Here is a 54,926-nt window from a genome sequence, read left to right as displayed (position 1 = left end):
ACGAGCCGTTCAGCGCGGTGGACCCCGTGGTGCGGCACGAGCTCCAGCAGGAACTCGTGCGGCTGCAGCGCGACCTCGGCAAGACGATCGTGTTCGTCACGCACGACATCGACGAGGCCGTGCTCCTGGGCGACCGGATCGCGGTGTTCGCCGTCGGCGGCCGGCTCGCGCAGGTCGCCGCCCCCGAAGAGCTCCTGCGCGCGCCGGCGGACGACTTCGTCTCCGGCTTCGTGGGGCGCGACCGCGGCTTCCGCCACCTCGGCTTCTACGACGACTCGGGGCTCCCCGTCGAGCCGGCCGAGACCGTCCGCGCGGCGGACGTCCCCTCGGGCAGGGTGGACGAGTGGGCCGTGGCGCTGGATGCGGACGGGCGCCCGGTGGGCTGGGCCGGTCCAGCGTTCCCGGGCACGCTCGTGAGCGGCGGCTCCCTGCACCGCGCCGGCAGCACGCTGCGCTCCGCGCTCGACGCGGCGCTGTCCTCGCCGTCCGGCCGCGGCGTGGTGGTGGACGACGCCGGCCGCCTCCTCGGCACCGTCGGCGCCGGCGAGGTCATCGCGCACGCCGACCGCCGCCGCACCGAGTCCCAGCGCGCCCGCGCCGCCGCGGTCCCGGAGGGCCGCGCCTGATGGAGTGGGCGGTCGCCAACCTGGCGCGGATCCTCTCCCTCACGGGGCAGCACCTCGTGCTCGCGCTGGTTCCGCTCCTCCTCGGACTGCTCATCAGCCTCCCGCTCGCGCAGGCTGTGCGCCACCGGCGCGCCTGGCGTACGGGGCTGCTGACCCTCAGCTCGGTCCTCTACACCGTCCCCTCGCTCGCCCTGTTCATCATCCTCCCGGTGGTCCTGGGCACGAGGATCCTCGATCCCGTCAACGTGATCGTGGCCCTCACCGTGTACGCCGTCGCGCTCCTCGTCCGGTCCTCCCTCGACGCCCTCGATTCGGTGGACGGAGAGCTGAGCCTCGCCGCCGAGGCCCTCGGCCACACGCCCACCACCCGCTACTTCCGGGTCGACCTGCCGCTCTCGCTGCCCGTGCTCGTCGCCGGGCTGCGGGCCGTGTCGGTGAGCAACATCTCACTCGTGAGCGTCGCCGCGCTGGTCGGCATGCCCAACCTCGGGGTCCTCTTCACCGAGGGCCTCCAGCGCGGCTTCGTCACGGAGATCGTCGTCGGACTCGTGGCGATCCTCGTCCTGGCCCTCGTCATGGACCTCGCGCTCGTGCTGGCCGGGCGGCTGCTCTCGCCGTGGGCCCGGCTCGTCGACGGCGCGGGGCAGCGGAAGGCGGCCCGCTCGTGAACCTCCTCGCGCAGACGTGGGCATGGCTCACCGACCCGATGAACTGGAGCGGGTACTCCAGCATCCCGGGACGCCTCGGCGAGCACGTCTTCTACACCGTGCTCACCCTGGCCATCGCCGCGGCCATCGCCCTGCCCATCGGCGCCTACGTGGGCCACACGGGCCGCGGGCGCGTGCTCGTCGTCGCGGTCGCGGGCGCCCTGCGCGCCATCCCCACCCTCGGGCTGCTTGTGCTGTTCGTGCTGCTCGCTGGGATCGGCCTCATGCCGCCGATCTGGGCCCTCGTCATCCTCACCATCCCGCCGCTGCTGGCCGGCACCTACTCGGGCATCGCGGCGGTGGACCCCGTGGTGGTCGACGCCGCGCGGGCGCAGGGGATGCGCGAGTACCAGGTGCTGCTGCAGGTCGAGCTGCCCAACGCCGTCCCCGTCATCTTCGGCGGGGCACGGGCCGCGATCCTCCAGGTGATCGCGACGGCGACCGTCGTGGCCTACACCAACCTCGGCGGCCTCGGCCGGTACATCTTCGACGGGCTCGCCCTCTCCGACTACCCCCAGATGCTCGGCGGCTCGGTCCTCGTGGCGGCCCTCGCCGTCGTGACCGACCTCGTCCTGGGCACGCTCCTGCGCGTCCTCGTCCCACGCACGCCCTCCGCGAGGGAGGCAGCAGCCCCCGCCGCGGCCGTTACGGAAGGAATGCCATGACCCAGCACATCCCCTTCACCCGCCGCACGGCGCTGACCGCGGCAGCGGGCCTCGGGCTGACCCTGGCCCTGAGCGCCTGCGGCGGCTCCTCGAACCCGCTCAGCTCCGGCAGCGCCGCGCCCGCCAGCGGCGGCGCCGGGAAGGCCCTGGTCATCGGCTCGGCCGACTTCACCGAGAGCCAGATCATCGCCGAGCTGTACGCCGGTGCCCTCAATGCCGCGGGTGTGCAGGCCACGACCAAGCCCAATATCGGGGCCCGCGAGGTCTACTACAAGGCGGTGCAGGATGGCTCCATCGACGTGGTCCCCGACTACACCGGCAACCTCCTGCTGTACGTGGACCCGAAGGCCACCCAGGTCTCTGCTGCCGACATCGCGGGGGCGCTCCCGGGCAAGCTCCCGCAGGGCCTGGGGATCCTGGACCCGGCGAAGGCCGAGGACAAGGACGCCATGGTGGTCACCAAGGCCACGGCCGCCAAGTACCAGCTCAAGAGCCTCGAGGACATGGCCAAGGTGTGCGGCGACCTCGTGATCGGGGCACCCGCGACCTTCGAGAAGCGCGCCTACGGGCTGCCCGGACTCAAGGACAAGTACAACTGCGTCCCGAAGCAGTTCCAGCCGATGAGCGACGGCGGCGGGCCCGTGACGCTCAAGGCGCTCCTGTCCAACGACATCCAGGTCGCCGACATCTTCACCACCACTCCGTCCATCGCGGACAACGGACTCGTGGTGCTCGACGACCCGAAGAACAACTTCATCGCGCAGCAGGTGGTCCCGCTCGTGCGGACGGACACCGTCACGGACAAGGCGAAGTCGGTGCTCAACGCGGTGTCGAAGCAGCTCACGACCGACGACCTCGTGAACCTCAACCGGGCGGTGAGCGGGAACCAGAAGCAGTCCCCGGCCGACGCCGCCAAGGCGTGGCTGAAGGAGAAGGGCCTCGCCTCCTGACCCCCGCAGGGGCACGCCACAGGGTGTGAGCAGCATCGCACAGGTGCCGCCCACGCCCTGTGGCATATTGGGTGAATGGCCCAGTTCACGCAGTCCTCCAAGCTCCACAACGTCCTCTACGACATCAGGGGCCCGATCCTGGAGGCTGCCCAGCAGATGGAGGCCGAGGGCCACCGCATCCTGAAGCTGAACATCGGCAACCCGGCCCCGTTCGGCTTCGAGGCGCCGGACGCGATCCTCGTGGACATGATCCGCCACCTCCCGCACGCGCAGGGCTACAGCGACTCGCGCGGGATCTTCTCGGCCCGCACCGCGGTCTCGCAGTACTACCAGACCCGCGGCATCCAGAACATCCACGTGGATGACATCTACCTCGGCAACGGGGTCTCCGAGCTCATCACGATGTCCCTCATGGCGCTGCTCGAGCAGGGCGACGAGATCCTGGTCCCGATGCCGGACTACCCCCTGTGGACGGCCTCCGTGTCCCTGGCCGGCGGCCGCGCCGTCCACTACCTCTGCGACGAGGACCTCGACTGGGAGCCCGACCTCGAGGACCTCGAGTCCAAGATCACCTCCCGGACCAAGGGCATCGTGGTGATCAACCCGAACAACCCCACCGGGGCGGTCTACTCGGACTCCACGCTGCGCCGGATCGTCGAGCTGGCCGAGAAGCACGGCCTGATCATCTTCGCCGACGAGATCTACGAGAAGATCCTCTACGAGGACACCACGCACACGAACCTGGCCGCGTTCACCGGCGAGGACGTGCTCTGCCTGACCTTCTCCGGCCTGTCCAAGGCCTACCGCGTCTGCGGGTACCGGGCCGGGTGGATGGCAATCTCCGGGCCCAAGAAGGAGGCCGCGGACTACCTCGAGGGCATCAACCTCCTGGCCAACATGCGCCTGTGCGCCAACGTCCCCGCCCAGCACGCCATCCAGACCGCGCTCGGCGGCTACCAGAGCATCAAGGACCTCATCCTGCCCGGGGGCCGGCTGCTCGAGCAGCGCAACAAGGCCTACGAGATGCTCAACGCGATCCCGGGCGTCTCGACGAAACAGGCCAGGGGGGCCCTGTACCTGTTCCCGCGGCTCGACCCGGAGGTCTACCGGATCCGGGACGACGAGAAGTTCGTCCTGGACCTCCTGCGCGAGCAGAAGATCCTCCTCTCCCACGGCAGGGCCTTCAACTGGCACGCTCCGGACCACTTCCGCATGGTCACGCTCCCGGCCGTGGCGGACATCGAGGAGGCGATCGGCCGTATGGCAGACTTCCTCAGCAGGTACAGGGGCAACTGACCCGGACGCCCGGGTCTGACGGCGAGGGGGCCGCATGGGCAAGCGCAAGGCGGGGCACGGCTTCACCGAAGCACCCGAGGACTTCCTCGTGGTCGGGCCGGACTTCCGGCTCGACCGCATCGACCCGGCCTCCACCCCCGGCTTCACCGGCAGCAAGTCCGACGGCGAGGCGATCCTCGCCCAGCGGGACCCCCACCTCGCAGACCTCCAGGAGCGGCTGTTCGCCGAGGGCAAGGGCGGGGGAACCCGCTCGCTCCTGCTGATCCTGCAGGCCATGGACACCGCCGGGAAGGGCGGGATGATCAGCCACGTGGTCGGCGCCGTGGACGTCCAGGGAGTCCAGCTCGCCGCCTTCCGGGCGCCGACGGACGAGGAGAAGGAGCACGACTTCCTCTGGCGGGTCGAGAGGCAGCTCCCCGGGCCCGGGATGCTGGGATGCTTCGACCGGTCCCACTACGAAGACGTCCTCATCCACCGCGTGCACAACTGGGCCGACGCCGCCGAGCTCGAGCGGCGCTACTCGGCCATCCAGGACTTCGAGGCGCACCTCCACGCCTCCGGCACCGAGATCATCAAGGTCATGCTGCACATCAGCCGCGAGGAACAGAGGCGCCGCCTCGCCGCACGGCTCGACGATCCGACGAAGTACTGGAAGTACAACCCCTCCGACCTCACGGAGCGCAAGCTCTGGGGCTCCTACATGGACGCGTACCAGATCGCGATCGAGCGCACGAGCACGCCCTACGCCCCCTGGTACGTGGTGCCCGCGGACAACAAGTGGTACGCGCGGATGGTGGTCCAGGAACTCCTCGTCGCCGCGCTCGAGCGCATGGACCCGCAGTGGCCCGCGCCGGCGTTCGATATCGAGGAGCAGAAGGAACTGCTGGCGCAGAGCTGACCGCGCCGGGGCCTAGCCTTCCGCCCCAGCCCCCGCCGCCGGGGTGCCCTCGCCGCGCGCGGCGTCCAGCCGGCGTCGTGCGCCCTCGAGCCATTCCTCGCAGCGGTTCGCGAGCGCCTCGCCCCGCTCCCACAGCGCGAGCGATTCCTCCAGGCTCACCCCGCCGGCCTCGAGCCGCGAGACGACGGCCACGAGCTGCTCGCGCGCCTGCTCGTAGGAGAGGTCCTCGAAGGTCTCCTTGGTGTCCTCACTCATGGGTCGGTCCTTCCTGCGGGGCTGCCGTCTGGAATGCTGCGCCCTGCGGCGCGGGGTGGGTGATGTCCGCGAGCTGGCCCTCGCTGCGGGCCGCGATCGTCCCGCGGGCGAGCCGGACCCGCAGCGCGGTCCCGGCGGGCGCGTCCTCGGGGGCGCGCACCACCGCGGCAGCCGGCCCGTCGAGGATCTGCACGACCGAGTAGCCGCGGTCGAGGGTCTGCTGCGGGGAGAGGGAGCGGACCTGGGCGCGCAGGTGCGCCACGGCGTCGGCCGCGCGTTCGACGGCGCCGCTCACCGCGGCCCGCGAGCGGACCCTGAGGCGCTCGAGCTCCTCGTGCCGCGTGGCCACCATGGTCTCCGGCGCGGCGAGGACCGGCCGGCTCCGGATCGAGGCGAGCCGGTCCGATTCCCGCTCCACGAAGAGGCGCACCTGCCGGTCGATCCGGTCGCGGCACTGCCGCACGCGCAGGAGCTCCTCGGCCACATCCGGCACGATGCGCTTCGCCGCGTCCGTGGGGGTCGAGGCCCGCAGGTCGGCGACGTCGTCGAGGATGGGCCGGTCCGCCTCGTGCCCGATCGCGCTGACGACGGGGGTCCCGGCCTCGGCCACGGCCCTGACGAGCGCCTCGTTGCTGAAGGCGAGCAGGTCCTCGAGCGATCCGCCGCCGCGGGCGATCACGATCACGTCGACCTCGGGGCGGGCGTCGAGCTCCTTCAGCGCCCCGAGGACCTCGGCCACGGCGTTGGTGCCCTGCACGGCGACCTCGCGCACTTCGAAGGCGACGGCCGGCCAGCGCAGGGCGGCGTTGCGCATGACGTCCTTCTTCGCATCGGAGTCGCGGCCGGTGATCAGGCCGATCCTGTGGGGGAGCAGCGGCAGGCGCTTCTTGCGCTCCTCGGCGAAGAGCCCCTCCGCCCCGAGGGCCTGACGCAGGTTCTCGATGCGGGCCAGCAGGTCACCGAGCCCCACCGGGCGCATGTCCCGCACGGCCATGCTGAGCCGGCCGGTCTTGAGCCACATCTCGGGCTTGACGAGGGCCACGACGCGGGAGCCGCGCTGGACCGGCTCGCGGAGCCGGGCCATGACGCTGCCCCAGGCGGAGGCCGGCAGCGAGATCTCGGCGTCGACGTCCCGGAGGGTCATGTAGGCGGTCTGGCCGCGGCGGGTCATCTCGATGACCTGCCCCTCGATCCACACGTGGGGCGAACGCTCGATGTGCTCCTTGAGCTTGCGGGAGAGCACGTGGAGCGGCCAGGGGTTCTCCGGGCTGGTGTCGGAGGCGCGCGCCGGCAGGGTCGAGGCCGAGGCCTCGGCCGCCGGGCCCTGGCCCTCGTCGCCGGCGGCGCCGCCCGGGTCCGCGCGGTCGGTGCTGCCCATGGCGTCAGGGCTCATGGAATCTGGGGATGCTTCCATCTCTGCCACCATAGTTCACGACTATCACGCCCCTCCGACACTCCGGCAGGGCCGCGGCCCGGCAGCGGCGGCGCCGCGGGGTCGAAAGCGGCGGCCGCCGGCGTCGCTAGGATGGTGGGGTTGCCGACCCCGGGAAGTCCATGCGCTCCGTTCTCTCCGCCCTGTCCATCCTCCTCGCCGTGGTGCTCACCGCTGCCGCCGTCCCCTCGCTGTGGATCGAGCGCAACGTGGTGGACGAGGGCGGATTCGTCCGCCTCCTCGAACCGCTGCGCAGCGACGCTGCGTTCCAGTCCGCGCTCGCGAACTCGCTCGCGACCACCGTCGCCTCGGCCTCCGGCGTCCCTCAGGCGTTCCAGCCGGCGGCGACGCGCCTCGCGAATGAGATCACCAACGGCCTGACCACGGACCCGGGCTTCCCCGGCGCGTGGGACGAGACGCTGCGCGAGAGCCACCGGCTGAACTTCAGCCAGGCCGCGGCGTCGAACTCCACCTTCACGCTCGAGCTGCGGCCGTTCGTCGACGTCCTGCTCAAGAGGCTCGGCTCGAGCTTCGGCGTGCAGGCGGGCCAGGCGCCGAGCATCCAGGTCCCGGTGGGCACGGCGCAGCAGCGCTCCTGGCTCACCGCCGCCCAGGAAGCGGCCTCGTACGCCTGGCCGCTCACGGTGGGGGCCGTGCTCGCCTTCGCGCTCGGGCTCCTCTTCGCACGACGCCGGCGGGTCGCCCTCGGCTGGTCCGGCCTGGGCCTGCTCCTGGTCGCCGCGGTGCTCGCCGCAGGGGCGTTCCTCGCCTCGGGAGTGGCCTCGGCCCAGGGCGGCTCGGGGAGCGTGGCGACCGTCTTCGCGACGCGGGCAGGGAAGCTCTTCGCCGACTCGTTCCTGCCGTGGGCGGGGGTCGTGGCCCTCTTCGGGGCGGCCTTCCTGATCCTCGCGATCGCGCTCGGCGTCCGGCGCCGTGCGGTCAGCGGGCGCCGGTAGCATGGAATCCATGAGTGTCACCTCGGTTCCCCTGTCCATGCCCACGGTCCCGCGGCGGCGCCGCGCGCCTGAGGACGTGGCCGCCGCGGTTCCCGTCGCCGGCGAGAAGAAGGTCCTGCTCGCCGCCCCGCGGGGATACTGTGCCGGGGTCGACCGGGCCGTCATCGCCGTCGAGAAGGCGCTCGAGCACTATGGCGCCCCCGTCTACGTGCGCAAGCAGATCGTGCACAACCGGCATGTCGTCGAGACCCTCGAGGAGCGCGGCGCGGTCTTCGTCGAGGAGACCGACGAGGTCCCCGAGGGCGCCCTCGTCGTCTTCTCCGCGCACGGGGTGAGCCCCGCCGTCGTGCGCTCTGCCGAGGAGCGCGGGCTACGGACCATCGACGCGACGTGCCCGCTCGTGACCAAGGTGCACCGCGAGGCCGTCCGCTTCGCCCGGGACGACTACGAGATCCTTCTCATCGGCCACGAGGGCCACGAGGAGGTCGAGGGCACGTACGGAGAGGCTCCGGAGAACACGCAGGTCGTGAACTCTCCCGAGGAGGCCGACACCATCCAGGTCAAGGACCCGGACAAGCTCATCTGGCTCTCGCAGACCACGCTCTCCGTCGACGAGACGATGGAGACGGTGCGCCGGCTGCGCGAGCGCTTCCCCAACCTCCAGGATCCGCCCAGCGACGACATCTGCTACGCCACGTCGAACCGCCAGGCGGCGATCAAGAAGATCGCCCCGCAGGCCGACCTCGTCATCGTGGTCGGATCGGCCAACTCGTCGAACTCCGTCAGGCTCATGGAGGTCGCCCTCGAGTACGGTGCGAAGGCCGCCCACCGGGTCGACTTCGCCAACGAGGTGGATGAGTCCTGGTTCGAGGGAGTCGAGACGATCGGCCTGACCTCCGGCGCGTCCGTCCCGGACGTGCTCGTCCAGGACGTCCTGCGGCTCGCCGCCGAGTACGGGTACGGCACCGTCGAGGAGGTCGTCACGGCGGAGGAGGACATCCTCTTCTCGCTCCCCAAGGAGCTCCGCGCGACCCTGCGCGACGCCGGCGACGCGAGCCGCGGCCTCGGTGGCCGGGGGCGCCGCCCCCAGAGCTGACGCCGAGGTCGCCCGCGGGAGCCTGACGGGGCCCTTCATGACGTCGCGTCAGCCCGATCTGCACGGGGATGCCGGGACGAGCCCAAAGCGGTGGAAGTCCCGTTCTGCGCGGCAAGTCCCCGAGGCGCAGACTTCCTGACGAGAACGGCATTTTTCCAGTTGCCGGATGGGGGAGTGGCGTCCCGACGGCCGGTTTTACGGCCCGGCCCCGGACCTCGGTCGGCGCCGGCCCCGGCGTCGGCGGGCCCCGCCCCTGACCTCGGCGTGGTCCGTGCGCTCGGCCGTTGACGCCAAGGAGGCCCGCGCCACTGCGAGGGTACGCGGCCCGGCCGGCTCAGGCCGAATGCCGCCGTGAGCCCTCGGCGCCCTCGTGGAGTTCCTGGGCGCCCTCGCCCGAGGCTGCTTCCGCCGAGGTGCCCCCGAGCGTGCCCGGCAGTGCCGTGATCCCGTTGTCCTTCCACATCTGCTCGTCGAGGAGCTCGCTCGCGCTCAGCACGCGGGGCGTCGTCTCGACGGGAGGCAGCTCCGGCAGGGTCTCCGGCGAGCCGAGATCGAGCGCGCTGATCCGGCGCGCGGTCGGGAGGACCCGGGACTCGAGGGCACCGATGAACGCGTTGTACCGTTCCACGGACCCCTTGAGGGAGGACCCGAGGCGGGCCACGTGGCCACCCATCGTGCTCAGCCGCCCATAGAGCTGCTGGGAGAGGTCAAACAGCTCGCGCGCGTTCTCGGTGAGGAGCTCCTGCCGCCAGCCGAAGGCGACCCCCTTGAGGAGGGCCATGAGCGTCGCCGGAGATGCGAGCGCCACGTTGCGTCCGAAGGCGTAGTCGAGCAGCCCGGCGTCGGCGCGGAGCGCCTCGGCCAGGAAGGACTCAGCGGGGAGGAAGCAGACGACCAGTTCCGGACTGGACCCGACGGCCTCCCAGTACTTCTTGCTCCCAAGGGCGTCCACGTGCGCCCGCAGCGCCTTGGCGTGCTCGGCGAGGTGCCGGTCCCGCTGCGCGAGGCCCGCAGGGCTCTGGTCCTGCGCGTGCTCCTGGGCCTTGAGGTAGGCCCCGAGCGGCACCTTGGAGTCGACGACGATCTGCTTCCCGCCCGGCAGCTGCACCACGAGGTCGGGCCGGACTGCACCGCCGTCGCCCGAGGTGGAGACCTGCTCCGCGAAGTCCACGCGGTCGAGCATCCCCGCGGCCTCGACCACCCGGCGCAGCTGGATCTCGCCCCACGTCCCGCGGGAGGAGTTGTTCGCGAGCGCCGCGGTCAGGGCGTGCGCCGTCTGCAGCAGCGCCGCGTCCGAGGCCCGGGCGTCCTGCAGCTGCTGGGCGAGCTGGCCGAACTGCTCCACCCGATCGCGTTCGAGCACGGCGACGGCGCGCTGGACGGCACTGAGCTTCTCCGCCACCGGGGCGAGGGCATGGAGGACGGTGTTCTCCTGTTCGTCGAGCGAGGTGAGGGCGGCGTTCTGCCGCGCCAAGAGGTCCCGCTCCGCGCCCGCGGCGGCCAGGGCTGCCTCCGCCGACGCGAGGCGGGACTGCAGCGCGGGGAGGTCGCCGCCGTCGTGCGCGGCCTGCCGCCGCTGCCGCGCGGCCCCGGCCAGCGCCCCGAGCACGAAGGCGAGCAGCGCCACGAGCACCATCACGAGAATCTGCGTTCCGTCCATGGGCCCACTGTCGCACGCGGCACCGACAATTCTCGGCCGCCGTTCCCGGCGGGGGAGGCGGCCTGCGCGCCGGTATGATGGATGACCGTGGCTCTCACTATCGGAATCGTCGGTCTCCCCAACGTCGGCAAGTCGACGCTCTTCAATGCCCTGACCCGCAACCAGGTTCTCGCGGCGAACTACCCGTTCGCCACGATCGAGCCGAATGTGGGCGTGGTGAGCCTCCCTGATCCGCGGCTGGACAAGCTCGCCGAGATCTTCGGCAGTGCCCGCATCCTCCCCGCGACGGTCTCCTTCGTCGACATCGCAGGCATCGTCAAGGGCGCCTCCGAGGGCGAGGGCCTCGGCAACCAGTTCCTCGCCAACATCCGCGAGGCCCAGGCGATCGCCCAGGTCATCCGCGTCTTCGACGACCCCGACGTGGTGCACGTGGACGGCAAGGTGGATCCGCGCTCCGATATGGAGACCATCAACACCGAGCTGATCCTCGCCGACCTCCAGACCATCGAGAAGGCCCTTACGCGCGTCGAGAAGGAAGTGAAGATCAAGAAGCGCGAGGCCGCCGAGCTCGCCGCCATCGAGGCCGCGAAGAAGGTCCTCGAGCGCGGCGACACGATCTTCTCCTCGATCGCCTCGGACAAGCTCGACATGGAGCACCTCAAGGAGCTCAACCTCCTCACCGCCAAGCCCTTTATCTACGTCTTCAACGCGGACGAGGGCATCCTGGGCAGCCCCGAGAAGCAGGCAGAGCTGCGCGCCCTCGTGGCCCCGGCGGATGCGATCTTCCTCGACGCCAAGCTCGAGGCGGACCTCGTTGAGCTCTCCGAGGAGGAGGCGCGCGAGATGCTCGAGATGAACGGACAGGACGAGTCCGGTCTCGACCAGCTCGCCCGCGTGGGTTTCCACACCCTGGGCCTCCAGACCTACCTCACGGCCGGACCCAAGGAGGCTCGCGCCTGGACCATCCGCCAGGGCGACACCGCGCCCCAGGCCGCCGGCGTGATCCACTCCGACTTCCAGCGCGGCTTCATCAAGGCCGAGGTCGTGCACTTCGAGGACCTCATCGACGCGGGGTCGATGAGCGAGGCCAAGGCCCGCGGCAAGGTCCGGATCGAAGGCAAGGACTACGTGATGGCCGACGGCGACGTGGTCGAGTTCCGCTTCAACGTCTAGCCGCGTTCCTTCTGCCTCGCTACGGGCTCGTATCGGTCAGTCCTCCCATGGCTGTGACCGTCAGTAGGTGGCGGCGTTGGGAAGGATGACCGGCGGAGACGGCGTCTGATTGAAGTCGAAGTCCTCGGCGAGGTTGCCCAGGAGCGGACTGTTCTCGCGGACGTCGGGACGGGGGTCGGGTCGGCTGTCCGTGGCCGGGTCGAGGCGCTGCCCGTGGAGGAAGTCGTCCTCGATGAACTTCACGTACGCATCGTGGCTGAGGGTCTGGTGGTCGATGTACCCCTTCTTCGCGTACGGGCTGATGACGATGCCGGGCACGCGCAGCCCGTAGCCGTTCTGGTCGACGGTCGGCGGAGCCACGTGGTCGTAGAACCCGCCCCAGTCGTCCCACGAGAGGAAGATGGCTGTGCTGTCCCAGTCGGGACCGGCCATGATGGCGTTGACGAGCCCGGTGACGTAGGCCTGCCCCGTACTGACGAGGGCCGGTGGATGCTCGCTGACCGCCCCAGTCGGGTCGATCCAGCTCACGGCAGGGAGGGTGCCGTCCTTGGCCGCTGTGTAGAAGTTGGTGAGTGACTGGATGTTGCCGAGCTGGCCGTCCTGCTTGACGGTGTCGAAGTAGGGGAGAGGGTTCCAGATCCCCGGCGTCTTCGCGTTCTGCGTGACCGGGGCGCAGGCGACGGCGGAGTCGTCGCGGCAGTCCGGTTCCGTGCCGTTGAAGACGTAATAGCCCCACGAGACGTTCTGCTGGTGCAGCAGGTAGGTCAGATCGGTCCACGCGTAGTCCGGCGGCGCTATCTGCTGGGCGGCGGCGAGGAGCTTCTGCTTGAGACTGTCCGGGAGCTGGGCCTGGTCGATGGCGGTCTGGCATGTGGCGAAGGAATCGGTCGCCTTGCAGTGCTGGGTGATGAAGGTATGCAGGCTGGCTGCCAGATCCGGGCTGATTCCGGCGGACTTGAGGGCACTCTGACACGCCGTGGTCCCGAGCCCGGCACGGCACTTGCCGATGAGGGTGTTCCTCAGGCCGTTGCCGAAGTCGGGTGGATTGCCGGGGTTCTGCAGGGCGTTGACGCACGACTGGGGATCCCCCGCTGTGCTGCACTTGGCTGACCACTCGGACACCATGTACAGGTGGGCCGGCAGGCTCCACGAGGCGTTCGGCTCGAACATGTGGTCCTGGAGCGTGAAGTCCTTCGCGTATGCCCAGTAGTTCGGCAGGTCGCTGCCGTCGTGGTAGCCCATGACATCGGTCGTGCCGCCACCCGCGCAGGAGGGTTCATTCGCCGCGCAGTGGGAGGCTGCCTGCTCGGCCTGGGCGATGAATCCGTCCATCTTCCCGCCATCGACGTCTGCCGTCGCGTTGGCCTGGCCATGCGGGCCCCCCGAATTCCGATCTGCCGGATCGTAATAAGGCCGTACACACGCGACGGACGCCGGATCCGGGACGCAGACCGTCGGGACTCCGTTGCTCATGGGGATGCCATCGGCACCCGGGAACGTGCCGAAGTAGCTGTCGAACGAGCGGTTCTCCTGCATGATGATCACCACATGCTGGATCTTCGAGATCCCGGGAATGGGCGCTGGCCCGGCCCCCGCCGTGCGGGCCGTCGCGGCAAAGAACCCGCCGCCGAGGATGAGGACCAGGACGGCCACGGCGGACAGCACGGCGAGGGACGGATGCTGGGCCGCCCACAGCCCCAGGCGCCGGCGCCTGCTCGGCTGTTGACCGGCTGCTGCCTTCGGATCCTTGGGTCTCTGCCTCGTCCTGGGATTCACGGCACTGTCCTTCCACGCCCTGCCCGTATTGTCCCGCTCCGTTGCGATGATGGGGCGCTTCGGAAAGAGTCCTGTTCGGCCACTGTTCGGGGAACGTAAAGTCTTCCCATGGACGCCAGGGACGAGGTGGTCGCGGCCGCGATGGCCCGGGCGGAGGCCCTCGTGGCCCGCGACGCGCAGGCTCTGCGCCGATTGCTGCATCCGGGCTTCCAATGGGTCTCGCACACGGGGGAGCGGTTCGACCGGGACTCCTACATCGCCGGGAACACGGCCGGGGAGTTGCGCTGGCTGGCGCAGGACCTCGGGTCCCCTCGGATAGGGCTCTTCGGTGGCGCGGCGCTGCTGCAGACCGAGGCGACGGACGAGGTCAGTCGAGGCGGTCAGCCAGAAACGCGCCGGATGATGATGACGCAGGTCTGGGTCCGTGCAGACGGGGCCTGGCTGTGCGCGGGCGGCCACGCAGGTCCCCTGGTCGCCGGCGGAGAACCCTGAGCCCCTGACGGCCTACCGCCGAAGCGCGGCGCGCAGGTGGCGGTGGCAGCGCCGGTGCGCCCCGGTGTCCTGCACATCGGTCCGGCCTGCCACCGCCGTTGGGCCGTTACCCAGACGGAGCCGCCTCGAACTCCCGGTTGCCGTCAGCAGTCGGAGGCAGCGCCTCATGCTCCCCAGGGAAGGGCAGCGGGAACGGGCGCCCGCTGGGCGATGACTGGTGCGAGCGCCTGCGGATCCAGCGTGCGCTGCGCCCGGACGGCCTCGGCGTACAGGCGCGGCTGGTGGAGGTGCTCGCGGGCGAACGCGGTGACTGGACCGTCGGGCTCGCCGGCGCTGGACAGCCTTGGCGGGGCGCTGGGACATTCTGGGGCGAGCGTGAAGGCCATGAGGAAGGCCCCGGCACGCTCGCGGACGTCCCTTTCCGCGGTCAGGTAGTCGGTCGTGACCAGGGCCGCCGTCCCTTCCTCGTGGGTCTCCGTGGGCGCCTCGCCGGTCTCGAATGCGGCGAGTGCGACCGGCAGCGCGCTCTCCCGCCACCCGTCGTCGTCCTCGGCGCCGCAGACGGCGTCGAGCACTTCCCGGTACGCGAGGGCATTGGCGACGTCTGCCCTCAGGGCGGCGCAGGCGGACGGGAGCGCCGACCAGTCCCGGCCGCGCGTGCCGCGATAGTCCTCGACCGCGGCCGCGAGCATCTCCACCGCCGTGCCGACGTGGTGCCGGGCGGGCCGCGCCGCCTGCGGGAACTCCTCCACCAGCGTGTGCACGGCAGCGTCCGGGAGGAGGCCGAGGGCGGTCATCGAGGTGGGCTCGTCGGTGGGCCAGAAGGTCCCGTCGAACCGCAGCAGCGTCCCCGTCTCAGGGTCGGAGAGCGGGCAGAGCAGGGAGAGGGCAGCGCGGTAGTCCGGAGCATCGCTCATGGTGTCACCGTTCCCAGCCGAGGGCGCCGGCAAACGTGCGCCTGCGGCGCCGACAATGTCGGCCCACCTCGCTAGGCTGGGCAGGGACCGGCCGAGGGCGCACGTGCGCCGCGGCAGCCGACGCAGAAGGCGGGCCCGAGCCATGACAGCCAGCGACGCAGCGACGACCCTGACCGACGAGCGCCTCGAAGACCTCCACCGCTGGTGGCGGGCGGCGAACTACCTCTCGGTGGGCCAGATCTACCTCCGCGACAACCCGCTCCTGAGGGAGCCGCTCGCCGGAGAGCACGTCAAGGCGCGCCTCCTGGGCCACTGGGGCACCACGACGGGCCTGAACTTCATCTACGCCCACCTCAACCGCGCCATCATCGAACGCGACCAGGCGATGCTCTTCGTCACCGGACCGGGGCACGGCGGCCCGGCCAACGTCGCCAACGCCTATCTGGAGGGCACGTACTCAGAGATCTACACGCGCTTCGGCGACGACGAGGACTCGCTCCGCGAGCTCTTCCGGCAGTTCTCCTACCCCGGCGGCATCCCGAGCCACGCGGCGCCCGAGACGCCGGGCTCGATCAGCGAGGGCGGCGAGCTGGGATACTCGCTCGCCCACGCGTTCGGCGCGGCGTTCGACAACCCCGACCTCGTGGTCGCGTGCGTCGTCGGCGACGGCGAGGCCGAGACGGGGCCGCTGGCGACGAGCTGGCAGTCCACAGCCTTCCTCGACCCGGCGCACGACGGCGCCGTCCTGCCGATCCTGCACCTGAACGGGTTCAAGATCGCCAATCCCACGGTCCTCGCGCGCCGCCCCGAGGACCAGGTGCGGAAGTACTTCGAGGGGCTCGGCTATGCGCCGCGCTTCGTCACGGTGGCCGACCCGTCCGCGCAGGCCCAGGCGCACCGCGACTTCGCCGCCGCGCTCGACGACTGCCTCGAGGAGATCGCTGCGATCCAGCGCCGGGCGCGCGAGGCGGGGGAGCGGGCGCCGTCTTCCACGCCGGAGCCCTGGCCCATGATCGTGTTCCGGTCCCCGAAGGGCTGGACGGGCCCGGCCACGGTGGACGGCAAGCCGGTGGAGGGCACCTGGCGCGCCCACCAGGTCCCGCTGAGCGCCATCCATGAGAATCCCGAGCACCTGGCCCAGCTCGAGGCGTGGATGCGCTCCTACCGCCCGGAGGAGCTCTTCACGCACGACGGCGCCCGCTCGCCCGAGCTGGCCAGGCTCGCCCCCCGCGGGGACCGCCGCATGAGCGCCACGCCCTACGCCAACGGCGGCCGGCTGCTGCGGGACCTGCGGCTGCCCGAGCAGGAGGCGCACATGGTCCCGGTGGAGGCGCCCGGCGTCGTGCGCGCGGGGGCGATGGGCAACCTCGGAGGCTGGCTGCGCGAGGTGATCCGCGCGAACCCGACCGACTTCCGCCTGTTCGGCCCGGACGAGACCGCCTCGAACCGGCTGCAGGACGTCTACGACGCCACGGACAAGGTCTGGGAGGAGCGGATCGAGGACGTCGACGAGCACCTGGCCCGCGCCGGCCGGGTGATGGAAGTCCTCAGCGAGCACCTGTGCCAGGGTTGGCTCGAGGGGTACCTGCTGACCGGCCGGCACGGCGTCTTCACCTCCTACGAGGCCTTCGTGCACATCGTGGACTCGATGTTCAACCAGCACGCAAAGTGGCTCAAGGTCCACCGCGAGCTGCCCTGGCGCATGCCGGTCGCCTCGCTGACCTACCTGCTCTCGAGCCACGTGTGGCAGCAGGACCACAACGGCTTCTCGCACCAGGATCCCGGCTTCATCGACCACGTGGTCAACAAGAAGGCCGAGGTGGTGCGCGTGTACCTCCCGGTGGACGCGAACACCCTCGTGTCCACCATGGACCACTGTTTGCGCAGCCGCGACTACGTCAACGTGGTCGTCGCCGGAAAGGCCCTGTCCCTGCAGTGGTTCGGGCCGGAGGAGGCCCGGCTGCACTGCGCCCGGGGGATCGGGATCCTGGACTTCGCGGGCAACGAGGTCCCGGGCGAGGAGCCGGACGTGGTGCTCGGCTGCGCCGGGGACGTCCCGACCGCCGAGGCGGTGGCCGCGGCCCAGATGCTGCGCCGCGACCTGCCGGAGCTGAAGGTCCGCGTGGTCAACGCCGTCGACCTCATGCGCCTGCAGGACGAGCGGGAGCACCCGCACGGGCTCCCGGACCGGGAGTTCGACGCCCTGTTCACCACCGACCGGCCGGTCGTCTTCGCGTACCACGGCTACCCGTGGCTCATCCACCGCCTCACCTACCGGCGCACCAACCACCGCAACCTGCATGTGCGCGGCTACATCGAGGAGGGCACGACGACGACCCCGTTCGACATGGCGATGCTGAACCGAATCGACCGGTTCCATTTGGCCATCGACGTCCTCGACCGGGTCCCGGGCCTTGCCGAGCGCCGCGCGGGCCTGCGCCAGCGGTACCAGAACGAGCTCGCGCAGGCGCGGGCGCACACCCGCGAGTTCGGGGACGACCCGGCAGCGATCCGCGACTGGACTCTGGGGGAGGACGCGGGCTCGAGTGATTGACGGCGCCGGCCTACCCGCGCGTAGGGTCGCGCTCGGCAGCCCTTGACCGATTGGGAAACGCCAATCGCGGGCAGCATACGAGACCCACGCCCCCAGAACCTGAAAGATATGTTGCATCTTGATAACGACGGTGATCTGAAACGGAACTTTCGTAGCCACCCCGCTCAGCGGCGGGCTAGTCTGTCGGTCATGTGAGGCGCGCCACGCCATCCGCTGGGGAAGGCGGGTCCGCCTGCGGCCGGGGTACCGGCACACGTCTACAGAAGCACTAGAGGAGGCGGAATGCGTTTCGGGCGTATTTCCAAGGCGGTGGGCGTCACCGCGGTTGCCGCGGTCGCGCTCAGCGCCTGCGCGACCCAGGGCGGCGGTTCGAATACCAGCACCGCATCGGCCGGCGCCAAGCAGGGGGGTACCGTCACGGTCGTCGAGGTGAACGCGTTCAACACGTTCAACTCGAACACGGCTGACGGCAACACCGACATCAACTCGAAGATCAGCTACCCGACGCACTCGGGTTTCTACTACATCGACAACAAGCTGAACGTCGTCCACAACGACAAGTTCGGCAAGCTCGAGAAGGTCTCCGACAGCCCGCTGACCGTCAAGTACACGGTCAACGACGGTGTGAAGTGGTCCGACGGAACGCCCGTCACGGCGTACGACGTCGCCCTCCAGTGGGCGGCAGCTTCCGGCTGGTACGACGACGCCGACCCCAAGGCCAAGACCGGAACCTCCTACTTCTCGACGGCCGGTGACACCACGGGCCTGAACAACACGGAGTTCCCGGAGGTGTCCTCCGACGGCAAGTCGATGACCCTCAAGTACACCAAGCCGTTCGCCGACTGGGAGATCGCGCTCGGCTCGGTCGTGGACATCCCCTCGAACGTCGTGGCGAAGCACGCGGGCCTCTCCGACGGCAAGGCGCTCTATGACCTCATGAAGGGCGTCAAGAAGGGCGACCCGTCCAAGCCGCAGCCGGCGAACGAGACGCTCAAGAAGGCCGCCGACTTCTACAACACCGGCTTCGACACCAAGACCCTCCCGAGCGACACGAGCCTGTTCCTCTCGAACGGCCCGTTCATCGTCAAGGACATCGTCCCGGACCAGTCGATGACCCTGGTGCGCAACAAGGACTACAACTGGGGCCCCACTCCGAACGTCGACTCGATCGTCGTCCGGTACATCGGCTCGGCGCCCGCGCAGGTCCAGGCGCTCAAGAACGGCGAGGCCGACATCATCGCCCCGCAGGCCTCGTCCGACACGGTCGAGCAGCTCAAGGCCATCCCCGGCGTCACGGTCGACCAGGGCAACCAGCTCTCCTACGACCACATCGACCTGAACTTCTCCGGTCCGCTCGCCGACAAGGATGTGCGCACCGCGTTCATGCTGACCGTCCCGCGCCAGGACATCGTCGACAAGATCATCAAGAAGCTCGATCCGAACGCCAAGCCGCTCGACTCGCAGATCTTCGTCCCGCAGCAGGCCGCCTACGCGGACTCGGTGAAGAACAACGGCTCGGCCGACTTCCAGCAGGTCAACATCGACAAGGCCAAGCAGCTCCTTGCCGGCAAGACCCCGACGATCCGCATCATGTACAACAAGGACAACCCGAACCGCGTTGACGCCTACACCCTCATCGCCGCCAGCGCGTCGAAGGCCGGGTTCAAGATCGTCGACGGCGGTCTGGGCAAGTCCGACTGGGGCAAGGCGCTCGGCAAGGGCGGCTACGATGCCACCATCTTCGGCTGGATCAACCCGGGCGTGGGCGTCTCCGGTGTCCCGCAGATCTTCAAGACCGGCAACGGCTCGAACTTCAACAAGTTCTCCGACCCGGCGGCCGACCAGCTCATGGACCAGCTGATCCAGACCACGGACCAGAGCAAGCAGGTTGACCTCGAGAAGCAGATCGACCAGAAGATCTGGGCCTCCTCGTACGGCCTGCCGCTGTTCCAGTCCGTGGGGGTGGACGCGTACAGCGACAAGGTCACCGGCGTGAAGTACATGCCGAACCAGACCGGCGTCTGGTGGAACTTCTGGGAGTGGGCTACCAAGTAGCTTCCGGAGTTCTGATGCGCAGCGGAGCGCCGGGACCGAGCTCGTGGGTCCCGGCGCTTCGCAGCGCCCCCGGCAGATCCCGCCACCTGCCGCCGGGCGCCGCGCCGACCGCGTGGCGAAGCCGACGGCCCCCAAAGCGTCGCCCCGCATCCTTCCGGGGCGGACCACATTAGAGGTACAACACAACATGGTGACTTACGTCGTCCGGCGCCTCATCACCGCAGCACTGATCCTTCTCGGAGCGTCCTTCCTGGTGTACATCCTCACCGCGCTCTCCGGGGATCCGCTAGCGGAGTTCCGCGCCAGCTCTGCCCCCAACGCCGCGCAGCTCATGCAGTCGCGCTCCCAACTCCTGGACCTGGACACCCCCGCGCCCATCCGCTACTTCAAGTGGCTCGGCGGCGCCGCCGGGTGCCTCGTCGGCCAGTGTGACCTCGGCAAGAACATCGCAGGCCAGCCGGTCACCCAGGCCCTCGGCCAGGCCCTCGTCCAGACCCTCACCCTCGTCACGGGTGCCACGATCCTCGCCATCCTCATCGGCGTCGCGCTCGGCATCATCACGGCCCTGCGCCAGTACAGCGCGCTCGACTACGGCGTGACGTTCATGGCCTTCCTCTTCTTCTCGCTCCCGATCTTCTGGGTCGCCGTCCTGCTCAAGGAGTACGGCGCCATCGGGTTCAACAACTTCCTCGCGCATCCGAACATCCCCCTCCCGGTAGCGCTCGGCATCGGGCTCGTCCTCGGCCTCATTGCCGCGGTCGCCGCCGGCGGCGAGCTGCGGCGGAGGGCGATCGTGGGCGGCATCGTGTTCGCCTTCGTCACCGTCGTCCTGGTGATCGCAGACCTCACCCAGTGGTTCCGCTTCCCGGGCCTGGGCCTCGGCGTCATCCTCATCGCGGGCGTGGGCATCGCCTTCGGCGTGACCGTGCTGGCGGCCGGCCTGCAGAACCGCCGCGCGCTCTACGCAGGCCTGACGATGGTCGTCGTCGGCGCCATCCTGTACTTCCCGATCCAGCCGCTGCTGGACCTCGCGACGCCGCTCATGATCCTCATCCTCGCGGTGATCACGGTCGCCCTCGGCCTCGCCGCCGGATACTTCTGGGGCGGCTACGACCGCGGCCAGGGCATGCGCGTCGGCGCGATCACCGCGTTCATCGTCGCGGGCCTGATCATGCTGGACCGCTTCATGCAGTCCTGGCCCGCCTACTTCGACAGCAGCAAGATCCGCGGCCGCCCGATCGCAACCATCGGCGCCTCGACGCCGAACCTCCAGGGCGACTTCTGGACCTCCGGGATCGATTCGTTCACCCACCTCATCCTCCCCACGGTGGCCCTCATCCTCGTCTCGCTCGCGAGCTACACGCGCTACACGCGCTCGTCGATGCTCGAGGTCATGAACATGGACTACATCCGCACGGCCCGGGCCAAGGGCGTGAGCGAGCGCAGCGTCGTCATGCGCCACGCGTTCCGCAACGCGCTCATCCCGATCGCCACCGTGGTCGCGCTGGACATCGGCCAGCTGATCGGCGGTGCGGTGATCACCGAGACGGTCTTCTCGGTGCGGGGCATGGGCTTCATGTTCCTCGACGGCATCTCGCACGTGGACCCGAACCCCGTCATGGGCGTGTTCCTGTGCGTGGCGGTCACCGCCCTCGTCTTCAATCTCATCGCGGACCTCGTGTACTCCGCGCTCGATCCTCGCGTTAGGGTGAAGTGACATGAGCCAGCAGTCTCAGCAGCAGGAGACCGTGGCCGGCACCCCGGCCCCCGCACAGCGGACGGAGCCGGCGGCGGGCATCGAGCCCGTGGTGGAGGCCAAGGGCCTCAGCCTCGGTCAGATCGTCCGCAAGCGCTTCTTCGGCCACACGGGAGCGCTCGTCGGCCTGATCGTCTTCGCCGTCATCTTCGTCCTCGCGTTCTCGTCCGAGGGCTGGGGACCGATTCCGGGCTGGTGGAAGTTCCAGCACGACCAGGTGACCCCGCTTGTCAACGACGGCACCCCCACCTGGACGTTCGCGCCGTTCAGCTTCGGCGAGCACCCGTTCGGGCAGGACCGGATCGGACGCGACCTGTTCGCGATGACGATGCGCGGCGCCCAGCAGTCGATCATCATCATGGTCATCATCGGCCTCGTGGCCGGAATCATCGGGGTTGTGGTCGGGGCCCTCGCGGGCTACTTCCGCGGCTGGGTCGAGGCGGTCCTCATGCGCCTGACCGACATCATCATCATCATTCCCGTCCTGCTCCTCGCGGCCGTCATGTCCCAGACGGCAGGCCGCCGCGACTCCGGCACGTGGTTCGCCCAGTTCGCGGCGAACAACGGCGTCGTGGTGCTCGGCATCTTCTTGGGCTTCGTGGTCTGGGTCGGCCTGGCCCGTCTGGTCCGCGGCGAGTTCCTCTCACTGCGCGAGCGCGAGTTCGTCGACGCGGCGCGCATCTCGGGCGCCTCGAACGCCCGGATCATCTTCAAGCACATCCTGCCCAACGCCGTGGGCGTGGTGATCGTGAACGGCACGCTCATCATGTCCTCCGCGATCCTCCTCGAGACCGCGCTGTCCTACCTGGGCGTCGGTGTCAAGGCCCCCGACACGTCGCTCGGCCTGCTCATCTCCGAGAACCAGGAGGCCTTCTCGACCCGGCCGTGGCTCTTCTGGTGGCCGGGCCTGTTCATCGTGCTCATCTGCCTGTGCATCAACTTCATCGGCGACGGCCTGCGGGACGCGTTCGACCCGCGCCAGAAGAAGTTCAACGCCAAGAAGGCCAAGTCGCGCCGCACCCACGCGAGCGCCGGCCCGGAGCTCGCTCCGGCCGCCGCGATGGACGTCGGCGAGGGCGTGAGCTCCGTGTCCGGCTACGTGCCGGACAGCGAGGCGTTCGGCGGAGCCCCCGAGCGTCGGACCGAGGACCCGAGCGGCAGGAACGTCTGACGTGCGTGCCCTGACGGCCGTGCGCCCGCTCGCGGGCTCAGGCCAGGATCGTCACCGCGGCCGCCGCCACGAGGACCACGCCGAGCACCACGATGCCCCACTCGATCCTGTGGGACACGGGCGTCTCGTCGGCGCGGCCCGCGGTGACCGCACCGCGCTCCATGAGCTCGGCCCAGCGGCGGCGCACGAGGATGGCCGCCTGGCCGGAGACGGTGTTCCCCAGATCGCCCGGGCGGACCGTGTGCTCCGGACCGTAGCTGCTCTCGGGCAGGCCTACGAGGTGCTCCGGCTGGGCGCGACGGGCGCCGAGCGCGCCCGGCGCGGGCGCGGCCCATGCGGCGAATCGGCCGGCCGCCGTACCGAGGGTGAGCGCGTACTTCGTGTCGACGTACGCGAGGGCCTCCCATGGCACGCCGATGCGGCGCGCCGGGTTGACGAGCTCGACGCCGGAATCGCTCACCACCACGGCGGGGCGCCAGAACAGCGCCCAGCCGGCGTACGCCATGAGGGCGAGCGGGGCGATGAAGCGCAGACCGGGCAGCCCGGCCTGAACGAGCGTGACCACCAGGCCCAGGGCGGCGAGCGCCCACAGCAGGAGGGCCAGCAGCCTGTTGCTGCGGGCCCTGTAGACGTCCGTCGGGCCGGCATGGTGCATCGTGCTCATGCCCCCCATGATGCAGGACGTCTGATCGAATGCAGGATTCCGCTCCCCGAGCCGAGGCGCTCGGGCGGGGCGGCGGACGGAAGGAAGCACAACGATGGCTGAGAACCTCGGCACAGCGGGGGAGCCCCGCAGGTCCCGGAACAAGGGCGAGAAGGTCGCAGCGGACCTCGTGAAGGGCCAGAAGGTCCTCGAAGTCAACGACCTGAGCGTCGACTTCGGCGTCGAGAAGGAATGGGTGCCCGCCGCGATCGGCCTCAACTACGAGGTCAAGGCGGGCGAGGTCCTCGCGATCGTCGGCGAGTCGGGCTCGGGCAAGTCGGCCAGCTCCATGGCGCTCCTCGGCCTCCTGCCCTCCAACAGCCGGGTCTCGGGCAGCGTGAAGCTCATGGGCCGCGAGCTGATGGGCAAGGACCGCGTGGCAGCGACGCGCAGCGTGCGCGGCAACGACGTCGCGGTCATCTTCCAGGAGCCGATGACGGCGCTCAACCCCGTCTACACGATCGGCAACCAGATCGTGGAGACCATCCGGCTCCACAGCGCCGTCTCCCCGGACGAGGCCAAGGCCAAGGCGATCAAGATGCTCGAGCTCGTCGAGCTGCCCGACCCGGTGAAGGCCTTCAAGTCCTATCCCCACCAGCTCTCGGGCGGCCAGCGCCAGCGCGCCATGATCGCCCAGTCGCTCTCCTGCGACCCCAAGCTGCTCATCGCCGACGAGCCGACCACGGCCCTGGACGTGACGGTGCAGGCCGAGATCCTCGACCTCATGCGCCACCTCAAGGACAAGCTCAACAGCGCCGTCATCCTCATCACCCACGACATGGGCGTGGTCGCGGACCTTGCCGACCGCATCGCTGTGATGCGCCGTGGCCTGATCGTGGAGACCGGTTCGGCCGAGGAGATCTTCCACCGGCCCCAGCACCCCTACACCCAGGCGCTGCTGGCCGCGGTCCCGCACCTCGGGCAGGGCGGGGAAGGCGACGCGGACGACGTCGACATCACGGCCGCGCTCGCAGCGGCCACCGGCGCTGAGCTCGAGGCGGTGGACGCGGCCGAGCTTGCGGCCCGCGAGCGGGAGAACGAGCGCGCGCTGGCGTCGCACGCCGCCGCGGCCGCGGGGCGCGGGGAACCGGTCCTGTCCCTCGAGAACGTCGCGATCGAGTACCCCAAGCAGGGGCGCGTCGCGGCCTTCCGGGCGGTGGAGGGAGCCAACCTCACGGTCTACCCCGGCCAGGTTGTGGGCCTCGTGGGCGAGTCGGGCTCGGGCAAGACGACGATCGGCCGTGCCGCCGTGGGCCTGCTCCCCGTCGCGGAGGGCTCGCTCAAGGTCACCGGGCGCGAGATCTCCAACCTGAAGAAGAACTCCAGGGAGCTCCACGAGATCCGGCGTTCTGTGGGTATGGTGTTCCAGGACCCGTCGTCGTCCCTCAACCCCCGCCTGCCGATCGGCGAGTCCATCGGCGAGCCGATGTTCCTCGCCGGCGTGGCGAAGGGCGCCGAGCTGCAGAAGAAGGTCGAGGTGCTCCTGGACCAGGTCGAGCTCCCGCGCGCGTACCGCAACCGGTACCCGCACGAGCTCTCGGGCGGCCAGAAGCAGCGCGTGGGCATTGCCCGTGCGCTCTCGCTTAAGCCGAAGCTCATGGTCGCGGACGAGCCCACGTCCGCCCTCGACGTCTCGGTGCAGGCGAAGGTGCTCGAGCTGTTCCAGGCGCTCCAGAAGGAGCTGGGCTTCGCGTGCCTCTTCGTCACCCACGACCTCGCGGTGATCGACGTGCTCGCGGACTACATCTGCGTCATGCAGCGCGGCCGCATCGTCGAGCAGGGCTCGCGCGATGCGATCCTGCGCAATCCGCAGGAGGCGTACACGCAGCGCCTGCTCGCGGCGGTCCCGCTGCCCGATCCGGAGAAGCAGCGCGAGAGGCGTGAACTGCGCGAGCTGCTCGCCACGAGCGGCATCGACTGACCCACGCTCCGGGGCCTGGCTAGGTGATGGCCAGGCCCCGCGCCTTCAGCGCCGCCGCGAGCACCGGGGCGAGCCGGGCACGCCCAGCGGGCTTGAGGTGGACGCTGTCGGCGAGTTCGCCCTTGAGGTGGTAGCGGGAGATCCAGTCGCCGCAGCTCACGAACGGCACCTTGAGGCCGTCGGCGGTGCGCCGCAGGAGGGTGTCGACACGGGTGCGGCGCCCGCCTCCGTCGGCCGCCGCGCGGGCGAGCGTGCCCACCATGACGATCCGCGCCCCGGGGTAGGTGCGGCGCAGCTCGGCGATGAGGTTCCTGGCGCCGGCGGCGATCGCCGCGTTGCTGGAACCGCGGGTGGCGTCGTTGCCGCCACCCTCGACGACCACGAGCCGCGGGGCCCCGGCCGGCAGGCGCCAGTCGCCCCGCCGCAGCGCGTCGACATAGGCGTGCACGCGTCGGTTGCCCACCGTGTACCCGGTGCCGCCGGCGCCGGCGAAGTAGACCGAGTAGCCCGCGCCCCGGAGCCCGCCCCGCACCCAGCTGTCCTGGGGAACCGACTGCGAGTCTCCGATGAGCACTGCCGTGCGGGAGAGGCTGCCGAGGACCGGCTCGATGCGCTGGGTGACCGGATCTCTCGAGAGCGACCCGAGCGGGAGGTACGCTGCGGGCGTGAGCCGGCTGGCCGTCGTCGTGCGCGGGGAGAGGACGAGCGGGGCGCTGCCGAAGAGGACGGGTGCCGGGTTGTCCACGGCCCGTGCCGGGGCCGGTGCCGGGACGGACGGCTCGGGGGACGGCGGGGGGAGGACCTGCGAAGCCTCGCAGCCGGTGAGGAGGACCGCCAGGAGGGCCACGAGCACGGCCGCGGCCGGGCGGTTCGCGCGACGTCGGGCTCGGTCCATGCCTGTCCTCTGTGAGAGTCGATCATCCCTATCATGCGGGGCGCGGGCCCCGTCGCGCCAATGTCCAAGGACCCGGCGGACGGGCAGACCCCGGCGAGAGAGTAAAATTGTAGGTGCTGGCCCTCAACGGGGTCTGTTCCGCTGTGCCTCCGGCCCGACCTGACGGGTCACGCGTCGGGCGCCGGACAAGTCGCGAACCACCCGAATCGAGCCTCACGCGTATGACTGAAACTGTGTCCACCGCTTCCCGCACCGACCTCCGCAACGTTGCCATCGTCGCGCACGTCGACCACGGCAAGACCACCCTGGTCGACGCCATGCTGCGACAGACGAACTCCTTCGCCTCCCACGGTGAGGTCGAGGAGCGCGTCATGGACTCCGGCGACCTCGAGCGCGAGAAGGGCATCACCATCCTCGCGAAGAACACGGCCGTGCGCTACGCCGGCCCGTCCGCGGCGAAGGCCGGGGAGCCCGAGGGCATCACCATCAACGTCATCGACACCCCGGGCCACGCCGACTTCGGCGGCGAGGTCGAGCGCGGCCTGTCGATGGTGGACGGCGTGGTGCTCCTCGTCGACGCGTCCGAGGGCCCGCTCCCGCAGACCCGCTTCGTGCTCCGCAAGGCGCTCGCGGCCCACAAGCCCGTCATCCTCGTGGTCAACAAGACCGACCGCCCGGACGCGCGCATCGACGAGGTCGTCCACGAGAGCATGGACCTCCTGCTCGGCCTCGCCTCCGACCTCGCGGACGAGGTCCCGGACCTCGACCTGGACAAGGTGCTGGACGTGCCGGTCGTGTACGCCGCCGCCAAGGTCGGCGCCGCGTCGCTCGAGCAGCCCGCGAACGGCCAGGCGCCCGGCAACAGCGACCTCGAGCCGCTCTTCGCCACGATCCTCGAGCACATCCCGGCTCCGACGTACGATCCCGCGGGCGTCCTCCAAGCGCACGTGACCAACCTCGACGCGTCCCCGTTCCTCGGCCGCCTCGCCCTCCTGCGCATCTACAACGGCACGCTCCGCAAGGGCCAGCAGGTCGCGTGGGCCCGCCACGACGGGTCGCTCAAGACGGTCAAGGTCACCGAGCTGCTCGCCACGAAGGCCCTCGAGCGGGTCCCCGCCGAGTCCGCCGGCCCCGGCGACATCGTGGCCGTCGCCGGCATCGAGGACATCACCATCGGCGAGACCCTCACCGACGTGGACGACCCGCGCCCGCTGCCGCTCATCACGGTCGACGACCCCGCCATCTCCATGACCGTCGGCATCAACACCTCGCCGCTGGCCGGCCGGGTCAAGGGTGCCAAGGTCACCGCGCGTCAGGTCAAGGACCGCCTCGACAAGGAGCTGATCGGCAACGTCTCGATCCGCGTCCTGCCGACCCAGCGTCCGGACGCGTGGGAGGTCCAGGGCCGCGGTGAACTGGCTTTGGCCATCCTGGTCGAGCAGATGCGCCGCGAGGGCTTCGAGCTCACGGTCGGCAAGCCGCAGGTCGTGACCAAGAAGGTCGACGGGCACGTGCTCGAGCCGATGGAGCACATGACGATCGACGTGCCCGAGGAGTACCTCGGGGCCGTGACGCAGCTCCTCGCCGCGCGCAAGGGCCGCATGACCAACATGGCCAACCACGGCACGGGCTGGGTCCGGATGGAGTTCATGGTGCCGTCCCGCGGCCTGATCGGCTTCCGCACCAAGTTCCTCACGGACACGCGCGGCGCGGGCATCGCGTCCTCGATCGCGGAGGGTTACGAGCCGTGGCAGGGCGAGATCGAGTACCGTACCAACGGCTCGCTCGTGGCCGACCGCGCCGGCGTGGCGACCCCGTTCGCCATGATCAACCTCCAGGAACGCGGCACCTTCTTCATCCAGCCCACGGCCGAGGTGTACGAGGGCATGATCGTGGGCGAGAACTCCCGCGCCGACGACATGGACGTGAACATCACCAAGGAGAAGAAGCTCACCAACATGCGCTCCTCCACCGCGGACAACTTCGAGGGCCTGACCCCGCCGAAGACCCTCACGCTGGAGGAGTCCCTCGAGTTCGCCCGCGAGGACGAGTGCGTGGAGATCACGCCGGAGGCGATCCGCATCCGCAAGGTCATCCTCGACGCGAACGAGCGCCTCAAGGCCGCCCGCAGCCGCGCCCGCGCCTGACCCCCAACCCGTTTCGGGTACGCATCTCGTCGCCTTTTAGGGGTTTCGGGTACGACGCCGGCCGGTGCCTTCCGCGCGGAAGGCACCGGCCGGCGTCGTCTGCGTACCCGAAGCGGGAAAACCGGGGCGAGATGCGTACCCGAAACGCAAGGAGTGGGGCGGGGGAGCGGGGTCAGTCCGCCGTGGGGTCCCTGTGGTGGGCGATCATGAGGGACGTGGCCTCCCCATCGGGGTCGCTCGGCATGGCCACATACTCGTCGACCACCTCGCGCAGCCGTGCCATGAGCTCGGACCGGTGCTGCTCGTTGAGCCTGAGCCCGAGCCTCCAGACCTCGATGTCCTCGGGAGGAAGGGCTGCCGTCTCCTGGACGAAGGTCTCGATGAGGATGGGCGAGACGTCCTCCACCTGCTGGCCCCACGACTTCCGCGTCGCGAGGTAGGGCACCTCCTTGGCCCCCCGGTTGCCGCGCCGCGCCGGGAGCGCCTCGAGGAATCCGGTGCCCACGAGGGTGCGCACATGGTGGAGGCAGGTGGCGGGATTGATGCCGAGGAGGTCGGCGATCTCCTTGTTGGTGCGGGGATGGTGGAGGCACATGCGCAGGATGCGCAGCCGCAGCGGGGAGCTGAGCGCGCGGCCCTTGGCCGCCTCGTCCGACTCGGTCATGGGCCTACTCTAGCCGCGAGTGATTGACAGTTCTCAATCACTGGCTCCACACTGGCCGCATGGCCTCCCGCACCCCGGGCGATGTGGCTCCCGCCCTTGTCCGCAGCCCCTCGTTCCTCGCCTTCTGGACAGGGCAGGGCGTCAGCCAGCTCGGCGTCCAGCTGGGCCAGCTCGCCCTCCCCGTGCTGGCCGTGAGCCTGCTCGGTGCCGACGAGATGGACCTCGGGGTGCTCAATGCCGCCGCGATGGCCGCGTTCCTCGTGGTGGGGCTTCCCGCGGGCGCCTGGGTGGACCGCTGGCTCAAGCGGCGCACCATGGTCCGCGCCGATCTGGTCCGGATGGCCGCCATGGCCGCGGTGCCCGTGCTGTGGTGGGCTGGGGCGCTGCAGATGTGGCACTTGTATGTCGTCGCGGCCGTAGTGGGTGTGGCCACCGTGTTCTTCGATGTGGCGTACCAGAGCTACATCCCCCTCCTCGTGCACCGTGCGCAGGTCGCCGAGGCCAACGGCAAGCTCGAAGCGACCGCGCAGGTGGCCCGTATGGGCGGTCCTGCGCTCGGGGGATTCCTGCTCACCCTCGTGAGCGCGCCCGTGCTGTTCGCCGCGGAGGCCGGCGGCTACCTCGCCTCCGCCCTGTGCCTGACGAGGGTCCACGACACCGAGGAGCCCCCCGTGCCCCGCGAGGGCAGCAGCCTGGCGGCGGAGATCCGCGAGGGGGCCGCGTTCGTGGCCTCCCACCGGCTCATCCGGCGTATTGTCGCCAGCACGGCCACCAGCAACCTGTTCTCCTCCCTCGCCTATGTCCTCATGCCTCTGGTGATCCTGCGGGAACTCGGCCTCGGCCCGGCGGGGCTCGGCGTCATGCTCTCGATCGGGTCCGTGGGCGGCCTCCTCGGCGCCCTCGCGACGCCGCGTCTCGCCGCCCGCATCGGCGAGGGCCCGCTCCTGCCGCTCGGGCTCATGGTGGGCGGCGCCGGGGTGGTCCTCTTCCCGCTCGCCCTCGCTGCAGGGCCCGGCCCGGTGGCGCTGGTGCTGCTCAGCGTGGGCGAGTTCGCCATGAGCTTCGGCGTGATCGTCTACAACGTCATGCAGGTGAGCATGCGGCAGCGGGTGTGCCCCCCGCGGCTTCTCGGCCGGATGAACGCCTCGATCCGCTGCGCGGTCTGGGGGGTCATGCCCCTCGGCTCGCTGCTCGGCGGCTGGCTCGGGGAGCAGTGGGGGCTCGTCCCGACCTTGTGGACCGGCATCGCGGGCCAGCTCCTGGCCGTCCTCCCCGTGGCGGCCGGTCCCTTCTTCCGGTTGCGCACGCTGCCCGACGCCGTCGAGGAGTAGGCGGCTTCCGGCGCCGGGGCCGTCAGAGCCTCTGGTCGCGGACCGCGTTGACCATGCCGTGCAGGGAGGCCTCCAGGAACCGCACCACGTCGTCGGCACCCGTGTCCCGCTCGATCGCGAGGCTGACCAGGGTCTCCTCGGCGAAGGCGACCCAGGACCGCAGCGCGATGCGGAGCACCGCGGTGTCCGCGAGGCCCAGCTCGATGAAGGAATCCGACAGGCGTTCGGCGTTCAGCTCCCGTGACTCGTCCACGATCTTCCGGACCGCCGGGTCCCCACTGGCGGTGCCCCTGACCAGCGAGTAGAAGGTGCCGCGGTGCTCCTGCACAAACACGGTGATCCTCAGCAGCGTGTCCCGGATCCGCTCGCGCGGCGCGAGGTCCTGGCGGGGAGCGCTCGCGACGAGCAGGCTGTCCCGCGCCGTCGTCACCACCGCGAGGTGCATGCCCTGGCGGGTCTCGAAGTAGTGGAACACCAGCGGGCGCGACACGCCGGCCCTCCGGGCCAGCTCGTCCATCGTCAGCTCGTCCAGCGTGTGGTCGATCAGGAAGTTCACTCCGACCGCGACGAGCTGCGCCCTCCGGTCCTGGGGGCTGAGGCGGGCGCGGTGCGGTTCGGACACAGAAGAAAGTCTACTGACTTGCGGAAAGGCACCCCGGACGCCTATTGACTAGTGGTCAATAGGCTCGGTATCTTCGTCCAAGTTCCCGCCGCTCGGGGTGGGCCCTGTTCCAGGAGGATCAATGAAGTTCCCCGTCTCGCAGCGCGTCCGCAGGATGCGCGCCTCCCACGCTGGCCGCATCGTCCTCGTCGCGGTGCCCGCTGCGCTCGCCGCCTCGCTCCTGATGGGAGGCGTTGCCGAGGGTGCGGTGCCGGTCTCCTTCGCCGTGTCCGGCAGCCAGTTCCAGATCGGCGCCTCCAAGCTCAACGGAACCGGGTTCTCCCAGTACGCCGGCGTCGCCAAGGACACCGAGGGCAAGGAGCACGCCGTCGCGATCGCCAACATCAAGAGCGCCACGCTCTCTGACCTGTGCCAGGCCGTGGTCACGGAGACCCCGCTGGGCAAGGTGGGCGTGCTGATCAAGGCCGGCGGCGGCGGCAACCCCGCCTCGGCCTCCGACCTGCAGATCGGGATGACCGGGCTGAAGGGCGATGCGGCCTTCGGCAACATCCGCATCGGCGTGGACGCCTCGACGGTCAACACGGCTGCGAAGGGCTCGGCCGGCGACTTCGCGCAGGACTCCGGCAGCATCTCCATCACGAACCTGCAGCAGACGGCCTGGAGCACGCAGGCTTCGGTGTTCACCCTGACCGGGATGAGCATGCAGCTGACGGATGGGTCCAAGGGATGCTTCTGAGCCGTCGCGCCGCGATGACCACGGACCAGGGCATCCCCGTGCAGCCCGTGACCGGCGAGGCCCCCGGACGGACCCGCAGATTCCGGGAGTGGCGCCGGAGTCGGCCGTTCGTCGGCGGCCTGCTGGCCGCGCTCGGCGGGGTGGAGATGTTCTTCTCCGGGCAGCTCGACCTCGGCCACCTGCACATCCAGCTCGGGATCGAAGGACTCCAGGCCACCGTCATCCCGATCGCGCTGGTGCTGCTGGGCGTCCTGTCGGTCACCATGCCGGCGCACCACGTGTTCTACGGGGTCTTGACCCTCGTGGTCGCGATCTACTCCCTCGTCGGGGTGAACATGGGCGGCTTCATCGTCGGCATGCTCCTCGCGGGAGCAGGCGGGGTACTGGTCGTCGCGTGGATGGGCCCGGGAGTGACGCGAGGAAAGAGAGCAGAGTGACCATGCGCCGCACCCGCGCCGTGGCCGCCGTCCTGACCGGCTCGGTCCTGGCGCTGCCCTTCACCCTCGGCGCCGCACGGGCCCCGGACAGCGTTCCGACGGCGCTGTGCGTGCCGCTCCTAGTCTCCTGCCCCACCTCGACGCCGAGCCCGTCGGCGCCGGCGCCGGGCTCTCCGACCCAGGCCCCGGCCGTCCCCGGGCTCCCGGCCCTGCCCGGCACCCTGCTGCCGGGCACGGGGGCGAGCCCCAGCCTCCCGGCGGTTCCCGGCGGGGGACCGACGTCCAGCCCCAGCTCGACCGCGACCCCCGACCCGACGTCCACCGCGCCGGTGGCGGCGCCGCGGGACAGCGGGACGCCGATCTTCACCAAGACCCCGGCCTCCATGGGCTCGCAGAGCATCTCGTTCACTGGGCTGAGCTCGGTCGGCATCGTCACCGTGCCGACCGCCGACGGCAGCGGCGAACGCGTGCTGAAGATCACGGCGGACTCGATCACCATCACGGGGTTCTCGCTCACAGTGCGGCACGCGAACGGCCCCGGCCTCGTCACCTCCGCGGACAAGATGGTGCTCAGCGGGCATGTCAGCGTGTACCTGGGATCGGCCACCGCGACGACCTCCAACGGGCGCAGCCTGGCGCTCGGCACCGACACGCCTCCACCGCTCGACGACGTGGCACCCGGCCTGCTGAGGGTCACCATGGGCCTGGTCGGTGCCACGGCGGACTCGATCAGCTACACCAACACCAACCAGCGGATGGTGCAGCCCTAGCCTTAGCCTTCCTGCGGCCGCCGCCCGCGGCGTTCCGGCGCGGGCGGGACCGGCTTCGCCGCCACCACGTCGCCGAGGCGCACGACGGCGGTGCCGCGCCTTGTGCGCACGGTGACGGCATCGCCGTCGGCCGCCACCAGATCCCCCAGCGCATCGCTGAATCCGCCCGGCACCCTGGCCCGCACGACCACGCGCGTGCCGAGCGGGAGGGAACGGAGGAGGTCCGCCGGGGTGGAAGGCATGCTCCATCGTAGGCGCGGGGCGGGGTGGCCCCGTGTGACGTTGGAGTGGCGGCGGCCGGGCGAGAGATAATAGGCTCAATCGGCCCGGTAGTAGTGGCGGAAGAGAGGGTGGCACCGTGACATACGTGATCGCACAGCCGTGCGTGGATGTGAAGGACAAGGCCTGCGTCGAGGAGTGTCCCGTCGACTGCATCTACGAGGGCGAGCGGTCCCTGTACATCCACCCCGACGAGTGCGTCGACTGCGGCGCGTGCGAGCCGGTGTGCCCGGTCGAGGCCATCTACTACGAGGACGACGTCCCGGACGAGTGGAGCGACTACTACAAGGCCAATGTCGAGTTCTTCGACGACCTCGGCTCGCCCGGCGGCGCCGCGAAGCTCGGCAACACCCACAAGGACCATCCCCTCGTGGCGGCCCTGCCGCCGCAGAGCGCCGACAGCTGAGCGTGCGGAACCGCCCCAGCTCTACGAGGCAGTTCGGCCTCGACCTGCCCGACTACCCGTGGGAGGCCATGGCGCCCTACCGGGCGACGGCGGCCGAGCACCCCGGCGGCGTGGTCAACCTCTCGATCGGCACGCCCGTCGATCCCACCCCCGAGGTGGTGCAGGAGGCGCTGCGCGCCGCCGCCGACGCCCCCGGCTACCCGACCGTGCACGGCACGATCGCGCTGCGTGAGGCCGTCGTCGAGTGGTTCGCCCGCCGTCGCGGCGTGACGGGGCTGGACGAGCAGGCCGTGATGCCCACGGTCGGCTCGAAGGAGCTCGTGGCCTGGCTGCCGTTCCTGCTCGGGCTCGGCGAGGGCGACGTCGTCGTCCGGCCCACCGTCGCCTACCCGACCTACGACATCGGCGCGCGCCTCGCCGGCGCCACGGCGGTCGCCGCGGACAGCCTCGACGAGCTCGACGGGGCCACCCGGGCCCGGGTCCGCCTCGTCTGGGTCAACTCGCCCGGCAACCCCACCGGGTCGGTGCGGGATGCCGCCCAGCTGCGCGACGTCGTCGACCGTGCCCGCGAGCTCGGCGCCGTCGTCGCCTCCGACGAGTGCTACGCGGAGCTCGGCTGGGGCGCGTGGGACGTGCAGCGCGGCGGCGAGCCCGTTCCGTCCGTGCTGGACCCCCGGGTGAGCGGCGGCGACCTGACGGGCCTGCTCAGCGTGTACTCGCTGAGCAAGCAGTCCAACCTCGCCGGCTACCGCGCGGCGTTCGTTGCCGGCGCCCCGGAGCTCATGCCCAACCTCGTCAACAGCCGCAAGCACGCCGGCATGATCATGCCGTACCCCGTGCAGGAGGCCATGCGCGTGGCCCTCGGCGACGAGGCGCACGTCCTCGCCCAGAAGGACCTCTACCGGTCCCGGCGCGAACGGCTCCTGCCTGCCCTCGAGGCGTTCGGCCTCACGCTCTCGCACTCGGAAGCCGGCCTCTACCTGTGGTGCACCGCGGGGGAGGACACCTGGACGACCGTGGGCCGGCTCGCCGGCCTCGGCATCGTCGTCGGCCCCGGCGTGTTCTACGGGGAGGCCGGCCAGGGGTTCGTCCGCGTGGCCCTCACGGGCAGCGACGAGCGCATCGACGCGGCTGTCGAGAGGCTCACCGAGCGCTAGCGGTCAGGGGCCCCGGCACCGTCCCCGGGGCCCGTCCGGGACCACCGGACCGCCGGTATCAATTAGTCCGGAGAAGGATCTCGGAGTAGCTTTAGAGGGTTGCGAGCTACCCATGAAGGGGAACCATGACTGAGATGAATGGCGCCGTCCTGCGCCACGAAGGGGGAGAGCTCCCGCTTCCCCGCATCGCCGCCGTCGAGGGAAATGACGGCTATGACGTCTCGAAGCTGCTGAAGGAGACGGGCGCCGTCACCTTCGACCCGGGCTTCATGAACACCGCAGCCACGACTTCCGCGATCACGTTCATCGACGGCGATGAGGGCATCCTCCGCTACCGTGGCTACCCGATCGAGCAGCTGGCACAGCACTCGAGCTTCCTGGAGGTCTCCTACCTCCTCATCTACGGGAACCTCCCGACGCCGGCCGAGCTCGACGCGTTCGACCAGCGCATCCGCCGGCACACCCTGCTGCATGAGGAGCTCAAGAGCTTCTTCGCCGGGTTCCCGCGGGACGCGCACCCGATGCCCGTGCTCTCCTCGGCCGTTTCCGCGCTGTCGACGTTCTACCAGGACTCGCTGGACCCGTTCAACGAGGAGCAGGTGGAGCTCTCCACCATCCGCCTCATGGCGAAGCTGCCGGTCATCGCGGCGTACGCCCACAAGAAGTCCATCGGGCAGCCCCTGCTGTACCCGGACAACTCCATGAACCTCGTGGAGAACTTCCTGCGCCTCTCCTTCGGGCTGCCCGCCGAGCCCTACGAGCTCGACCCGCTCGTGGTCAAGGCCCTCGACCTCCTGCTCGTGCTGCACGCGGACCACGAGCAGAACTGCTCGACCTCGACCGTGCGCCTCGTCGGCTCCGCGAACGCGAACATGTTCGCCTCCGTCTCGGCCGGCATCAACGCGCTCTTCGGCCCGCTCCACGGCGGCGCCAACGAGGCCGTGCTGAACATGCTGCGCCGCATCCAGGCCGACGGCATCAAGCCCGAGGACTTCATGGAGAAGGTCAAGAACAAGGAGGACGGCGTCCGGCTCATGGGCTTCGGGCACCGTGTCTACAAGAACTACGACCCGCGCGCCAAGATCATCAAGGCGACCGCGCACGAGATCCTCGGCAAGCTCGGCGGCAACGACCAGCTCCTCGAGATCGCGATGCGCCTCGAGGAGAAGGCCCTCGCGGACGACTACTTCATCCAGCGAAAGCTCTACCCGAACGTGGACTTCTACACGGGCCTCATCTACAAGGCGATGGGCTTCCCGGAGAAGATGTTCACGGTGCTCTTCGCGATCGGCCGCCTGCCGGGCTGGATCGCCCAGTGGCGCGAGATGATCAAGGATCCGCAGACCAAGATCGGGCGCCCGCGCCAGCTCTACGTGGGCGAGGCGCACCGGGACTACCCCGCGCGCTGACCCTTCCCCCCCGCCCCGCTCCCGCCCTCCGCGCCCGCCCCGGCCCACCGCCCGTTTCGGGTACGCATCTCGTCGGGATTCGGGGGTTTCGGGTACGACGACGGCCGGTGCCTTCCGCTGGAAGGCGCCGGCCGTCGTCGTATGTGCCGGAATGCGAGCCGAGCCCTGGTGGATCCGCGAGCAGGGCGCGGTTCACGAGCGGAAGCCGCGCCGCTCCTCGTACCCGAAACGGGTTATGGGCGACGAGATGCGTACCCGAAACGGTTCGGAGCCGGGGCCGGTCAGGAGGCCTGGTAGCCCATCGGGTTGTTCTTCTGCCAGCGCCAGTGGTCCTCGCACATCTGCTCGATGGTCCTCGAGGTCGACCAGCCGAGGTCGGCGTGGGCGGCGGAGGCGTCGGCCCAGAAGGCCGGGAGGTCGCCGGCGCGGCGGGGTGCGATCTCGTAGGGGATCGGCTCGCCCACGGCCTTCTCGAAGGCGTGGTGCATCTCGAGCACGCTGGTGCCCGTTCCGGAGCCGAGGTTCCACCGGTGCACGCCGTCGTGGTCGCCGAGGTAGTCCAGGGCGGCGGCGTGGCCCTCGGCGAGGTCGACGACGTGGATGAAGTCGCGCTGGCACGTGCCGTCCGGCGTGTCGTAGTCGCCGCCGAACACCATGAGCTTCTCGCGCCGGCCCACCGCGACCTGCGCGATGAAGGGGACGAGGTTGTTCGGGATGCCCTGCGGGTCCTCGCCGATGCGGCCGGAGGGGTGTGCGCCGACCGGGTTGAAGTAGCGCAGCAGTGCTATGCGCCACGTCGGATCGGAGGCGCCGAGGTCGGTGAGGATGTCCTCGATCTGCTCCTTGGTGCGCCCGTAGGGGTTCATGGCGCCGATCTCCATCGACTCCACGTACGGGATGGGGTTGCGGTCGCCGTAGACCGTGGCGGAGGAGGAGAAGACGATGGTGCGCACGCCGCGGCGCTCCATGACCCGCAGGAGCGCGATCGTGCCGGCGACGTTGTTGAAGTAGTAGTCGAGGGGGATCTGCGCCGACTCGCCGACGGCCTTCAGGCCGGCGAAGTGGATGACGGCCTCGGGGGAGTGCTCGGCGAAGACCGTGTCCAGGGCGTCCTCGTCCGTGATGTCTGCCTGGACGAAGGCGGCTTCGCGCCCGGCCAGCTCCCCGACGCGCCGGAGCGCTTCGGGGCTCGAGTTGGACAGATTGTCGACCGCCACCACGTCGTGCCCGGCCACCAGGAGGGTCAGGACCGTGTGGGAGCCGATGTAGCCGGTGCCGCCGGTGACGAGGATGCGCATGCGCCCATCCTATCGAGATCCCCGAACATTACTGGGCCGAAGACGGTGCCCCGGACCGCGCCCCGAGGCGCGCGGACGCACAAGTGTGCTAGGAACAGGGGGTGCCCAGAAACGTGGACGCGGCCCTGCGCCGCCAGGAGATCGTGGAGGCGGTCAAGAGGATCGTCATCGCGGACGGACTGGGGCGCGTCTCGCTGCGGGAGGTCGCGGCCGAGGCTGGCCTTGTCGTCGGCTCCGTGCGGCACTACTTCGGCTCGTCGGCGGAACTCGCGGCCCATGCGTTCGATGCGGTTACCGACAGTGTGCTCGGCCGGCTCGAGGCCGCCGGGGCCGCCGCGCACGGGACGGCGGAGGACGGGTGTGTGGCACAGCTGTGCCAGCTCCTGCCGCTCGACGAGGCGCGGGCCGTGGACCTGTGCGTGTGGACCGAGTTCAAGCTCGCGGCCCGCACCCGGCCCGAGCTGGAACCCCCGGCGGAGCGGAGCCACCGTGCCGTCGCGGCGGCGCTGGGCCGCGCGCTGGTGCGGCTGTGTCCCGCGCTCGCGCAGGAGGACCTCGTCCGGGAGGCCGAGCGGCTCCTGGCCACGGTCGAGGGCCTCGGCCTGCACGCCATGCTGCACGGCAGGTGGCTCGATGCCGACCTGTGCACGGAGGTGGTCCGGGCCCAGGTCGCCAGCGTCGGACTCGCCGGTGCCGGGGCCGCGGGTGCCGCGGCGGGAATACACTGAGAGAAGACCGGCAAGGAAGCGAATAACCCATGCACCACACCGGAGGACCCGGCTGGCGGATCACGATGGACACGTCCGGCCCCCTGCTTCTCGCGCTCTACCTGAAGGACCACGCGGGGCTCACAGGGGCCGGGATGCCCCCGGTGGCCCCTGCGCAGCCCCGGGTCCGCGAGGCAGACCATCACCAGCTCATGCAGCACGTGGGCGGCCTCCCTGCCCTCCGGCGCGAGTGGGAGGCCTGGTGGCAGCACCTCATCGAGAACCACCCCGAGATGAGCCCCGCAGTCGAGCCGCCCGAGTTCCCTGCCTTCGGCACGACCCCGGCCCTGCAGCGGTCCCTCCAGGCCCACTTCGGGGCGGCGCTCACCTGGGCGCGCGAGCGGCGGGCTGAGTACGAGCGTCTCGAGAAGGAGCGCGAGGCCAGCGATGCGACCTCGGTGCTGCGGGAGATCGTCGAGGAGCGCCAGCTCGAGGTGGGCCCGTCTGCCAGGGACTTCACCCTCACGATCATCGAGCTCCCGCTGTCCGAGGACCGGGCGTGGCTCGTCAATGCGGACAAGGTCATCATGAGCCAGGGGCTTCTCGAGGACCGCGAGGCGTTCAGGAGCTACCTCACGCCGGTCGTCGAAATCCTCGTCTGAGAGCCCGGCGTCAGGGCGCGGCGGCCACCGTCACGGTCACGGTGCCATCGGGCGCGGCCGAGTCGGTCCAGCCCTTGTTCCCGTCCCGGATCCAGCTGTGTCCCGAGCAGTCGACCTGGGTGATCGCCAGCGCCTTGGCGTTGGCCACCGCCCACTGCGCCACCGACCAGCCCTGCGTGCCCTGCGCCCGCACGGTGACCGTGCGGCCGCCGGCCGTCGCGGGCAGCGCGCCGAAGGCCCGCGTGAGCTGGGACTTGACGGCGGAGGGGTCGCCCGCGGCGTCCGGCTTGCGGAGGGTGCAGGTCAGCGCTGCCTGCGACTGGCCCGTCAGCGCCGAGGCGAAGGCGCGGCCCGTGTCCTCGTGCTGGGCGTACGCCTCGGGGAAGCCGGAGCGCTGGACCTTCTGCGCGGCCTCCGTGATGGACAGGTCCTGGTAGCCGCTGATCTTGACCAGCCCGTCGTAGAACGCGTTCGTCGCGTACTCCGGGTCCATGATCTGCGCCTCGGTGCCCCAGCCCTGGGAGGGGCGCTGCTGGAAGAGGCCCCGGGAGTCCGGGCCGGCGCTGTCGCCGTAGCTGAGATTGCGCAGCTTGGACTCCTGCAGGGCCGTCGCGATCGCGATCGTCGCGGCCCGGGGCGGCAGGCCGCGGCGCACCGAGATGGCGGCGATGAGCGAGGCATTCGCCGTCTGGTCGGTGGCGAGCTGCTGCGGGGAGTCGCCGAGCGGCGCCGTGCAGCCCTCCACGATGGGCTTGTCGTTGCGGTTCAGCACGAGTGAGGTGATGTAGATCCCCACGCCGGCCAGTGCGAGGGCCACGAGGACGGTGAGCGTGCGCCGCAGTCTGCGGGCGTTGGCCATCCGGCGACTCCTTGCTGTGGGCGTGGGGACACAGGCGGCCCAGCGACGTGCGCGGGCCGCCCCAGGACGCGGGGAGCGTCAGTTGGCGTGCAGGGCCTCGTTGAGCTCGACCGTCTGGCCGTTGCGGGGGAGCGCCTCGACCTGGCCGGTCGTCGAGTTGCGGCGGAACAGGAGGTTCGACTGGCCGGAGAGCTCGACGGCCTTGACGACCTTCTCCGCGTTCTCGCCGAACGCGTCCTTGAAGCCGCCGATCCGCACGCGGGTGCCGGCCGTCACGTACAGTCCGGCCTCCACCACGGAATCGTCGCCGATCGAGATGCCCACGCCCGAATTGGCGCCGAGGAGCACGCGCTCGCCGAGCGCAATCCGCTCGCGGCCGCCGCCGGAGAGCGTGCCCATGATGGACGCGCCCCCGCCCACATCCGTCCCGTCGCCCACGACGACGCCCGCGGAGATGCGGCCCTCGACCATGGAGGTGCCCAGCGTGCCGGCGTTGAAGTTGACGAAGCCCTCGTGCATCACCGTGGTCCCCTCGGCGAGGTGGGCGCCGAGGCGGACGCGGTCGGCGTCGGCGATCCGGACCCCGGACGGCACGACGTAGTCGACCATGCGCGGGAACTTGTCCACGCCGAAGACCGTGACCGCGCCGCGGCGCCGCAGACGGGCGCGCGTGGCCTCGAAGCCGGCCGGGTGGCACGGGCCGAAGTTGGTCCACACGACGTTCGGCAGCTTGCCGAACAGGCCGTCGAGGTTGACCGTGTTCGGGCGCACGAGCCGGTGGGAGAGCAGGTGGAGGCGCAGGTAGGCGTCCGCGGTGTCGGCCGGAGCCTGGTCGAGGTCGATCTGGACGAAGACCACCTTGGTCTGCGTGCTCCGATCGGCGTCGGCCCCGTTCTCCGCGGCGTCCACGAGCTCGGCCGGCGCGGCGTCGACGACGGCGTCCGCGAGGTGCTCGGCGGCCTCTCCGAGCGCAGGGGCGGGGAACCAGACGTCGAGCACGGTGGCCTCATCGGCTCCGGTCGCAGAGGTGGCCACGTGGATGGTGGCGAGGCCGAAGCCGTGGGCAGCGCGGGGTGCGGCAGGGGTCTCAGTCATGGTTCCCAGTCTATCGGCGGCCGCGCCCGCGGTCCGCACCGCAGGGGGTGCCAGAAACTATGCTGGGCGGGTGACTTCACCAGCCTCCGCGGACCTTGACCTGACGCAGGACGTCGCCCTCCTCACCGCCGCGCTCATCGATGCCAACAGCGTGTCGGGCGAGGAGACGGCCCTCGCGGACGCGATCGAGCGCGCGCTGCGCGCCCAGACGTCGCTGTCCGTCGTGCGCGACGGCGACGCGATCGTTGCCCGCTCCGGGCTCGGCCGCAGCGAGCGGGTCATCCTCGCCGGGCACATCGACACCGTTCCGCTCCCCACCGTTGACGGTGCACGGGGAACCGTGCCGTCGTCGTGGGACGGGGAGCCGGGGGAGGGGACGCTGTGGGGGCGCGGCGCGACCGACATGAAGGGAGGCGTGGCGGTCCAGCTCGCCCTCGCCGCCCGCCTGTTCCCCGCCGCCGGGACGCACGACGCCGGCGCCTCGCCTGCCACACCCGCGTCGGCCGCCCGGGACGTCACCTTCGTGTTCTACGACCACGAGGAGGTGGAGGCCTCGAAGAGCGGGCTGGGACGGCTCGCGGCCAACCACCCCGACCTGCTGGCCGGCGACTTCGCGATCCTCCTCGAGCCCACCAACGGGACGGTGGAGGGCGGCTGCAACGGCACGCTGCGTGTCGAGGCGACGACGGTGGGCGAGGCGGCGCACTCAGCGCGCGCCTGGATGGGCCGGAACGCGATCCACGCGGCCGCCCCCATCCTCGCCCGTCTCGCCGACTACTCTCCGGCGACCGTGACCGTGGACGGGCTCGACTACCGGGAGAGTCTCAACGCCGTGGGGATCTCCGGCGGGACGGCGGGGAACGTGATCCCCGACCGCTGCACCGTCACCATCAACTACCGCTTCGCGCCGGACAAGGGGATCGAGGAGGCCGAGGCTGCGGTGCGGACCCTCCTGGAGGGCTTCGAGGTGGTCCGCACCGATGGCGCTCCTGGTGCCCGGCCGGGCCTGAACCACCCCGCGGCGGCGGCGTTCGTCGCCGTCGTGGGCCGCGACCCGCTGCCCAAGTACGGGTGGACGGACGTGGCGAGGTTCTCCCAGCTCGGGGTGCCGGCGGTCAACTTCGGTCCCGGGGACGCGCTGCTGGCCCACAAGGACGACGAGCGGGTCGAGGCGGCGGCCATCAGGGAGTGCCTCGCCTCCCTCGAGGCCTGGCTCCGGGCCTGAAGCCGTCAGGGAGCCGTTAAAGCCGTCTGGGAGTCACGTCCTGGAAGTCACCTCCAGCGGGTGGACCGCAGGAGGTGACTCCCAGAAGGTGACTCCCAGAAGGTGACTCCCAGAAGGGGCCGGCTCAGATCTGCGCTGCGGCGTCCTGCGCTGCCACCATGGCCGTGCCCTTGCGTCCGCCGGACACGCGCGGGCTCCGGCGCAGGCGGCTCTCCGCGAACTTCGCGAGGCCCGAGAGGATCAGGCACATGCCCACGTAGAGCACGCCGGCCACGATCGCCGCGGGGACGATCGGCGAGCCGTACTGTGCCTGCGAGCCGAAGTACTTGGCCTGGAACAGGATCTCGTTGTAGGTGACGATGAAGCCGAGGGCGGTGTCCTTGAGCGTCACGACGAGCTGGGAGATGATCACCGGCAGCATCGAGCGCACGGCCTGCGGCAGCAGGATGGACTGCATCACCTGGGACTTGCGCATGCCGATCGCGAAGCCTGCCTCGCGCTGGCCCTTGGGGAGGGCCTCGATGCCCGCGCGGAACACCTCGGCGAGCACCGAGCCGTTGTAGAGGATCAGCGCGACGACCACGGCCACGAACGGCGGCCAGTTCACGTGGAAGAGCGGCGGGAGCCCGTAGTAGATCATCATCATGAGGATCAGGACGGGGATCGCGCGGAAGAGCTCGGTGAACCAGTGGAACGGCCGGGACACCCAGACGCGGTCGGAGAGCCTGCCGATGGCCAGCACGATGCCGAGCACGAGGCTCCCCACGGCCGCCACCGCGAACGCGGAGAGCGTCGCGCCCACGGCGTTGAGGAGGGTCCGCTGGACGAGCGGGAACGTGAAGATCTTCCACTTCGCGGCGCTGAACTGGCCGGTCTCCGCGAAGCGCCACACGATGAAGCCGAGGATGGCGAGGATCACGAGCGTGCCCACAACCCCGAGCACGAGGTGGCGGGTACGGGCCTTGCGGCCCGGGGCGTCGTAGAGGACGGAGCTCATCGGGCCACCTTCCACTTCTTCTCGAAGTAGCGCTGGAGCTGGGCGAGGATCAGGACGAGGATCACGAAGAACAGGGCCACCCAGAGCAGGCCCTCCATCGCGGGATAGCCGCGCTCGGAGAGGTTCGCCCGGATCGCGCCGGCCTCGGCGACCGAGAAGCCTGCGGCCACGGTCGTGTTCTTCAGAAGGGCAATGAGGACGCTGAAGAGCGGCGGCAGCACCGAGCGGAAGGCCTGGGGCAGGATCACGAGCGTGAGGGTCTGGGTGAACGGCAGGCCGATGGCGCGTGCGGCCTCGGCCTGGCCCACGGGGACCGTATTGATGCCGGAGCGAAGCACCTCGGCCACATAGGTCGCGGTGTAGAGGCTCAGGCCGATGGTCGCGGCGGTCATGAAGTCGATCTCCGGGAGGCCGAGCTTCGGGTACCCGAGCGCGAAGAAGAACAGCACGAGGGTCAGCGGCGTGTTGCGGATGACGTTGACGTACAGGGTCCCGAAGGCCCGCAGGGCCGGCACGGGGGAGACACGCATGGCGCCCACGATCGTTCCGAGGATCAGGGCGAACAGCCCGGAGACCACGAACAGGATGACCGTGTTCTTGAATCCGGTGGTGAAGAGGTCGAGATTGTCGAGCAGGGTGCTCACGGCAGCCTTCGCTTTCTAGCCGAAACGGCGGTGGGCGGGGCGCCGAACGCCCCGCCCACCGTGCCTGTCAGTAGTTGTCGACGGCGGGCTGTGAGACCTTCGTGCCCGACTTGCCGAGCGTCGAGTCGTAGATCTTCTGCCACGTGTCCTTGCCGTTGGTCAGCGTGTCATTGAAGAACTTCCGCAGCGCCGTGTCGCCCTTGGGCAGGCCGATGCCGTACTTCTCGGTCGTGAACGGCTGGCCGACCACCTTGAGGGTGTCCGGCTCCTGGGCGGCGTAGCCGAGGAGGATGGCCTGGTCGGTCGTGACGGCGTCCGTCTGGCCGTTCTTGAGGGCCTCGACGCACTGCGAGTACGTGTCGAATTCCGTGGTCTTGGTCTGCGGAAAGTTCGCCTTGATGTTCTGGATCGGCGTCGAACCCGTCGCCGAGCAGACGTTCTTGCCCGCGAGGTCCTTCTCGCTGTTGATCGTCGTGTTGTCCTTCTTCACCAGCAGGCCCTGGCCGGTGACGAAGTACGGGCCGGCGAAGTCGACGAGCTTCTTGCGCTTGTCGGTGATGGAGTACGTGCCGACGTAGAAGTTGATGTCGCCGTTTTGGATGGCGGACTCGCGGTTGGCCGAGGGGATCGGCTTGAACTCGATCTTGTCCGTGCCGTAGCCCAGCGAGGCGGCCATCCACTTGGCGATCTCGATGTCGAAGCCGCTGTACTCGCCGGTGGCCGCGTCCTTGAACCCGAGCCCGGGCTGGTCCTGCTTGACGCCGATCGTCACCTTGCCGGCCGACTTGATCTTGTCGAAGGTCGGGCTGCCGGAGAGGGAGACGTTGGTGGCGACCTTGTACGGGGCGGCGGAGGCGGAGGAGCCGTCGCCGGAGCCGCCGGAGCCGCCGGATCCGCCACAGGCGGACAGGGTGAGTGCGAGGGCCGCCGTGGCGGCAGTCAGCACGGCCTTCTTGGTGCGGAAGAGTGCCATGGTGGAGCGTTCCTTTCTTCTCGGGCCGTCGTGGCCCGGGTGCAGGCGGAAGTGATGGAGGGTCAGTGGGTGAGCAGCTTGGAGAGGAAGTCCTTCGCGCGGCTGCTCTGCGGGTTCGTGAAGAACTCCTCGGGCTTGGCCTGCTCGACGATCTGGCCGTCAGCCATGAAGACGACGCGGTCCGCGGCCTTGCGCGCGAACCCCATCTCGTGGGTCACGACAATCATCGTCATGCCCTCCTTCGCCAGCTGCACCATGACGTCGAGCACCTCATTGATCATCTCGGGGTCCAGCGCCGAGGTGGGCTCGTCGAACAGCATGACCTTGGGCTTCATTGCCAGGGCCCGCGCGATGGCCACGCGCTGCTGCTGGCCGCCGGAGAGCTGGGCGGGCAGCTTCGGGGCCTGATGCCCCACGCCGACCCGCTCGAGGAGTGCCATGGCCTCCTTCTCGGCGGTGGCCTTGTCCACACCCTTGACCTTCATCGGGCCGAGGGTGACGTTCTCGAGGATCGTCTTGTGGGCGAAGAGGTTGAAGGACTGGAACACCATGCCGACGTCCGCCCGCAGGCGGGCGAGCTCCTTCCCCTCCTCGGGGAGCTTCTTGCCGTCGATGAAGATCTCGCCGTCCTCGATCGTCTCGAGGCGGTTGATCGCGCGGCACAGCGTCGACTTGCCAGAGCCCGAGGGGCCGATGACCACCACGACCTCGCCCTTGCTGACGTCCAGATCGATGTTCTGGAGCACGTGGAGCTGGCCGTAATGCTTGTTCACGCCCTTGACAGAGACGAGCGCAGTCGCCGATGTGTCGGTAGTCATAGGGAAAATGTATCGGACAATGAACAGTGCGGCGCGACCGCCTCCGACCGCATGCCTGAATCGTGATTGAAGCGAGACTAGCCTTGGGTGCATGAGCACCGAATCCCAGCCGGGCAGCGAGCCGGGCGCCGCGCAGACCCCCGCACGCAACGGAGGCCACGTCCCGTGGCGGCGGAAGGGCCCGATCGAGCTGCGCAGGCGCCAGACGCAGCAGGGCACCGCGGACCAGCATCTCCTCGACACCAAGGGGGCCGGCCGCTTCGTCCACACCGATCCCTGGCGGGTGATGCGGATCCAGAGCGAGTTCGTCGAGGGCTTCGGCGCTCTCGCGGAGCTGGGGCCGGCGGTGAGCGTCTTCGGCTCTGCCCGCACCAAGCCCGGCACCGCCTACTACGAGACCGGGGTGGCCATCGGGCGGCTGCTCGCCGAGTCCGGAGTGGCCGTCATCACCGGAGGCGGCCCGGGCTCGATGGAGGCGGCGAACCGCGGCGCGGTCGAGGGATCGGGCACGTCCGTGGGACTCGGGATCGAGCTGCCCTTCGAGACAGGCCTCAACTCGTGGGTCGACCTCGGGGTGAACTTCCGCTACTTCTTCGCGCGCAAGACGATGTTCGTCAAGTACGCCCACGGCTTCATCGTGCTCCCGGGCGGGCTCGGCACCCTCGATGAGCTGTTCGAGGCCATGGTGCTGGTCCAGACGGGCAAGGTGACGCAGTTCCCGATCGTCCTGGTGGGCTCCGAGTTCTGGAATCCGCTCGTCGACTGGATCCGCGCGACCCTCGTGGGCGAGGGCATGATCTCCGAGTCGGACCTCGACCTCATCGCCGTGGTGGATGACCCGGAGACCGCGGTGGACCACGTGCTCAGGGGCCTCGGCGCCGTGGAGCGCCGCGGGGGCATGTTCGGCAACGCCGATCCCGACTTCGACGAGGACCCGGACATCGAGGGCACGGCGGAGGGCGCGTGAGCTTCTTCCTCGTCTTCGTCGCGATCGTCCTGGCCGGGGGACTCGCGTGGTTCGCCGTCGACGTCGGCCGCGCCTCCTCGGCCCGGCGGCCCGGAGCGGAGGGCAGCGGCGCGACGGCGCCCGCACCTCGGGGGCTCGAGGAACCCCCGACAGGGCTTCCGCCGGTCTACCTGCCCGAGCATCCCAACCCCGAGGACGTGGACGCCGTCCGGTTCGCGCTCGCGTTCCGCGGCTACCGCATGGACCAGGTCGACGAGGTGCTCGCGCGGCTGCGGGACCGGATCGGCGTCCAGGCCGCCCTCATCCACGCGCTCACCGAGCAGCTCAAGTCCGCGAGGGAGCCCCGTGATGATGACTGACGCGATGACGGGCGTCGAGGACAGCCCGGCCACCGCCCGGCCGAGCGCCCTCCACCGCGCCCTGGCCGGCCTGGTGCGCGCCGGCGCGGCCCGTTTCGGGGGGCTGCCGTGGTGGGTGCAGGTCGTGGCGGTGTACGCCGTGAGCCGGGTGGTCAGCTTCTGCATCATCTCCGCGGCAGCGCTCCAGCAGGGCCACAACCCGTGGTTCCCGGCGCAGCCGGACTACTGGCACTTCGTGCAGATCTGGGACTCGGAGTGGTACGGCCGGATCGTCCAGAACAGCTACCCGTCCACGCTCCCGCACACGCCGACCGGGGCCGTGAAGGAGAACGCATGGGCGTTCTACCCGGTGTACCCGCTGGTCATCCGCGCCCTCAGCAGCGTCTCGGGCCTGCCGTGGCAGGCCTGGGCGCAGATCGTCGCCCTGGTCGCCGGGTTCGCTGCCGCCCTGGTCCTCTACCGGCTGTTCCGGCTGCGCGCCGGCCATGACACGGCGCTGTGGGGCGTGGCGTTCGTGGCGTTCTTCCCGGTCTCGGCCATCCTGCAGATCCCGTACGCGGAGTCCCTCGGGCTCCTGTTCCTCGCCTGGGCACTCCTGTGGGTCGTCGAGCGCCGCTACCTCGCCGCGATGCCCGTGGTCGCCGTCATGGCCCTCACCCGGCCCGTCGGCGTGCCGTTCGCGCTCATGCTCGCCGCCGTCTTCCTGGTGCGGCTGGTGCGGTGCCGCAGGGAGGGCACGACGGCGGGCGAGCTGGCGCGGCTGGGGGCCCTCACCGTCGTCGGAGGTGCTGCAGCCGCGGCCTGGCCGGCCATCGCGTGGGCGGTGACGGGAGTCCCGGACGCCTACACGACCACGGAAGCGGTGTGGAGGGGCCAGGACCTGGTGCCGTTCCTGCCGTGGTTCGACACGGGCCAGTACCTCTTCGGCCCGGTCATGGGGCCGATCGCCCCGTTCGTCCTGGTGGTGCTGGGCGCCCTCTACCTCACGAGCGCCCACGTGCGCCGCGTGGGTCTCGAGATGCAGCTGTGGTGCGCCGCCTATGCGCTCTACCTGCTGGCGTTCCTCTACCCCCAGACGAGCACGTTCCGGATGATGCTGCCGCTGGTCCCGCTGGCGCTCGCGGCGGCCGGGCTGTCCCGCTCGCGTGCCTACCGGTGGACGGCGCTCGTGATGTTCGTGCTGCTGCAGATCGTCTGGGTCGTGTGGCTGTGGGTCTGGTTCCCGCTTCCGAGCGGTGGCGACTGGGCACCGTAGGGCCCCGTGCGATCGGCACGCCCGTTCCGGTCGCTCGCGGGTGCAAGGGGGGCCGGCTGGTAATGTTGTCAGCAGCACATCGTGCGGATGACCGACTGGAGGGGAAGAGCACATGGCAGCCATGAAACCGCGTACCGGGGACGGGCCGATGGAGGTCACCAAGGAGGGCCGGAGCCTGATCATGCGGGTGCCCCTCGAGGGTGGCGGTCGGCTGGTCGTCGAGCTCAACGCCGATGAGGCTGCCGAGCTGCGGGAGTGCCTCGTCGGCGTCACCCAGTAGGGTCGCCGAACGGCCGAGGAACGTTCAAGGGCCGGTCCCAGGGGACCGGCCCTTTGTCGTGCCCGGAGCCTCCGCCTTCGCCGGGCCGCCGGAGTGCATCACGCCCCCCGCGCCGCCACGATGAGCCCGTCGCCCGTCGGCAGGATCGCGGTGGTCAGGCGCTCGTCCGCGCGGAGGGCCCGGTGGAGCTCGCGCAGGCGGACCGTGGTGGGCTCGCGGTGGGCAGGATTGGAGACGCGGTCGCGGTCGAGGGCGTCATTGACGATGAGCAGCCCGCCGGGACGCAGGAGCCTGATCCCCTGCTCTGCATACAGGAGCGCGTTGGGCTTGTCGGCGTCGATGAAGACGAGGTCGTACGCGCCGTCGGTGAGGCGGGGGAGGACCGCGGCGGCCCGCCCCGGGATGGTGCGCACCCGGCTCGTGAGCAGGCCGGCCTCCGCGAAGGCCTCGCGCGCGGCCTTGAGGTGCTCCACGTCCCGGTCGATCGTCGTGAACACGGCATGGGACGCCAGACCCCTGAGGATGCACAGCCCCGAGACGCCGGCGCCCGAGCCGACCTCCACGGCGGCATGCGCCTTCGACGACGCGGCGAGCACTGTCAGCACCGCGCCGACCCCGGCGCTCACGGCCGTCACGCCCAGGTCGTAGGAGCGCTCCCGGGCCCGGTCCATCACGATGTCCTCGGACGCGAACGCCTCGGTATAGGACCAGCTGGTGGACTTGTCGGAGGTCATGCCTGCTTTCGCCTCAGTTTCGCTTCACGCGGGGACTCCGCGGTGACGGGGGAGCTGATCAAGCCTATCGTCCCGGGAGCCTGTACGCTGGCGGCGGAACGCCGAGCCAACTCCCAGCCTGCGCTGGAAGAATGGGGTTCCGATCACCAACGGAGCGAAGGCAGGTGCGTGGACGTGTCAGCTGGATCGGCTGCGGCCACCCAGGCCCACGACGGGCAGGCCCCAGAGGGCCAGACCCCAGAAGGCCAGCCCTGGGTCCCCCCGACGTGGGAAGAGGTGGTAGCCCAGCACTCCGCGAAGGTGTACCGGCTCGCCTACCGTCTCACCGGCAACCAGCACGACGCCGAGGACCTCACGCAGGAGGTCTTCGTGCGGGTGTTCCGTTCGCTGGAGAACTTCAAGCCCGGCACGCTCGACGGCTGGCTGCACCGCATCACCACGAACCTGTTCCTCGACCAGGCCCGCCGCAAGGGCCGCATCCGCTTCGATGCCCTCGCCGAGGACGCGGAGTCCCGCCTACCCGGGCGGGAGCCCGGGCCGGAGCGCAGCTACGAGATGAACAACCTGGACCTCGACGTCCAGGCTGCCCTCGAGGAGCTCCCGCCGGACTTCCGCGCCGCCGTGGTGCTCTGCGACCTCGAAGGCCTCTCGTACGACGAGGTGGCCGATGCCCTGGGCGTGAAGCTCGGCACGGTCCGCAGCCGGATCCATCGGGGCAGGACGCTCCTGCGCGAGAAGCTGGCGCACCGCGACCCCCGACGGAGTTCCGCGAAGAAGCGCCTCGCGCTCCCGCGTGTGGCCCGCGGCACGCGCTGAGGCGGCCGGATGGGCATGCCACGCTGGAGCAGCCTGCTCCCCGATGACCACCCCGCCTCCGGCGACCACGTCCGCGGCTGTCCGGACTGCCGGGGACGGCTCGAGACCGAGCGCCGCTACCTCGCGTCCCTGAGGCAGGTGCAGGTTCCGAACGCCTCCGATGCCCTGCAGGAGCGGCTCCTCGAACGCACCCAGTACCTCGCCGCCCAGGCCGAGCTGGCAGAGCGGGCGGCCCCGCGGTCCCGGGCCCGGTGCGCTGTGCGCCTCGGTCTCACGGCCCTGGCGGGCGCGGCCGCGTGCGCCGCTGCGCTCGCGGTGACCGCCTACGCCGTGGCCGGCGATCCCGCCTCCCGCCCGGCCGCCGGCAACGGCGCCGCTGCGCTGGTGCGGACGGCACCCGGCGGAGGGCCCGCAGTGCGCCCCGCACCGGGTGCCACGGCCCAGACCGCTGCCCACTCCGATGACCCCCTCGACCGGCTGGGGCGCGGGCTCCTGGTGGTCGTCGGCGCCTCCGGACGCCCCTGACAGAAGGCTCCCCGCTGGAATCGCTGGCCCGCTCGGGCAGAAGGTAGTGTTGCACGCGTGTTCGGAATCAACGGCCCGGAATTCCTCATCCTGCTGGTCATCGGCATCCTCGTGATCGGCCCCAAGCGGCTGCCCGAATACACCCAGAAGCTCGCCAACATCGTCAAGGAGCTGCGCCGCATGGCCGCCGGGGCGAAGGAGCAGCTCAAGGAGGAAACCGGAGTCGACCTCAGCGAGGTGGACTGGCGCAAGTACGATCCCCGCCAGTACGACCCCCGCAAGATCATCCGGGACGCGCTGCTCGACGACGACGCCCCCAGCGCCACGCCGGCTCCCGCGCCCGCCCTGGCTGCGGCCGCCGGCGCCACCGCTGCCGCCGCCAGCGTTCCCGCCCCGCTTGTGGAGCGCCTCCAGGCGGGGGAGAAGGCCCCGTTCGACTCCGAGGCGACCTGACGGCCAAGCCTCGGATGGGCGGGCCTCAGACGGCTGGGGTCACGCCCAGACGGCGTCCTGACAAGTTGCGGGGCACCGCGGCCAGGCGGTCCGCGATGGTGCGCAGGGCCACGGCCGCCGGGGAGCCCGGATCGCTGAGGACAATCGGGGTGCCGGCATCGCCGCCCGCGCGCAGCCCTACGTCCAGCGGCACCTGGCCCAGCAGTGGGACCGGGGTGCCGAGCGCCGCGGTCAGCCGTTCGGCCACCCGCTGCCCGCCGCCGGAGCCGAAGACCTCCATCACGGTCCCGTCCGGGAGCGTCAGGCCCGCCATGTTCTCGATCACGCCCGCGACCCTCTGACCGGTCTGCGCCGACACCGTCCCCGCCCGCTCGGCGACCTCCGCCGCGGCCGTCTGCGGCGTGGTCACGACGAGCAGCTCGGCGTTCGGCAGCAGCTGCGAGACCGAGATGGCCACGTCCCCGGTGCCCGGGGGCAGGTCGAGGAAGAGGACATCGAGGTCACCGAAGTACACGTCGCCGAGGAACTGCTCGAGCGCGCGGTGCAGCATGGGTCCGCGCCACACCACGGGCTGGTTGCCCTGGACGAACATGCCGATCGAGATCACCTTCACGCCGTGCGCGAGAGGAGGCAGGATCATGTCGTCCACCTGGGTGGGCGTGCCCGTGGTCCCGAGCAGGCCGGGCACTGAGAAGCCGTGCACATCCGCGTCGACGATCCCGACCCGCAGCCCGCGCGCGGCGAGCTCGCACGCGAGGTTCACGGTGACCGATGACTTGCCCACGCCGCCCTTGCCGCTTGCGACGGCGAAGACCTTGGTCAGCGAGTCCGGCCGGCTGAAGGGGATGCCCCGCCCGGGGCGGAGGCGCTCCTTGAGCTCCTTGCGCTGCTCGGGGGTCATCACGTCGAGGTCGACGGCGGTCTCCTCCACGCCGGGGACGGAACGGAGCGCGGCGGTCACATCCTGCTCGATGGTGCCCCGGAGCGGACACCCCGCGATGGTGAGGAGCACGCCCACGGTGACCCGGCCGCCGTCGACCGTCACCGAGCGAAGCATGCCGAGCTCGTCGATGGGCCGGCGCAGCTCCGGATCGAGGACGCCGTGCAGGGCCGCGCGGACGGCCTCCTCGGACACGCGGCTCATTCGGCGACCCCGCTTTCGCGCACCCGGGGGATGTGCTGCGTCCGGGGGCCGCGCTGGCGGCGGTCCCTGCGGGCCTTGGCCCCTTCGGACCGATCCTCGACGTCCGGCTCGTCCTGGTCGGCGGAGAGGTCCTCGAGGAGGGAGCGCAGCTCGCCGCGCACGAAGTCGCGGGTCGCCACCTCGCGCAGGGCGAGGCGCAGCGACGCGAGCTCCCGCGTCAGGTACTCGGTGTCGGCGAGGCTGCGCTCGTTGCGCGAACGGTCCTGCTCGATCTGGACCCGGTCCCGGTCATCCTGCCGGTTCTGCGCCAGGAGGATCAGGGGTGCGGCGTACGAGGCCTGGAGCGAGAGCAGGAGGGTGAGCAGGGTGTAGTTCAGCGACCGCGGGTCGAACTGCATCGTCTCGGGGGCAAAGGTGTTCCAGCCCAGCCAGACCACGCAGAACAGCGTCATGTAGAGCAGGAAGCGCGGCGTCCCCATGTAGCGGGCGAAGCTCTCGGCGAAGCGGCCGAAGGCATCCGGGTCGGGACTGAGGCGGGGGAGGAGCCTGCTTCGCTGCTCGAGGGGTGTGTCCAGACCGGGCAGCTTGCGGGGCTCAGCCAAAGCGTCCTCCGAACTTCTTCACAGGCTCGCCGTCCTCGTGCACGCGCCAGTCGTCGGGCAGGAGGTGATCGAGGAGGTCGTCGACGGTCACCGCCCCCACAAGACGGCCGTCCGCGTTGACTACGGCCAGCGAATTGAGGTTGTACTGGGCCATCGTGCGGGCCACATCGCTGATCGAGTCGAGGTCCTTCATCGGCTCGAGGTTCTTGTCCACGATCGAGCCGAGCTGCTCGGGCGGCGCGCTGCGCAGGAGCTGCTGGATGTGCACCGTGCCGAGGTAGCGGCCCGTGGGTGTCTCGAGCGGCGGCCGGCAGATGAAGATCGCGGAGGCCAGGGCAGGGCTCAGCTCCTCGCGCCGCACGTGGGCCAGCGCCTCGGCGACGGTCGCCTCGGGGGGCAGGATCACCGGGACGGGCGTCATGACGGAGCCGGCGGTGCCCTCGTCGTACTGCAGGAGGCGGCGGACGTCCTCGGCATCCTCGGGCTCCATGAGCTGGAGCAGCTCCTCGGCCTTCTCGGCGGGGAGGTCCGCGAGGAGGTCGGCGGCGTCGTCCGGATCCATCTCCTCGAGCACGTCCGCGGCACGCTCGAGGTCGAGGGCCGAGAGGATCTCCACCTGGTCGTCCTCGGGGAGCTCCTGGAGCACATCGGCGAGGCGCTCGTCCTGCAGCTCGGCGACGACCTCGAAGCGCCGCTGGTCGCTCATCTCCTGCATGGCGTCGGCGAAGTCCGCCGGCTTGAGGTCCTCGTGCGTGGCGAGGAACTGCGCGGCGCCGCGGGCCAGCCCGGCCGCGTGCCGCGTGTCCTCCCAGTCGACGAGGACCGTCTCGCCGCGCCGGAGGCTCCGGAGGCCGCGTCCGGGCATGAGGCGGCGGACGAAGAGCTTGCTCACGAGCCAGTCGCCGTTGCGCTGCTGGTCCATCGCGAGGTCCTCGATCGCGGCCTGGCTGCCGTCCTCGACGAGGACCACGTGCCGGTCGAACATGTCGCCCAGCACGAGCTGTTCCGCGCCGCGCTGCTCGAACCGGCGCAGGTTGATCAGCCCGGTCGTGATGATCTGGGACTGGTCCATGCTGGTCACGCGCGTCATCGGCACGAACACCCGGCGCTTGCCCGGAACTTCGACGACGATCCCCACCGCCTGCGGGGGGCGGCCGCCGCGGGGAAGGACGACGACGTCGCGCAGCCGCCCGACCCTGTCTCCGGCAGGGTCGAAGACGTCGAGGCCGAGCAGCCTGGCGACGAAGACACGGGTGGGGGTCCAACTCACCCGTCTAGGCTACTCCAGAGCAATCTCACCGCTCACTCTGAGCGGAAAGCGGCACGCCGTGCAGCAAGACGGGTAAGAATAGGGACATGTCCAACATGTTCGGTTCCGCCAAGCCCGCTGACGAGGCCCGCACCCTCCCGCAGGGCGAAACCGTCGGTTCCTATACCTCCTACCTGGATGCACAGAAGGCGGTGGACTACCTCGCGGACCAGCAGTTCCCCGTCGAGCTGGTCGCCATCGTCGGCAACGACCTCAAGCTCGTCGAGCGGGTGACGGGGCGGCTGAGCTACCCGCGTGTCGCGCTCAACGGAGCCCTCAGCGGCATGTGGTTCGGCCTCTTCGTGGGGGTGCTGCTCTCCTTCTTCACTCCGAACGGCAGCTACTTCTCCATCATCACCTCGGTGCTCATGGGTGCTGCCTTCTTCATGCTCTTCGGCATCGTCACGTACGCGATGCAGCGCGGCAAGCGCGACTTCACCTCCACGAGCCAGGTCATTGCGAGCAACTACGACGTCGTGGTGGGCCACGAGGTGGCCCACGAGGCACGCCGGCTCCTCGCCCAGCTGCCCATGGGGCAGGGCATGGCCCACGGCGGCTGGGGCCACGGCGGCTACAGCCAGGGCCAGTCCGGGCAGGGAGGCCAGTACGGGCAAGGAGGCCAGTACGGGCAAGGAGGCCAGTACGGCCAGCACGGGCAGGACTGGGGCCAGGGCGGCGGCTACCACCAGGGCGGCCAGGGCCATCAGGGCTACGGCGACCAGGGCTACGGCCAGCAGTGGCAGCCCCCGCAGCAGGAGGAGCCGAAGCGCCCCACCGGCTGGACGGACCCGTACGGGGTGAACGCCGGGCAGCCCGCGGGCCAGCCGGGGCAGCCCCAGGCGCAGCAGCCCCCGCAGCCCGCACCCGAGTCGCGTCCGGGCATCCACGACCTGCCTGACGGGCGCCCGCAGTACGGGATCCGCATCGAGCCGGAGCACACCCAGCAGCACCAGGGCGCAGTGCCCGCCCACGGCGCCGGGGGGCAGGAGGCCCACGGTGGCCAGGAGGCCCAGGGCGACCAGGAATCCCAGGGTCACCAGGAGTCCCACGGCTCCCACGCCCTCGGCGAGGGGGCCGCCGGCGAGCAGGAGGCCCGCGACGACGAGGGCCGGCCGCGGCACGACGGCGACTCCCGCCAGGGCGAGTAGCGCGCCCCAGCGCACCGCGCACCGACAACAGGGGGCGCCGCCCGGCAGATGAACTGGTCCCCGAGAGTTGGACTGGTGAAGTGAAAGTCTAGGCTGCGAGGGCCTGGGCCCGGTATCGGACCGGGCTCAGGCCCTCGAGCTTTG

Annotated in this window: 55 protein-coding genes (1 of these 55 running past the window's edge); 34 read left to right on the top strand and 21 right to left on the bottom strand. The window is 70.5% G+C overall.

Annotated features, from left to right (window positions below; all coding sequences use genetic code 11):
- The 6 genes from ACVWWH_RS11945 to ACVWWH_RS11920 form a co-directional block, all read left to right on the top strand.
- Nucleotides 1-626: the 3' portion of an ABC transporter ATP-binding protein gene (locus ACVWWH_RS11945; protein WP_276508581.1), read on the top strand. It extends 487 nt beyond the left edge of the window; 626 of the gene's 1,113 nt are visible here — the last part of the coding sequence; its start codon lies beyond the left edge, outside the window; it ends in the stop codon at nt 624-626.
- Nucleotides 626-1,294 (top strand): ABC transporter permease, encoded by a 669-nt coding sequence (locus ACVWWH_RS11940; RefSeq protein ID WP_066499056.1) that lies wholly within the window; start codon nt 626-628, stop codon nt 1,292-1,294. Before ACVWWH_RS11945 ends, ACVWWH_RS11940 begins: the two co-directional genes overlap by 1 nt.
- Complete coding sequence (locus tag ACVWWH_RS11935; protein ID WP_229710769.1) at nt 1,291-1,998, top strand: ABC transporter permease; 708 nt, start codon at nt 1,291-1,293, stop codon at nt 1,996-1,998. Before ACVWWH_RS11940 ends, ACVWWH_RS11935 begins: the two co-directional genes overlap by 4 nt.
- Complete coding sequence (locus ACVWWH_RS11930; protein ID WP_066499055.1) at nt 1,995-2,948, top strand: ABC transporter substrate-binding protein; 954 nt, start codon at nt 1,995-1,997, stop codon at nt 2,946-2,948. Before ACVWWH_RS11935 ends, ACVWWH_RS11930 begins: the two co-directional genes overlap by 4 nt.
- A 75-nt stretch (nt 2,949-3,023) precedes the next feature.
- Nucleotides 3,024-4,244 (top strand): pyridoxal phosphate-dependent aminotransferase, encoded by a 1,221-nt coding sequence (locus ACVWWH_RS11925; RefSeq protein WP_457316725.1) that lies wholly within the window; start codon nt 3,024-3,026, stop codon nt 4,242-4,244.
- 34 nt (nt 4,245-4,278) lie between these two features.
- Nucleotides 4,279-5,142, top strand: coding sequence for a polyphosphate kinase 2 family protein (locus ACVWWH_RS11920; protein WP_457316724.1), 864 nt, complete (start codon nt 4,279-4,281; stop codon nt 5,140-5,142).
- Between the two features lie 12 nt (nt 5,143-5,154).
- Here the strand turns inward: ACVWWH_RS11920 and ACVWWH_RS11915 are convergent, their stop codons facing one another.
- Nucleotides 5,155-5,397 carry an exodeoxyribonuclease VII small subunit gene (locus ACVWWH_RS11915; RefSeq protein ID WP_457316723.1) on the bottom strand — a complete coding sequence of 81 codons (243 nt, stop codon included), beginning with the start codon at nt 5,395-5,397 and terminating at the stop codon, nt 5,155-5,157.
- Nucleotides 5,390-6,775, bottom strand: a complete 1,386-nt coding sequence (xseA, locus tag ACVWWH_RS11910; RefSeq protein ID WP_457316794.1) for an exodeoxyribonuclease VII large subunit — start codon at nt 6,773-6,775, stop codon at nt 5,390-5,392. Before xseA ends, ACVWWH_RS11915 begins: the two co-directional genes overlap by 8 nt.
- 176 nt (nt 6,776-6,951) lie before the next feature.
- On the opposite strand from xseA, the gene ACVWWH_RS11905 reads away from it, so the two are divergent.
- A complete protein-coding gene (locus ACVWWH_RS11905; protein ID WP_457316722.1) occupies nt 6,952-7,785 on the top strand; it encodes a hypothetical protein in 834 nt (277 codons plus the stop codon).
- Between the two features lie 10 nt (nt 7,786-7,795).
- Nucleotides 7,796-8,881: a 4-hydroxy-3-methylbut-2-enyl diphosphate reductase gene (locus ACVWWH_RS11900; RefSeq protein ID WP_066499046.1), complete on the top strand. Its 1,086-nt coding sequence runs from the start codon at nt 7,796-7,798 to the stop codon at nt 8,879-8,881.
- 334 nt (nt 8,882-9,215) lie between these two features.
- Here ACVWWH_RS11900 and ACVWWH_RS11895 read toward each other — a convergent pair whose 3' ends face one another.
- Entirely contained in the window at nt 9,216-10,541 is a 1,326-nt protein-coding gene (locus tag ACVWWH_RS11895; RefSeq protein ID WP_457316721.1) for a DNA recombination protein RmuC, read from the bottom strand.
- Between the two features lie 87 nt (nt 10,542-10,628).
- Here ACVWWH_RS11895 and ychF point away from each other — a divergent pair, with 87 nt between their 5' ends.
- On the top strand, nt 10,629-11,714 hold the full coding sequence (ychF, locus tag ACVWWH_RS11890) for a redox-regulated ATPase YchF (RefSeq protein WP_457316720.1): 1,086 nt from the start codon (nt 10,629-10,631) through the stop codon (nt 11,712-11,714).
- Between the two features lie 60 nt (nt 11,715-11,774).
- Here ychF and ACVWWH_RS11885 read toward each other — a convergent pair whose 3' ends face one another.
- A complete protein-coding gene (locus tag ACVWWH_RS11885) occupies nt 11,775-13,379 on the bottom strand; it encodes an alkaline phosphatase family protein (RefSeq protein WP_457316719.1) in 1,605 nt (534 codons plus the stop codon).
- Nucleotides 13,380-13,598: 219 nt separating this feature from the next.
- On the opposite strand from ACVWWH_RS11885, the gene ACVWWH_RS11880 reads away from it, so the two are divergent.
- A complete protein-coding gene (locus ACVWWH_RS11880; RefSeq protein ID WP_066499044.1) occupies nt 13,599-13,982 on the top strand; it encodes a nuclear transport factor 2 family protein in 384 nt (127 codons plus the stop codon).
- Between the two features lie 164 nt (nt 13,983-14,146).
- Here ACVWWH_RS11880 and ACVWWH_RS11875 read toward each other — a convergent pair whose 3' ends face one another.
- A complete protein-coding gene (locus ACVWWH_RS11875; protein WP_457316718.1) occupies nt 14,147-14,899 on the bottom strand; it encodes a hypothetical protein in 753 nt (250 codons plus the stop codon).
- A 142-nt stretch (nt 14,900-15,041) separates the two neighbouring features.
- Here ACVWWH_RS11875 and ACVWWH_RS11870 point away from each other — a divergent pair, with 142 nt between their 5' ends.
- From ACVWWH_RS11870 to ACVWWH_RS11855, 4 genes are all read left to right on the top strand, one after another.
- Nucleotides 15,042-17,453, top strand: coding sequence for a phosphoketolase family protein (locus ACVWWH_RS11870; RefSeq protein WP_457316717.1), 2,412 nt, complete (start codon nt 15,042-15,044; stop codon nt 17,451-17,453).
- 282 nt (nt 17,454-17,735) lie between these two features.
- Nucleotides 17,736-19,508, top strand: a complete 1,773-nt coding sequence (locus ACVWWH_RS11865; RefSeq protein WP_457316716.1) for an ABC transporter family substrate-binding protein — start codon at nt 17,736-17,738, stop codon at nt 19,506-19,508.
- Nucleotides 19,509-19,695: 187 nt separating this feature from the next.
- Nucleotides 19,696-21,225 (top strand): ABC transporter permease subunit, encoded by a 1,530-nt coding sequence (locus ACVWWH_RS11860; RefSeq protein ID WP_457316715.1) that lies wholly within the window; start codon nt 19,696-19,698, stop codon nt 21,223-21,225.
- Nucleotide 21,226: 1 nt separating this feature from the next.
- Nucleotides 21,227-22,435, top strand: coding sequence for an ABC transporter permease (locus tag ACVWWH_RS11855; RefSeq protein WP_447419397.1), 1,209 nt, complete (start codon nt 21,227-21,229; stop codon nt 22,433-22,435).
- 37 nt (nt 22,436-22,472) lie between these two features.
- Here the strand turns inward: ACVWWH_RS11855 and ACVWWH_RS11850 are convergent, their stop codons facing one another.
- Entirely contained in the window at nt 22,473-23,099 is a 627-nt protein-coding gene (locus tag ACVWWH_RS11850; protein WP_447419396.1) for a PH domain-containing protein, read from the bottom strand.
- Nucleotides 23,100-23,193: 94 nt separating this feature from the next.
- On the opposite strand from ACVWWH_RS11850, the gene ACVWWH_RS11845 reads away from it, so the two are divergent.
- Complete coding sequence (locus tag ACVWWH_RS11845; RefSeq protein ID WP_447419395.1) at nt 23,194-25,059, top strand: ABC transporter ATP-binding protein; 1,866 nt, start codon at nt 23,194-23,196, stop codon at nt 25,057-25,059.
- A gap of 19 nt (nt 25,060-25,078) precedes the next feature.
- On the opposite strand, the gene ACVWWH_RS11840 is transcribed toward ACVWWH_RS11845, so the two are convergent.
- Complete coding sequence (locus ACVWWH_RS11840; protein WP_457316714.1) at nt 25,079-25,954, bottom strand: SGNH/GDSL hydrolase family protein; 876 nt, start codon at nt 25,952-25,954, stop codon at nt 25,079-25,081.
- A 221-nt stretch (nt 25,955-26,175) separates the two neighbouring features.
- On the opposite strand from ACVWWH_RS11840, the gene typA reads away from it, so the two are divergent.
- Entirely contained in the window at nt 26,176-28,101 is a 1,926-nt protein-coding gene (gene typA, locus ACVWWH_RS11835; protein ID WP_447419393.1) for a translational GTPase TypA, read from the top strand.
- A 172-nt stretch (nt 28,102-28,273) separates the two neighbouring features.
- On the opposite strand, the gene ACVWWH_RS11830 is transcribed toward typA, so the two are convergent.
- Nucleotides 28,274-28,765, bottom strand: a complete 492-nt coding sequence (locus ACVWWH_RS11830) for an ArsR/SmtB family transcription factor (protein ID WP_457316713.1) — start codon at nt 28,763-28,765, stop codon at nt 28,274-28,276.
- A 59-nt stretch (nt 28,766-28,824) separates the two neighbouring features.
- On the opposite strand from ACVWWH_RS11830, the gene ACVWWH_RS11825 reads away from it, so the two are divergent.
- Nucleotides 28,825-30,096 carry an MFS transporter gene (locus tag ACVWWH_RS11825; protein ID WP_457316712.1) on the top strand — a complete coding sequence of 424 codons (1,272 nt, stop codon included), beginning with the start codon at nt 28,825-28,827 and terminating at the stop codon, nt 30,094-30,096.
- Nucleotides 30,097-30,118: 22 nt separating this feature from the next.
- Here ACVWWH_RS11825 and ACVWWH_RS11820 read toward each other — a convergent pair whose 3' ends face one another.
- Nucleotides 30,119-30,718: a TetR/AcrR family transcriptional regulator gene (locus tag ACVWWH_RS11820; protein ID WP_457316711.1), complete on the bottom strand. Its 600-nt coding sequence runs from the start codon at nt 30,716-30,718 to the stop codon at nt 30,119-30,121.
- A 121-nt stretch (nt 30,719-30,839) separates the two neighbouring features.
- On the opposite strand from ACVWWH_RS11820, the gene ACVWWH_RS11815 reads away from it, so the two are divergent.
- From ACVWWH_RS11815 to ACVWWH_RS11805, 3 genes are read left to right on the top strand one after another with little or no spacing between them, the layout of a single operon-like run.
- Nucleotides 30,840-31,454 carry a DUF6230 family protein gene (locus tag ACVWWH_RS11815; RefSeq protein ID WP_447419387.1) on the top strand — a complete coding sequence of 205 codons (615 nt, stop codon included), beginning with the start codon at nt 30,840-30,842 and terminating at the stop codon, nt 31,452-31,454.
- A complete protein-coding gene (locus tag ACVWWH_RS11810; protein WP_447419386.1) occupies nt 31,445-31,891 on the top strand; it encodes a DUF6114 domain-containing protein in 447 nt (148 codons plus the stop codon). The genes ACVWWH_RS11815 and ACVWWH_RS11810 overlap by 10 nt, the downstream gene beginning before the upstream one ends.
- Nucleotides 31,892-31,893: 2 nt before the next feature.
- A complete protein-coding gene (locus tag ACVWWH_RS11805; RefSeq protein WP_457316710.1) occupies nt 31,894-32,661 on the top strand; it encodes a hypothetical protein in 768 nt (255 codons plus the stop codon).
- A 2-nt stretch (nt 32,662-32,663) separates the two neighbouring features.
- On the opposite strand, the gene ACVWWH_RS11800 is transcribed toward ACVWWH_RS11805, so the two are convergent.
- A complete protein-coding gene (locus tag ACVWWH_RS11800) occupies nt 32,664-32,903 on the bottom strand; it encodes a putative acetyltransferase (RefSeq protein ID WP_457316709.1) in 240 nt (79 codons plus the stop codon).
- Nucleotides 32,904-33,019: 116 nt separating this feature from the next.
- Here ACVWWH_RS11800 and fdxA point away from each other — a divergent pair, with 116 nt between their 5' ends.
- The 3 genes from fdxA (at nt 33,020) to ACVWWH_RS11785 (ending at nt 35,912) form a co-directional block, all read left to right on the top strand.
- The gene (gene fdxA / locus ACVWWH_RS11795) at nt 33,020-33,346 is read left to right on the top strand and encodes a ferredoxin (RefSeq protein WP_066499004.1); all 327 of its coding nucleotides are present in this window, start codon (nt 33,020-33,022) and stop codon (nt 33,344-33,346) included.
- A gap of 2 nt (nt 33,347-33,348) precedes the next feature.
- Nucleotides 33,349-34,503, top strand: coding sequence for a succinyldiaminopimelate transaminase (gene dapC, locus ACVWWH_RS11790; protein WP_457316708.1), 1,155 nt, complete (start codon nt 33,349-33,351; stop codon nt 34,501-34,503).
- A 125-nt stretch (nt 34,504-34,628) separates the two neighbouring features.
- Nucleotides 34,629-35,912, top strand: coding sequence for a citrate synthase (locus ACVWWH_RS11785; protein ID WP_457316707.1), 1,284 nt, complete (start codon nt 34,629-34,631; stop codon nt 35,910-35,912).
- Nucleotides 35,913-36,193: 281 nt separating this feature from the next.
- Here the strand turns inward: ACVWWH_RS11785 and galE are convergent, their stop codons facing one another.
- Nucleotides 36,194-37,210, bottom strand: a complete 1,017-nt coding sequence (galE, locus tag ACVWWH_RS11780) for a UDP-glucose 4-epimerase GalE (RefSeq protein WP_457316706.1) — start codon at nt 37,208-37,210, stop codon at nt 36,194-36,196.
- Between the two features lie 101 nt (nt 37,211-37,311).
- Between galE and ACVWWH_RS11775 the strand changes: the two genes are divergently transcribed.
- Both ACVWWH_RS11775 and ACVWWH_RS11770 read left to right on the top strand, forming a co-directional pair.
- Nucleotides 37,312-37,938: a TetR/AcrR family transcriptional regulator gene (locus ACVWWH_RS11775; RefSeq protein WP_066498997.1), complete on the top strand. Its 627-nt coding sequence runs from the start codon at nt 37,312-37,314 to the stop codon at nt 37,936-37,938.
- 29 nt (nt 37,939-37,967) lie between these two features.
- Entirely contained in the window at nt 37,968-38,579 is a 612-nt protein-coding gene (locus ACVWWH_RS11770; RefSeq protein ID WP_457316705.1) for a hypothetical protein, read from the top strand.
- A 10-nt stretch (nt 38,580-38,589) separates the two neighbouring features.
- On the opposite strand, the gene ACVWWH_RS11765 is transcribed toward ACVWWH_RS11770, so the two are convergent.
- The gene (locus ACVWWH_RS11765) at nt 38,590-39,438 is read right to left on the bottom strand and encodes a hypothetical protein (protein ID WP_457316704.1); all 849 of its coding nucleotides are present in this window, start codon (nt 39,436-39,438) and stop codon (nt 38,590-38,592) included.
- Nucleotides 39,439-39,516: 78 nt separating this feature from the next.
- Nucleotides 39,517-40,533, bottom strand: a complete 1,017-nt coding sequence (dapD, locus tag ACVWWH_RS11760) for a 2,3,4,5-tetrahydropyridine-2,6-dicarboxylate N-succinyltransferase (protein ID WP_066498991.1) — start codon at nt 40,531-40,533, stop codon at nt 39,517-39,519.
- Nucleotides 40,534-40,603: 70 nt separating this feature from the next.
- Here dapD and dapE point away from each other — a divergent pair, with 70 nt between their 5' ends.
- The gene (dapE, locus tag ACVWWH_RS11755) at nt 40,604-41,758 is read left to right on the top strand and encodes a succinyl-diaminopimelate desuccinylase (protein ID WP_457316703.1); all 1,155 of its coding nucleotides are present in this window, start codon (nt 40,604-40,606) and stop codon (nt 41,756-41,758) included.
- Between the two features lie 124 nt (nt 41,759-41,882).
- Here the strand turns inward: dapE and ACVWWH_RS11750 are convergent, their stop codons facing one another.
- The 4 genes from ACVWWH_RS11750 to ACVWWH_RS11735 all read right to left on the bottom strand — a co-directional run bounded on the left by ACVWWH_RS11750 (nt 41,883) and on the right by ACVWWH_RS11735 (nt 45,190).
- Nucleotides 41,883-42,755 carry an amino acid ABC transporter permease gene (locus ACVWWH_RS11750; RefSeq protein ID WP_447419377.1) on the bottom strand — a complete coding sequence of 291 codons (873 nt, stop codon included), beginning with the start codon at nt 42,753-42,755 and terminating at the stop codon, nt 41,883-41,885.
- The gene (locus ACVWWH_RS11745) at nt 42,752-43,399 is read right to left on the bottom strand and encodes an amino acid ABC transporter permease (protein WP_066498983.1); all 648 of its coding nucleotides are present in this window, start codon (nt 43,397-43,399) and stop codon (nt 42,752-42,754) included. Before ACVWWH_RS11745 ends, ACVWWH_RS11750 begins: the two co-directional genes overlap by 4 nt.
- A 67-nt stretch (nt 43,400-43,466) precedes the next feature.
- Nucleotides 43,467-44,372, bottom strand: a complete 906-nt coding sequence (locus ACVWWH_RS11740; protein ID WP_447419376.1) for a glutamate ABC transporter substrate-binding protein — start codon at nt 44,370-44,372, stop codon at nt 43,467-43,469.
- A 62-nt stretch (nt 44,373-44,434) separates the two neighbouring features.
- Nucleotides 44,435-45,190: an amino acid ABC transporter ATP-binding protein gene (locus ACVWWH_RS11735; protein WP_447419375.1), complete on the bottom strand. Its 756-nt coding sequence runs from the start codon at nt 45,188-45,190 to the stop codon at nt 44,435-44,437.
- A 91-nt stretch (nt 45,191-45,281) separates the two neighbouring features.
- Here ACVWWH_RS11735 and ACVWWH_RS11730 point away from each other — a divergent pair, with 91 nt between their 5' ends.
- From ACVWWH_RS11730 to ACVWWH_RS11715, 4 genes are all read left to right on the top strand, one after another.
- Nucleotides 45,282-46,157: an LOG family protein gene (locus ACVWWH_RS11730; RefSeq protein ID WP_447419374.1), complete on the top strand. Its 876-nt coding sequence runs from the start codon at nt 45,282-45,284 to the stop codon at nt 46,155-46,157.
- On the top strand, nt 46,154-46,516 hold the full coding sequence (locus ACVWWH_RS11725) for a DivIVA domain-containing protein (protein ID WP_447419373.1): 363 nt from the start codon (nt 46,154-46,156) through the stop codon (nt 46,514-46,516). Before ACVWWH_RS11730 ends, ACVWWH_RS11725 begins: the two co-directional genes overlap by 4 nt.
- A complete protein-coding gene (locus tag ACVWWH_RS11720) occupies nt 46,506-47,771 on the top strand; it encodes a hypothetical protein (protein ID WP_457316702.1) in 1,266 nt (421 codons plus the stop codon). The genes ACVWWH_RS11725 and ACVWWH_RS11720 overlap by 11 nt, the downstream gene beginning before the upstream one ends.
- A gap of 112 nt (nt 47,772-47,883) precedes the next feature.
- The gene (locus ACVWWH_RS11715; protein WP_084249520.1) at nt 47,884-48,051 is read left to right on the top strand and encodes a DUF3117 domain-containing protein; all 168 of its coding nucleotides are present in this window, start codon (nt 47,884-47,886) and stop codon (nt 48,049-48,051) included.
- A gap of 98 nt (nt 48,052-48,149) precedes the next feature.
- Here the strand turns inward: ACVWWH_RS11715 and ACVWWH_RS11710 are convergent, their stop codons facing one another.
- Nucleotides 48,150-48,785, bottom strand: a complete 636-nt coding sequence (locus ACVWWH_RS11710; RefSeq protein ID WP_457316701.1) for an O-methyltransferase — start codon at nt 48,783-48,785, stop codon at nt 48,150-48,152.
- A gap of 174 nt (nt 48,786-48,959) precedes the next feature.
- Between ACVWWH_RS11710 and sigE the strand changes: the two genes are divergently transcribed.
- Genes sigE through ACVWWH_RS11695 form a run of 3 tightly spaced genes read left to right on the top strand, consistent with a single transcriptional unit; the run spans nt 48,960 to nt 50,579 of the window.
- On the top strand, nt 48,960-49,601 hold the full coding sequence (gene sigE, locus ACVWWH_RS11705) for an RNA polymerase sigma factor SigE (protein WP_457316700.1): 642 nt from the start codon (nt 48,960-48,962) through the stop codon (nt 49,599-49,601).
- A gap of 9 nt (nt 49,602-49,610) precedes the next feature.
- Nucleotides 49,611-50,126: a hypothetical protein gene (locus ACVWWH_RS11700; RefSeq protein ID WP_457316699.1), complete on the top strand. Its 516-nt coding sequence runs from the start codon at nt 49,611-49,613 to the stop codon at nt 50,124-50,126.
- Nucleotides 50,127-50,183: 57 nt separating this feature from the next.
- A complete protein-coding gene (locus ACVWWH_RS11695) occupies nt 50,184-50,579 on the top strand; it encodes a twin-arginine translocase TatA/TatE family subunit (RefSeq protein WP_457316698.1) in 396 nt (131 codons plus the stop codon).
- 25 nt (nt 50,580-50,604) lie between these two features.
- Here ACVWWH_RS11695 and ACVWWH_RS11690 read toward each other — a convergent pair whose 3' ends face one another.
- The 3 genes from ACVWWH_RS11690 to ACVWWH_RS11680 are packed head-to-tail and all read right to left on the bottom strand — an operon-like array spanning nt 50,605 to nt 53,595.
- Nucleotides 50,605-51,723, bottom strand: a complete 1,119-nt coding sequence (locus ACVWWH_RS11690; protein WP_457316697.1) for an Mrp/NBP35 family ATP-binding protein — start codon at nt 51,721-51,723, stop codon at nt 50,605-50,607.
- Nucleotides 51,720-52,325, bottom strand: coding sequence for a DUF1003 domain-containing protein (locus ACVWWH_RS11685; RefSeq protein WP_457316696.1), 606 nt, complete (start codon nt 52,323-52,325; stop codon nt 51,720-51,722). Before ACVWWH_RS11685 ends, ACVWWH_RS11690 begins: the two co-directional genes overlap by 4 nt.
- Nucleotides 52,318-53,595, bottom strand: a complete 1,278-nt coding sequence (locus tag ACVWWH_RS11680; protein ID WP_066498954.1) for a magnesium transporter MgtE N-terminal domain-containing protein — start codon at nt 53,593-53,595, stop codon at nt 52,318-52,320. The genes ACVWWH_RS11685 and ACVWWH_RS11680 overlap by 8 nt, the downstream gene beginning before the upstream one ends.
- Nucleotides 53,596-53,681: 86 nt before the next feature.
- On the opposite strand from ACVWWH_RS11680, the gene ACVWWH_RS11675 reads away from it, so the two are divergent.
- Nucleotides 53,682-54,782, top strand: coding sequence for a general stress protein (locus ACVWWH_RS11675; RefSeq protein ID WP_457316695.1), 1,101 nt, complete (start codon nt 53,682-53,684; stop codon nt 54,780-54,782).
- Nucleotides 54,783-54,926 lie beyond the last annotated feature (144 nt).

Source organism: Sinomonas sp. RB5, from assembly GCF_054063535.1.
This window is presented reverse-complemented; position numbering and strand designations above follow the sequence as displayed.

Bases quoted from the DNA above. Each gene is read 5' to 3' on its own strand.
- ACVWWH_RS11690 (WP_457316697.1), bottom strand. From the start codon at position 51,723: ATGAGCCGCGTGTCCGAGGAGGCCGTCCGCGCGGCCCTGCACGGCGTC.
- ACVWWH_RS11800 (WP_457316709.1), bottom strand. From the start codon at position 32,903: ATGCCTTCCACCCCGGCGGACCTCCTCCGTTCCCTCCCGCTCGGCACG.
- ACVWWH_RS11710 (WP_457316701.1), bottom strand. From the start codon at position 48,785: ATGACCTCCGACAAGTCCACCAGCTGGTCCTATACCGAGGCGTTCGCG.
- ACVWWH_RS11805 (WP_457316710.1), top strand. From the start codon at position 31,894: ATGCGCCGCACCCGCGCCGTGGCCGCCGTCCTGACCGGCTCGGTCCTG.
- ACVWWH_RS11940 (WP_066499056.1), top strand. From the start codon at position 626: ATGGAGTGGGCGGTCGCCAACCTGGCGCGGATCCTCTCCCTCACGGGG.
- ACVWWH_RS11860 (WP_457316715.1), top strand. From the start codon at position 19,696: ATGGTGACTTACGTCGTCCGGCGCCTCATCACCGCAGCACTGATCCTT.
- ACVWWH_RS11830 (WP_457316713.1), bottom strand. From the start codon at position 28,765: ATGACCGAGTCGGACGAGGCGGCCAAGGGCCGCGCGCTCAGCTCCCCG.
- ACVWWH_RS11855 (WP_447419397.1), top strand. From the start codon at position 21,227: ATGAGCCAGCAGTCTCAGCAGCAGGAGACCGTGGCCGGCACCCCGGCC.
- ACVWWH_RS11850 (WP_447419396.1), bottom strand. From the start codon at position 23,099: ATGAGCACGATGCACCATGCCGGCCCGACGGACGTCTACAGGGCCCGC.
- ACVWWH_RS11765 (WP_457316704.1), bottom strand. From the start codon at position 39,438: ATGGCCAACGCCCGCAGACTGCGGCGCACGCTCACCGTCCTCGTGGCC.
- ACVWWH_RS11880 (WP_066499044.1), top strand. From the start codon at position 13,599: ATGGACGCCAGGGACGAGGTGGTCGCGGCCGCGATGGCCCGGGCGGAG.
- ACVWWH_RS11735 (WP_447419375.1), bottom strand. From the start codon at position 45,190: ATGACTACCGACACATCGGCGACTGCGCTCGTCTCTGTCAAGGGCGTG.
- ACVWWH_RS11740 (WP_447419376.1), bottom strand. From the start codon at position 44,372: ATGGCACTCTTCCGCACCAAGAAGGCCGTGCTGACTGCCGCCACGGCG.
- ACVWWH_RS11675 (WP_457316695.1), top strand. From the start codon at position 53,682: ATGTCCAACATGTTCGGTTCCGCCAAGCCCGCTGACGAGGCCCGCACC.
- ACVWWH_RS11730 (WP_447419374.1), top strand. From the start codon at position 45,282: ATGAGCACCGAATCCCAGCCGGGCAGCGAGCCGGGCGCCGCGCAGACC.
- ACVWWH_RS11700 (WP_457316699.1), top strand. From the start codon at position 49,611: ATGGGCATGCCACGCTGGAGCAGCCTGCTCCCCGATGACCACCCCGCC.
- ACVWWH_RS11715 (WP_084249520.1), top strand. From the start codon at position 47,884: ATGGCAGCCATGAAACCGCGTACCGGGGACGGGCCGATGGAGGTCACC.
- ACVWWH_RS11865 (WP_457316716.1), top strand. From the start codon at position 17,736: ATGCGTTTCGGGCGTATTTCCAAGGCGGTGGGCGTCACCGCGGTTGCC.
- xseA (WP_457316794.1), bottom strand. From the start codon at position 6,775: ATGGGCAGCACCGACCGCGCGGACCCGGGCGGCGCCGCCGGCGACGAG.
- ACVWWH_RS11750 (WP_447419377.1), bottom strand. From the start codon at position 42,755: ATGAGCTCCGTCCTCTACGACGCCCCGGGCCGCAAGGCCCGTACCCGC.
- ACVWWH_RS11925 (WP_457316725.1), top strand. From the start codon at position 3,024: ATGGCCCAGTTCACGCAGTCCTCCAAGCTCCACAACGTCCTCTACGAC.
- ACVWWH_RS11840 (WP_457316714.1), bottom strand. From the start codon at position 25,954: ATGGACCGAGCCCGACGTCGCGCGAACCGCCCGGCCGCGGCCGTGCTC.
- ACVWWH_RS11905 (WP_457316722.1), top strand. From the start codon at position 6,952: ATGCGCTCCGTTCTCTCCGCCCTGTCCATCCTCCTCGCCGTGGTGCTC.
- ACVWWH_RS11770 (WP_457316705.1), top strand. From the start codon at position 37,968: ATGCACCACACCGGAGGACCCGGCTGGCGGATCACGATGGACACGTCC.
- ACVWWH_RS11810 (WP_447419386.1), top strand. From the start codon at position 31,445: ATGCTTCTGAGCCGTCGCGCCGCGATGACCACGGACCAGGGCATCCCC.
- typA (WP_447419393.1), top strand. From the start codon at position 26,176: ATGACTGAAACTGTGTCCACCGCTTCCCGCACCGACCTCCGCAACGTT.
- ACVWWH_RS11825 (WP_457316712.1), top strand. From the start codon at position 28,825: ATGGCCTCCCGCACCCCGGGCGATGTGGCTCCCGCCCTTGTCCGCAGC.
- ACVWWH_RS11900 (WP_066499046.1), top strand. From the start codon at position 7,796: ATGAGTGTCACCTCGGTTCCCCTGTCCATGCCCACGGTCCCGCGGCGG.
- dapD (WP_066498991.1), bottom strand. From the start codon at position 40,533: ATGACTGAGACCCCTGCCGCACCCCGCGCTGCCCACGGCTTCGGCCTC.
- ACVWWH_RS11875 (WP_457316718.1), bottom strand. From the start codon at position 14,899: ATGAGCGATGCTCCGGACTACCGCGCTGCCCTCTCCCTGCTCTGCCCG.
- ACVWWH_RS11870 (WP_457316717.1), top strand. From the start codon at position 15,042: ATGACAGCCAGCGACGCAGCGACGACCCTGACCGACGAGCGCCTCGAA.
- ACVWWH_RS11845 (WP_447419395.1), top strand. From the start codon at position 23,194: ATGGCTGAGAACCTCGGCACAGCGGGGGAGCCCCGCAGGTCCCGGAAC.
- ACVWWH_RS11895 (WP_457316721.1), bottom strand. From the start codon at position 10,541: ATGGACGGAACGCAGATTCTCGTGATGGTGCTCGTGGCGCTGCTCGCC.
- ACVWWH_RS11720 (WP_457316702.1), top strand. From the start codon at position 46,506: ATGATGACTGACGCGATGACGGGCGTCGAGGACAGCCCGGCCACCGCC.
- ACVWWH_RS11930 (WP_066499055.1), top strand. From the start codon at position 1,995: ATGACCCAGCACATCCCCTTCACCCGCCGCACGGCGCTGACCGCGGCA.
- ACVWWH_RS11915 (WP_457316723.1), bottom strand. From the start codon at position 5,397: ATGAGTGAGGACACCAAGGAGACCTTCGAGGACCTCTCCTACGAGCAG.
- ACVWWH_RS11815 (WP_447419387.1), top strand. From the start codon at position 30,840: ATGAAGTTCCCCGTCTCGCAGCGCGTCCGCAGGATGCGCGCCTCCCAC.
- galE (WP_457316706.1), bottom strand. From the start codon at position 37,210: ATGCGCATCCTCGTCACCGGCGGCACCGGCTACATCGGCTCCCACACG.
- ACVWWH_RS11785 (WP_457316707.1), top strand. From the start codon at position 34,629: ATGACTGAGATGAATGGCGCCGTCCTGCGCCACGAAGGGGGAGAGCTC.
- ACVWWH_RS11920 (WP_457316724.1), top strand. From the start codon at position 4,279: ATGGGCAAGCGCAAGGCGGGGCACGGCTTCACCGAAGCACCCGAGGAC.